This window comes from Eremococcus coleocola DSM 15696, from assembly GCF_000428865.1.
Classification (GTDB): domain Bacteria; phylum Bacillota; class Bacilli; order Lactobacillales; family Aerococcaceae; genus Eremococcus; species Eremococcus coleocola.
Map to the genome: position 1 here is coordinate 1 of NZ_AUAT01000021.1, position 40766 is coordinate 40766.

The following is a 40766-nucleotide window of genomic DNA, read 5'->3' on the forward strand; positions in this document are numbered from 1 at the left end:
CAGTGCGTTCGACTTGCATGTATTAGGCACGCCGCCAGCGTTCGTCCTGAGCCAGGATCAAACTCTCATGAAAGTTAATTTCATAAGCCTAATTGACTCATTTAAATACTAGCTAATTATGATTTTATACTGATCATACACAGTTTGTCTCGAATTTAATATTCGGGTTGTTCGTTTATACGAACCCCTTACACAAATTGGTGTTTGTCTTTGTTCAGTTTTCAATGAGCTTTCGTTGTCTTTTGTTTTTTTCAAGTGACAACTTCTATATGTTACCATCATGTTAAACGTTTGTCAACAAGTTTTTTTATTTATTTTAAACTTGTTTATTTTCGTTCGCCCTTTGTATCGGCAACAGATAGTATAATATCACCTATTCCAATTCATGTCAACGATTTTTTTAATTTTTTCGTATTTTTTATTTTTCTTCGTTTTCCAGCTTTATTCTTACTTCTACGAGGTTTAGGGTATTTAAATTCTGGCGTTTCTTCCAAGGAATTGACTAGATTTAGGGTATTTAATAAAGGAGGTGCTTTATGTGGTTAGTTTTAGTTTTTGTAGCCGGCTGTTTTTTGGGATCCTTAGAATTATGTTTAGTCCATCGATGGAATCACTTATTTAGTTTTTTTCTGGGTCGATCTGTCTGCGATTGCTGTGGCCGCCACTTATCATGGCGAGAATTAATCCCTATTTTTTCTTATCTTTACTATCGCGGTACTTGTCCCGACTGCAAGCAAATAATTAATCCCATTTACCCCCTAAGTGAGCTTACACTTGGACTTATCTTTTCTATTGTCTACATATATTTTAACAACAGCCTTTATTATTACTTATTCTATAGCATATTATTTCTAATGATCTGTTTTGATTTAAGCTATCAGTATATTCCCGACCTATTTCAAATAGGACTTTTCATTCTCCTTTTTTATAATTATTTTACTTTCAGGCTTCTTTTTATTTCTTACCAGCATTTCTTCATTCTATTTATTTTGACGATACTCTATTTCTTTTTTACTAACTATATCGGCGGTGCAGACCTTAAATTGATTGGAATCCTATGTGTCTGTTTACCTTTTGAATTTATTCCTTATTTTTTCTTTCTTGCTGCATCAAGTGGACTTTGTTGTTGTTTAATCACAAAGGTTAGACAGATCCCCTTCGTCCCCTTCCTTGTATTAGCTTTTCTGCCTTTACATATTTTACTTCAAATATAAAAAGACCAAGCAAGAAACTTTCTTGCTTGGTCTAGATTTATTAATAAATTAATCAACCGAAACTTCTTCAGTTAATTCTTGTGCAATATCCGTTAATTCTTCCTCATGAGTTGAAGTTTGAATATCACGGTAACGACGCATACCAGTACCAGCTGGAATTAGCTTACCTATGATAACATTTTCCTTCAAACCAATTAGACGGTCTTTGTCCCCACGAATAGCCGCATCAGTTAAGACACGTGTCGTTTCTTGGAAGGAAGCTGCTGAAATAAAGGATTTAGTTTCTAGAGCAGCCTTAGTGATACCGAGAAGAACTGGACGAGCTGTCGCAGGTGTTTCGCCTGACATAATGGAGGCCATATTAGCTTTAGTAAAGTCAGCAATATCCATTAAGGAGCCAGGCAAGATATCAGTTGATGCTGGATCCATTACACGGACTTTACGTAACATTTGACGTACCATTACTTCAACGTGCTTATCGCCAATTTCTACCCCTTGGCTACGGTATACACCTTGAACCTCATCTAATAGATAAGTTTCAACAGATAAAACATCCGTAATCCGGAGTAATTCTTTTGGATCAATTGAACCTTCAGTTAGTGGTTGACCCCGTTTAACAGTGTCACCTTCCACAACTTTAAGACGGGCTTGGAATGGCACATTGTAAGTACGCGTATCGGTAATACCCTTAATAGTAATATCTTTAGTACGATCTGAAGCTTTTTCTTCAATGGATTCTACCGTACCAGCTACTTCAGTAATGGTTGCTTGACCTTTAGGATGACGGGCTTCAAAAATTTCTTGGATACGAGGCAAACCTTGAGTGATATCGCCACCACCGGCAACACCACCGGTATGGAAGGTACGCATGGTTAACTGAGTACCTGGTTCACCGATTGACTGTGCCGCAATCGTTCCGACCGCTTCACCGACTTCAACTTCAGCACCTGTGGCTAAGTTACGACCATAACAGTGTTTACATACACCGTGGTCTGTGTCACAAGTGAAGACAGAGCGGATCGTTACGGCTTCAATTCCAGCTGCAACAATCTTAGCTGCAGTATCTTCATCAATTAATTGATTTGGTCCGATAATATCTTGGCCAGTTTGAGGATCTTTAACCGTTTTTTGAGTATAACGGCCGATTAGACGTTCTTCCAGTGATTCAGTCACAGAATTACCGTCCATAATCGCACGAACTTCTATACCTTTATCAGTACCACAATCATCTTCACGGACGATAACATCTTGGGCTACGTCAACTAAACGACGAGTTAAATAACCAGAGTCAGCGGTCTTCAAGGCCGTATCGGTCATACCTTTACGGGCACCGTGAGTTGAGATGAACATTTCCAAGACGGACAAACCTTCCCGGAAATTAGAAGTGATTGGTAATTCAATAATCTTACCAGATGGGGCTGCCATGTTTCCACGCATACCGGCTAACTGAGTAAAGTTAGAGATATTACCACGGGCACCTGAATCAGACATCATATTGATTGGGTTAAGCGCTGGAAGAGATTCAACCAAGTCATGTTGGATTTGGTCTTTTGCTTTTTCCCAAGTTGAAATAACGCTTTGGTAACGTTCATCTTCAGTAATTAAACCACGACGGTATTGCTTAGTAATCTTTTCAACCTGGTCATGGGCATTTTCTAAAATTCCTGGTTTAGATTCAAGACGGATAACGTCCGCAACCCCAACTGTAATACCAGACCGTGAAGAATATTTGTAACCTTGATTCTTCAATTTATCTAGCATTTCAGATGTTTGCGTTACTTTGAAGCGTTTGAAGACTTCAGCGATGATGTTTCCTAAGTCTTTCTTCTTAAATGGTCCTACAATTGGCATAGCTTCAATCGCTGCCTTCACGTCAGTTCCTTTTTCTAAGAAATACTTATCTGGAGTTTTTTCAATGAGATTTTCATTAGACGCTTCATTTAAATAAGGGAATTCCACTGGCATAATTTGGTTGAAAATAATTTTACCAATGGTTGTCACCATAAGACGGTCTTTTTGCCAATCAGTAAATGGTTTACCTTTAATTGCACGGGCAGGAATTGCAACACGAGTATGTAAGTGAGCATAGCCATTTTGGTAGGCAATTTCAGCTTCTTCAACAGATCCAATTACCATACCTTCACCTTCACGGCCAGTTTCTTCAAGCGTTAGGTAATAATTACCTAAAACCATATCTTGAGAAGGGGTAACAACAGGTTTACCATCTTTAGGGTTCAAGATATGTTGTGCGGCTAACATGAGTAACCGAGCTTCAGCTTGGGCTTCTTCGGAAAGTGGTACGTGAATCGCCATTTGGTCCCCATCGAAGTCGGCATTGTATGCTTCACAGACTAAGGGGTGAAGACGAATCGCTTTACCTTCAACCAAGGTTGGTTCGAAGGCTTGGATACCTAAACGGTGGAGTGTCGGTGCCCGGTTTAATAGAACTGGGTGTTCCCGAATCACTTCTTCAATGACTGGCCAAATCCGGTTATCTTGAGTTTCAATCATCCGTTTAGCTGTCTTGATATTGCCCGCGATTTCACGGTCAACTAATTCTTTCATGACAAATGGCTTGAATAATTCAATGGCCATTTCTTTTGGTAAACCACATTGGTACATCTTTAGACTTGGTCCAACGACGATAACAGACCGCCCAGAATAGTCTACCCGTTTACCTAGTAAGTTTTGACGGAAACGACCTTGTTTCCCTTTAAGCATATGAGAAAGAGATTTTAATGGACGGTTACCAGGACCAGTTACAGCACGACCACGACGACCATTATCAATCAATGAATCGACTGCTTCTTGAAGCATCCGTTTTTCATTTTGTACGATAATATTTGGTGCACCTAGATCTAATAAGCGTTTTAACCGGTTATTCCGGTTAATTACCCGACGGTAAAGGTCATTTAAATCAGACGTTGCAAAACGACCGCCTTCTAATTGGACCATTGGGCGTAATTCAGGTGGAATAACTGGTAAAGCTTCCATAACCATCCAAGATGGTTTATTACCTGAAGCCACAAAGGAATCCAAAATTTCCAAACGACGCACGGCACGGGTCCGTTTTTGACCAGTCGCAGTCTTTAAGATGTCTCTAAGTTCGGCTACTTCAGCTTCAAGATCTACTTTTTCTAATAAGTCTTTGATTGCTTCAGCACCCATCTTAGCCACAAAACGGTTGCCATATTCCCGACGTTTTTCCCGGTATTCAGTTTCAGTTAATAATGATTTAGGTTCCAAATCAGTATCGCCCGCATCAATCACAATATAAGATGCAAAGTAGATGACTTCTTCTAATAAACGTGGACTTAAGTCTAAAACTAGACCCATCCGACTTGGAATACCTTTAAAGTACCAAACATGAGTTACTGGGGCAGCAAGTTCAATGTGTCCCATTCGTTCACGACGCACTTTAGCGCGGGTTACTTCAACCCCACAACGTTCACAAACCCGACCTTTGTAACGGATCCGTTTATATTTACCACAGGCACATTCCCAATCTTTCGTTGGGCCAAAAATTCGCTCGCAGAATAAACCATCTTTTTCTGGTTTCAAAGTACGGTAGTTAATGGTTTCTGGTTTCTTTACTTCACCATAAGACCATGAACGAATTTTTTCTGGGGATGCCAAACCAATTTGCATAGATTCGAAATTGTTTACATCTATCAAAGGGCCAACCTCCTTATTTTTTTAAATGATCTGGGAGCGGGACAAAAGTCCAGCCCCTCATCATTTCATTAGCCAATATTATTCTTGATCATCATCGGTCAAAGCGGCAGTGACTTCTTCTGGGTCGTCTACCTCTTCTTCCGCGAACTCTTCTTCAAGTTCTTTATGTTCAGCTTGTTTTTGTTCTTCTTTGAACTTCTCTAAGGCATTGAAGTTGACTACGTCATCTTCGTCTTCATCGTCTTGGAGGTCGATTTCTTGATCATCTTGATCTAGTACTTTTAGGTCTAAACCAAGGGCTTGTAATTCTTTTACAAGGACACGGAAGGACTCAGGAACGCCTGGGCGCGGAATTTGTTCCCCCTTAACAATGGCTTCATAGGTCTTAACCCGACCAACCACATCATCTGACTTATAAGTCAAGATTTCTTGGAGGGTATAGGCTGCACCGTAAGCTTCAAGGGCCCAAACTTCCATTTCACCAAACCGTTGGCCACCAAATTGAGCTTTACCACCCAATGGTTGTTGGGTAACGAGTGAGTAAGGTCCAGTTGAACGAGCATGGAGCTTATCATCAACCATGTGGCCTAATTTCATCATGTACATAACCCCAACGGAAACCTTACGGTCAAACGGTTCACCGGTCCGACCATCATACAGAATGGTCTTGGCATCTTCAGCCATACCTGCTTCTTTAACAGTTTCCCAAACATCATTTTCATTGGCCCCATCAAAGACTGGTGTAGCAATATTGATACCTAGAGAACGAGCAGCCATACCTAAGTGAAGTTCAAATACTTGTCCGATGTTCATCCGAGAAGGAACCCCTAATGGGTTCAACATGATATCAACTGGAGTACCATCTGGTAAGAATGGCATATCTTCTTCTGGCACGATAAGGGAAACAACCCCTTTATTACCATGACGTCCAGCCATTTTATCCCCAACTTGAATCTTACGTTTTTGAACGATGAAGACCCGAACGAGCATGTTAACACCTGGTGATAATTCATCGCCATTTTCACGGGTGAAAATCTTAACATCGTGGACGATACCGCCACCACCATGAGGTACACGTAGCGAGGTATCTCTTACTTCACGGGCTTTTTCACCAAAGATAGCATGTAATAAACGTTCTTCAGCTGATAATTCAGTTACACCTTTAGGGGTAACTTTACCAACTAGGATATCACCATCACGTACTTCCGCACCAATGGCAATAATACCGTCTTTATCTAAGTATTTAAGGGCATCTTCACTCACATTAGGAATTTCACGCGTTATTTCTTCAGGTCCTAATTTAGTATCACGAGCTTCAGATTCATATTCTTCAATATGAATTGAAGTATAAACATCATCTTTAACTAAACGTTCTGACATGATAATGGCATCTTCATAGTTATAGCCATCCCAAGTCATAAAGGCGACCAGTGGATTTTGACCTAGAGACATTTCCCCATTTTGCATTGAAGGACCATCCGCAAGAATATCACCTTTTTCAACTTGTTCACCGGTTCTAACTAATGGACGTTGATTGTAGCAAGTACCCGCATTAGACCGGGCAAACTTAGTTAAATGATAAGAATCAACTGAACCGTCTTCGAGTTGAACTTTGACTTCATTGGCATCAACGTAGATAACCTGGCCATCACGTTTACATAGAAGGGCAGCACCAGAGTCATGGGCGGCTTGATATTCAATCCCGGTTCCGACAAATGGAGCATGTGGTTTCAAGAGTGGCACAGCTTGCCGTTGCATGTTAGCTCCCATCAAGGCCCGGTTGGAGTCATCATTTTCTAAGAATGGAATAGACGCTGTCGCAACCGAAACAACTTGTTTCGGTGACACATCCATATAGTCTACCCGCTCAATTGGGATTTCCAAGTTTTCATCCACATAACGTGCCATAACCGTTTCATTAGCAAAGCTACCATCTTCATTTAACTTAGAGTTAGCTTGGGCTACCACATAGTAATCTTCTTCGTCAGCAGTTAAGTAATCAATTTGATCCGTTGGTTTATGGGTGGCTTTGTCCACCTTACGATATGGGGTTTCAATGAAGCCATATTCATTAATCTTAGCGTAACTTGCTAAGTTATTAATCAAACCAATGTTTGGACCTTCTGGGGTTTCAATCGGACACATCCGACCATAGTGAGTATAGTGAACGTCACGCACTTCATAACCAGCCCGGTCCCGGGTTAAACCACCAGGTCCTAAGGCAGAAAGACGACGTTTATGAGTCAACTCACCCAATGGATTGGATTGATCCATGAATTGAGACAATTGAGAAGAACCAAAGAATTCTTTAATTGCCGCTACTACTGGACGGATATTAATTAATTGTTGCGGAGTCATTGAAGAGGTATCTTGTAATGACATCCGTTCACGTACCACCCGCTCCATCCGAGAAAGACCGATACGGAATTGGTTTTGTAGCAATTCACCGACAGACCGAATCCGACGGTTACCCAAGTGGTCAATATCATCAGACACACCAATACCATAATCTAAGAATAGATAATAGTTTGCAGAAGCAATAATATCAGCTGGCGTTAGAGATCGTACATCTGGCGTGATATTACCATTACCAATAATGTTAATCACTTTCTCAGGGTCACGCGGAGAGTAAACCTTGATAATTTGCACATCAACCGGTTCACCCAAGACTCCTTCTTCTGAAGGATATAATGTTACTAAGTTGATATTATTTTCAAGATAAGGAATTAAAGTATCCATCTTATCATGGGTTAATTCAGTACCCTCAGGGAAGATAATTTCACCCGTTTCAGGGTCAGCAAGGTTTTCCGCCAAGGTTAATCCTTGTAGACGGTATTTAAGATTTAATTTTTTATTAATTTTATAACGTCCAACAGGAGCCAAGTCATAGCGACGTGGATCGAAGAAACGAGCAATTAATAAATTACGGGATGATTCAGCTGTCTTAGGTTCGCCTGGTCTTAGACGTTCATAAATGTCTTTCAAAGATTCTTCAATCCGAGAATCAGCAATATTTTTATGAACATCTTTATCAAGGGTTGCTTCGAGTAAGTCAGATTCCGTAAAGATATCGATGATTTCTTCATCAGATTCAAAACCAAGGGCTCGAATTAATTCGGTCATTGGTAATTTACGGGTTCGGTCGATCCGGGTATAGGCCACACCTTTAGCATCCGTTTCGAACTCTAACCAGGCACCCCGGTTAGGAATAACTGTCGTAGTGAAGGTATGACGGTTTTTCTTATCAACCCGGTCATGGAAATAAACACTTGGTGAGCGGACTAATTGAGAAACAATAACCCGTTCCGCCCCATTAATAATGAAGGTTCCCATTTCGGTCATCATTGGGAAATCACCAAAGAAGACTTCTTGTTCCTTAACTTCTCCAGTTTCTTTATTGATTAAGCGCAAAGTAACATAGATTGGTCGAGAATAGTTAGCATCATGACTACGTGCCTCATTGACATCATATTTAGCTTCCTTTAAAGAATAACCAACAAAATGTAATTCTAAATTCTCTGAGTGGTCAACAATTGGAGAGATATCATCAAACATCAATTGTAATCCTTCATCCAAGAACCATTGATAGGAATCGGTTTGGATTTCAATTAAGTTTGGCATCTCAAGAACTTCATGAATACGTGAATATGATCGACGTTCGGCTTTCTTACCATATTTAACAATATGATGATGACTCAAGCTTTTCACCCCTTTATTTATTAAGACCCAGAAGATGTTACGATTTGTTTACAAAATTTACATTTCATTAACAAAAGCGCAATTACCCCGAAAAAAAGACAAAAAAAAGACAAAAGTCTATGCTCTTACTTGGCACACTCTTTTGTTTTATCCGGACGAAGCCTGGCCTGGACAATATTTCAAGCCATTCTTCTACATCTAATTAATCTTTACATCTATTAACAATACTACATTTTTAATAAAAAAGCAAGCCTCCCTTTAGGGGGACCTCTCTAATTTTTAGTTAGATTCACTTGAATATAAATGCGCATCTAATTATCATTTCTAGTCGCATCCCAATAAGCTTGAATATCATCCACCGTAATGGTAAAGGAAGAAAGCTCATTATATGTTTCCCCATCTAAAAGGGCAACCTTGCCTTCTGGCCCCTGATGCCAACTGACTGAAACAATATTCCCCTTATAGGCAAAAGCATTCCAAGTAAAGACCGGGCCCCCTTGGTCGAGATGATAGGTAAAATTCCCCTTGCCATTCTCTTCTACGGATGAGTAATTGCGAATGCCTTGATCATCTTGGAAATCATAGGATTTCCCTACTACTAGACTATCCTTCGGTAAAATACTAGAATTGGTCGTACGTAAGTACTTTTCAAAATCAGCAATCGTAAAAGTTTGGTCCCGATTCAAATAAAGAAAGCTTAAATCTTTTTCTATAGCATCCAAATTCGATACAGCTGGGGTAATTTGATTAACATCGTAGTAATATGCTAAAGCCGGTAAGCCATAATGAATTCGGATATAGCCCTCAATAAGTGGAGGATCGTCTACGGTTTGGTAAAAGTTATCTTCCAGCAACTGAACTAGCTTAAATCGAAATTGATTGGGTTCCTTCAGCAGAAATTGCCATTCATCCGTTGAGACATTGTGCAGAACCACAGCATCATTATAGTCAGCCCCTTCAGCCGGACCCCATTGATAGACTTGGTCATCAATAGTCACTGTTCGGTTCTGCTCATTAGGGTCGGCATTGCCACCTAAAACTTGTTGATAATCTTGAGCTTGTCCCCCATAGTCGACTAAGAACTGAGCGAATTCCTTAAATATATCATGACCATCTTGAGAAACTAAAGGCTTGGGTTGACCATGGTCATCTAGGGTTAGCTGGTCACTATTTGACTCTGAATTTTCTTCCAGACTCCGACCACCGCTTTCTTGCCCAAAATTTTCATCTACCGCTTGACTTAAAGCAGCTAAATCTTGGTTACGAGTCGGATTAAAGACTAAAAAATCACCATCCATCTGTTCCGTAACTAAAGTTTGATAACCGTTAGGTCCCGTCACCATTAAATAAGTAATCACTCGCATAGGCGGATTTTCTTTATCATAAGTTGAATAAATAGCATGGACCACATATTGGTCATCCGGTCCTGCCTCATGGGCTAAGACTGGGACCACATGTTGGTCGCCTACCGCCATATCTTGAAACATATCACGGATACTATAACCAGCGTGATTAAAATCATCCATCTGGTCACCAGGATAATAGCGAACATATGATTGTCCCATATTGACCGCCCAAGCGGTAAAATCTTGGTCAAGCTGACCATACCAGGCCTCAGATTTAATCATCTGGTCTAAGCCGACACTCTCTGCCAAGACAAGCGGCGTTCCTGAAAAGAAAATTAAACCTACAGCTAACACAGCAATAATTTGTCCCCATATTTTTTTCATAACCTCACCTCAAGATAAGTCTATCATGCTAACAAACAAGAATGCAAACACTTTCAAACCGGTAACAAAAAAGACCGGCTTACAAATATGCCGGTCCTACTTTATACTGATTCTTTTGTACTCACAAGAATCCAGTAACCCTTGTCTTGTTTTAACTTGGTCACATTTCCAAAACTTGCTTGAAGATAGTCCATCATAGAAGGTGCTCCTTGTTTCTTTTGAATGACCACCCAAACTTGGCCACATGGATTTAAATACTTATAAGCCTGATCAACAAAAGCCTGAATCACAGCTTTACCTGCCCTAATCGGTGGATTGGTGATAACAAAATCAAACATGACATCGAGATTGATACTCGTCGCATCCGCTTGAAGCCAAGAAATTGATTCCACCCGATTCAAGTCTTGATTAGTCTGAGCCAAATTCAAAGCCCGTTCATTTAGCTCAACTCCCACTAGGTGAGCTTGGGGATATAGCTTGGCTAGGGCGATGGTCATAGCACCATAGCCCGCACCCAAATCTAAGATTGATTCAGCCAGTTGCACTTCTTGAGCAAAAGTCTCAACTAATAAATGAGAGCCAAAGTCCATTCTCTGTTTTGAAAAAACTCCATTATCTGTTGTGAAATGTAAGTCAAGACCTACCAGCTTCACTTCAATGGTTTGTTGATTACTCTGGCTATGGGGTGTCGCCGTATAATAATGGTCTGCCATAAACTCCTACCTTTCTAACAAATAAGGGACATAATCACTTTTTCTCGGCAAATAAACCAATCGAGCTAGGTTTTACGTACAGAGGTAATTAAAATAATCAGACCCACAATAAACACAATGGCTGATACCGCAAGCAGAACTAAATTGGATAAATCACCCGAGTAAGGTAGAAATCCAAATAACTTATCCTCTTTAGATTCAAAAACCAAAGAACTTGTCACTCGGTCTAATGAACTTGAAGATACAGGAATCAGCGATACCTGTATCAAAGAAGTTACCGATTCATCCTCACTCTCTGAATTATTTGAATCATTAGAAACTGAAGATAAGGACTCCGCTGTATAGTCGATGGGGGTTATGGTAACCGTCTTAATTCCTTGGGCCTCATCAATTGTTTCGGTGAAATCATGCGAAGGTCTTGTTTGCGCTTCAATGATGGAGCGAATTTTATCGGGAAATTCCCCATTTTCATCACGTTCAATGGTATAAGTATGAGGTAGACGAGCCCCCTTATAGGTTAAACGGTGCAGACGCTCATTGAAATCAATATCGGGGGTATTTACTTGATAGCGAATACCCAGGATAAGGTCATACACTCCATCCGAAACCATCCAGGGTTCATAGTCAAAAAATAAATCTGGATAGGTATTCATAATTTCATTTCCTAACTGGTAAGCTTCATCAATACTAGAAAGTTCTGCTCTAGCATAAAATAAAATATATCGTTTACCTTCACTGGCATCATCTGCATAATTCAAGGTAACCATATAGCCATCGCTAGACCCAACTGGCTTTTTTTCAATTTTAAATTGATTTTGAGCATCCGGATCCTCTTTAATGAGTTGAATAAAAGTATCAGCCTCCCCTTGACTAGCAAATATATTCTTAACAAAGGGGAGATAAGGAATATTTAATAAGTCAGGCGTTTCAACAATCGGCGCTTCATGTGAAGTGCCTCTATGCTCCGAATTACCAGTTTCCTCTGATTCATCAGCACTTGATGAGTCCTCGCTTGTTTCTCTTTCAGGGATGGATTCTGAGATACTTGTTTCAATCTCACCTGAAGATTCAGGCATACTCGTCGATTCTGGATTTGACTCAGGTAAGGATCCACTCGTATTATCCTGGGCAAAGACTAATTTATTTCCTTGCATATACATGATTGAAGTTTGTAGACCAAAACTAGCCATTATAAGCATAGTAAACAAAGAAATGACACGCTTATATTTCTTAAACATTGTCCCAACCTTCCATTTATCTGTTATAATCACTCACCATTTTAGTATAAATACTCTTATTAAGCAATTATATCTTATCCCAACAAAAGTCAGTAGATAAAAGTCAAATTCTAGCAGTAAAGATATAATTTAAAGTTAATCTATACAATTAATTTACAAAAATCTGTTATACTTTATCCATACAGTAAGATATTGGAGGTCTCTCATGATAAAAGTATTTGCATCCGATATGGATGGGACGCTATTAAATGAATACCATGTCCTAAGTGAACGAACTGTCAAAGCCATTAAGGCTTTACAGGCAGCGGGCATTGAGTTTATTATCGCAACCGGTAGAGCTTATCATTCTGCCTTACCCTTATTAGAAGCTAACGGGATAAAGTGTTCCTTCATTACCCTAAATGGAGCCGTCCTATGGGATCAAGAGGGTAAAATTCATAATCCAACCCCCATCGAATATCAAGAAGTCCTAAATATGGTGGACTATTTAAAAACAAACCAGATTAATTACTCTTTCATGTCGATGGATAATATCTATATCAAAGACAAAGCAGCCCACCAAACCCGTATGCGTAAATTCTTCGAAGAAGAAGCTAAGCGTAAAAAAGTCGATCTATCCGAAATTTCACAAGCACAGCTAGTTGCCAACGAAAAATACCTTAAATCTTTAGATGAATATGATTTAAATCCTGACCATAGTCCAATGAAAATCATGATTTTCTCAGACGAAGCCCAAGTACTTCAAGACTTTCAAGCACAATTTGGGCAAATTCCAAGCTTGGATATTACTTCTTCCGCTCCAGATAACTTAGAAATCACCCATAAAAAAGCCCAAAAAGGGATTGCTATTCAGGCCTACCTGAAAGAAAAAGGAATTAATATGGACCAAGTGGCTGCCATTGGTGATTCGCTCAATGACCGGTCAATGCTCCGCATGGCCCGTTACTCATTTGCTATGGAAAACGGGGTTGAACCAGTGAAAAAAATCGCTAAATACTTAGCCGCACCCAATACCCAGGATGGGGTCGCTCAAGTTATTGAAGCGATTCTTGCTGGGGAATATCAATAGGTGAATTAAATGAAAAAAGCTTATAAAATAACTTGTCTCTGCTTTATTACTAGCAGCCTAGTTGCTTGTGCTAGCTCAGAAAATACGACTTCTAACAAAAATGAACCAGAAAAATCTTCTATCAGTATGATTGCCTTTGAATCAGGTCAGGAGTTATTAGAAGAAAGTCCATCCGAAAAGAAAGCAACTTATGAAAGCCTTGACCAAATCAGACATACAGATGGATCTTTAGCTGACCAAATGTCCTTTAGTCAGATTCAAGCAATTACTAGTGAAGAAGAGTTAGCTCAACTAATGAAAGCATCAGATCAAGAACCATTTATCCTATACTTAGGCTTTGACGAATGTCCTTATTGCAAAGTATTTAGTCCCAAAATCAATCAACTCGCCAGTGAGTTAGATGTGACCCTCCATTACTATAATACCCATACCTTTGATGCCACTGCTTTGGCAGACAATCTAGGGATCGAAACCGTCCCCCATGCTTTTATTATTAAAGACGGTAAGCCCGTCGAATTCGTTAACCAGAACTCTGACATGCAAGAACTTGAAGACTTCTTACGTGACTTTAAAGCTTTATAAAAAAACAAACCCAGCTTAGGATTGGGCGCTTCAAGCGAAACCATTTAACCTAAGCTGGGCTTTTTTATTTTTATGGCAAATAAAAAGAGACCGGATAACCGATCTCTCTTTAAACTTAATTATTTAAATTAGTTTTCTTTTTTGAATTTAGGAGCAACTAGTCCTAATCCAGCTAAGATTGATAATGCAGCAGCACCGAAGATTACTGAGTCAGAAGCTTCACCAGTTTCTGGTAATTTTTCGCCACCTTTAGCAGCTGGTTCTGCAGCTTCTTTACTTCCATCTTTCATGTCATCAGATGGTTTTGCAGGATCTTTAGGATCTGCAGGAGCTGGAGTTTCTTTTTCAGCTTCTTTACGCATTTCATCGCGTTCTTTAACTAATTTGTCTAATTCAGCTTTAGTTTTATCATAAGCATCTTGTAAATCTTTTGAATCTTTGCCAGTGATATCTTTAACGATTTCTTGTTGTTCTTTGTTTAAGTTAAGACGGCTTGGATCAGTAGAGTTAGCTTTAGAACCAACTACTAATTCATGTAAGTTAGCTTCTAAGTATGCTTTAGTATTGTATAGGTCAGCTAAATTAGCTTTTTCTTCAGCAACTTTAATTTTTGCTGCAGTTAAGTTCTTAGTAGCTTCATCAAGTGCTTTAGTCGCTTCGTCTAATTCTGCTCTAGTAGAGAGTACATCTTCACTAGTTTTCGTAACAGCTTTTTCAGCTGCTGCTAAGCGATCGTTAGCTTCTTTAATTTTAGCATCTACACCGTATACATCAGAAACATTGTATTCACGGTTTAAGTCAGCCATCTTAGTTGTATGAGCTGCATTTGCTGCTGAGATAGCACCATCAGCTTTTGAGTGAGCTGCTGCGATTGCGTTATCACGTTCAATTACTTTTGAAGCATGTACATTTGTAGCTTCTGTTAAAGCAGTACCTGCTGCAGCAGCTGTTTGTGCTAATGCATCTAAGTCAGCTTGTGAGAAAGTACCTGCTGCAACAGCATCGTTATAAGCTTTATCAGCATTAGCCTTTGCTGTTGCTGCTGCTTCCATTGCGATTCTAGCTGGTTCAGCGATGGCTTGTGCTTCTGCAAGTTCAGTTGCACGAGTTTGTTCAGCTAAATCAATTGCACGTTGTGTTTCTTCAGCTAAAGCTTGAACTTTCTTAGTATATTCGCCGTAGATTGCAGTTAAATCTTTTAATGCTTGTTCAGCGTTAGCTAATTCTTTTTTAGCTGCTTCTGCTTTTTTAACAGCTGCTTCTTGAGCTGGTAATTTACCTTTAACATCAATGATTTTGTTAGAAATTTCAGGTAATAATTTAGCATATTGTTCTTGAGAAACATTAACTAATGTTTGGTATTCTACTCCATTTGCATCTTTGTAATAAGCATTTACTGCTGGAGTAGCAACTGCTGCTAATGACATTGCTGTAGCTGATAAAGCTACTAATTTAACTAATGTTTTTTTCATAAGTCTTTACCTCTTTCTTTTCCTAAATAATAATTTGTCTACTTCAAAACCTAAGAAACTTAACTTCATAAGAATATTAACAAATTCTTAAAAGATTAGCAAGGCTTTTTCTTAATTTTTTTAAAATTAATTTAAGTGTCTTAATAAATTCTTAATATCTATAAAATTATTTAATAAAGCAAAGTATTTCTTAAGGCTTTCTTAATAACAAACAGGTAACAGAATGTATATATTCTGTTACCTGTTTGTAATATCTTATATTGTCTGGGGGATAACAATCCGAAAGACCATCTGGTCTTGATCAATCAAGGCATAGGTCTGGCCACCATGGGCATGGACAAAGTTACGGACGATTGATAAGCCTAAGCCTGATCCTGGAATATCATTGGTTCTAGATTGGTCTGCCCGGTAGGCCCGTTCAAAGATCATTTCTAATTCGTCTTCGGCAATGAGGGTCCCATTATTACGAACTTCAAAAACCAGCCATTTAGACCCCGAGTATTTCGCCTTTAGTAAGGGAATATTATTAGGACGGCCTGCTAAAGTCTTATAATTACTATTGGAAATTTCACGAGCTATCAGGTGAATGACTGTGGCTCCATGCCCATATTTGAAGGCATTGGTAATTAAATTAGCAAAGATACGAGCAAACTTATCCGGATCGAAATACGCTTGGATATCATGTGGCTCAACTTCTACCGTTAAATCGATTCCTTTTGCTTCCGCTTCCCAGCGAAAATCAGCCACTACTTGCTCCATAAAAGCTTCTAGCGGAATATCCACCTGATTAAGACTAATTAAGGTTTGTTGCGACCGGCTATATTCAAAGAAGTCATTGACTAATTCTTGCATCCGACCTGTTTTACGTAGGACGATGTCCAAATATTTATCATATTCTTGAGGACTCAGGCTATCTTTATTCTTTAAGAGATCTAGATATCCCACAATTGAAGTTAAGGGCGTTCTTAGATCGTGACCCACATTGGTAATTAGTTCATCTTTTGATTTTTCTAATTCTTTTTTTTCTCGGAAGGAATCTTCAATACTATCCAACAGGTTATTAATATTCTGTGCAACGACATGATACTTATCTTTCTCAGATACTGGAATTCGTTCTGAATAATGACCCTGGGCAAAATAGTCAATCTTAGCCAAAATCGAATCTAAGTGTCGTTTATTTAGAAAACGTTTGGTACTCCAGTAAGTATATAAGACCAGAACGACAATGTAACTGACATTAAATCCCCAAATGGTCGATTTATACAGATTCGGAGTATCAATAATCCAACGCCGAATCCGGGTCTGTAACTCAATATTCGTCGGGGTGGATAGAAAGCTTTTATAAGCGGTTATTAATAGTAAGAAAATAATTGATACGCCACCCGCAACAAAAATAATATGGGAAATGATTTCAAAATTACTATTCCGTTTTTTAATGATTCGCTTAAACATACTAGCCTACAATCTTATAGCCTAGGCCCCAGACCGTTTTAACGATTTTTTCACCATTGGTGGCTGCTTCTAGCTTATCCCGTAAGTGGGAGACATGGACCATGACGGTTTGAGAAGATGCTTTATTACCTTCGGGCCAAATTTCTTGCAAAATATCATCCGCTGAGAAAACTTGATTTAAATGGGTAGCCAGTAAATAAAGAATATCAAATTCAGACCCTGTCAATTGTACATCTTGACCGGATAAGGTGGTTACAGTATGGGAATCTTTGTCAATAGTTATGGAGCCTACTTCCACCTTGCTAGTGTCTTTAGCTTGAGGGGCTTGATTTAGAAGCTGTTGCCGGCGGAATAAAGATTTAATGCGGGCAATCACTTCTAAGGGGTTAAAGGGCTTGGCCACATAATCATCGGCTCCAGCAAAAAGACCGGTAATTTTATCCGTATCGGTTGCCTTTGCTGTTAGGAAGATGACTGGGAAGTTCAAGCCTTGTTTCCGGATTTCTTCAAGAACCTCTAAACCATTTTTCTTCGGCATCATGATATCTAAGAGAACTAGGTCAATATCATCATTCTCAGCAATTAAATCAAGAGCTTCCACCCCATCAAAGGCTTGAAGCACATCATAACTTTCATTTTTTAGATATATGGTAAGTAATTCAACAATTTCTTTTTCATCGTCAACTACTAGGACACGCATAACAATCATCCTTTCATTTCAATTTCTACTCCATTATACCTTATTTTTAATCAATTAGTCTTAAACTAATCCTTATTTAATATAACTGTAAGTTATTTTCAAGCAAATAAAAAACCAACCCCACTAGGAGGTTGGTTCATTATTTTAATTTTCGGGTGAAAATTATTTAGCTTTAGCTTCGCCGCCAGCTTCAGTAATAGCTGCAACTAATGCGTCAGCGTCTTCTTTAGAAAGACCTTCTTTAACAACAGCAGGAGCGCCATCTACTAAGTCTTTAGCTTCTTTTAAGCCTAAGCCAGTAGCTTCACGAACAGCTTTGATAACTTTGATCTTAGCAGAACCAGCAGAAACTAATTCTACGTCAAATTCAGTTTTTTCTTCTTCAGCAGCGCCACCAGCAGCTGGACCAGCAGCTACAGCAACAGGAGCAGCAGCAGAAACGCCGAATTCTTCTTCGATTGCTTTTACTAAGTCGTTTAATTCTACAACAGTTGCTGCTTTGATATCTTCGATAATTTGTTCAATGTTTAATGCCATTTTAAAATTCCTCCATTTTATATGTTTTTAATTATTTACTTTCAATGACAGCGTTAAGGGCATAAGCCATCTTAAGCGCAGGAGACATTTGTTGTAATACAGATGCAGTATTGCGGATTGGAGCTTGTAATACTTGCGCCAACATCGCAAGGAGTTCTTCGCGTCCAGGCATAGATGCTACTTGGTTGATTACTTCAACGTTCGCTACTTTACCTTCTACGAGACCACCCTTGATACTTAAGTTTTCAGCCTTTTTAGCAAATTCAGAAAGGATCTTAGCAGGTGCTACGATGTCTTCTGATGAAAATGCTACGGCAGTAGGTCCTGCGAAATATTCGTCAAGGCCTTCAATGTTTGCATCCTTAGCTGCACGACGTAAGATAGTGTTCTTTAACACTTGCATTTCAACGCCTGCTTCACGTAATTGTTTACGTAATTCAGTCACTTCAGCAACGTTAAGACCAAGATAGTCAACAACAATCACAGATGCAGAATTTTGTAATTTTTCAGAAATTGCAGCTACTTGAGCTGCTTTTTCTTCAACGGTTACTAATCCTCTTGCCAAATCTTTTTCACCTCCATAAAGTTGATAGAGATTTTTATAAATAAAAATCTCTATGCCACCTTAGACATAGAGATAGATTCCTGATTATTATAGGAACTTCCTCGGTAAGAAATTAAGGCCGGGGCCACTTACTGTCTACGGTCGTTTAACACAGATAGTATTCTAATGGAAATACTTCTATGAGTCAATACTTATTTGTATTTTATAATGCTGCGGCAGCAACATCTAATTTGATACCAGGTCCAAAGGTAGTTGTTAAAGTTAAGCTTTGGATATAAACACCTTTAGCAGATGCTGGTTTCAAACGTAAGATTTCATTATGTAAAGCTTTGAAGTTTTCAACAAGTTTGGCATCATCAAATGATACTTTACCAATTGGAACACTTACAATACCAGCTTTATCGGCACGGTAAGTTACTTGACCAGCCTTGATATCAGTCACGGCTTTAGTTACATCCATGGTAACTGTACCGGTTTTAGGGTTTGGCATTAAGCCTTTTGGTCCTAAGACCCGACCTAAACGACCAACTTGACCCATCATGTTAGGTGTTGCCACCATCACATCGAAGTCTAACCAACCGTCAGAAATTTTGTCGATTAAGTCAGCTTCACCAACGAAGTCTGCGCCAGCGGCTTTAGCTTCTTCAGCTTTTTCACCAGAAGCGATTACGACTACGGTTTGAGTCTTACCAGTTCCGTTTGGCAACACCATTGCGCCACGGATTTGTTGATCTGCTTTACGAACGTCAATATTTAAGTTATATGCGACTTCAACGGTTGCGTCAAAGCCAGCAAAGTCGATTTCTTTTGCTAATGCAACTGCTTCACTTGGTGCGTAGAATTTTTCGCGATCTACTTTTTCAAGGGCAGCTTGATATTTTTTGCCTTTTTTAGCCATTATAATTCCTCCTATACTTGTGGTTTTAGCGGTACTACCTCCCACACCCGATAGACACGGGGCGAGAAGCTGCGATTATGCCTAGTCTTCGACGGTGATACCCATTGAACGGGCAGAACCTTCGATCATACGCATGGCAGCTTCTACGTCTGCTGCGTTTAAATCTTGCATTTTTAATTCGGCAATTTCTTTGACTTGTTGACGAGTCACTGAAGCTACTTTTTTCTTGTTAGGTTCGCCAGATGCTTTAGTGATTCCAGCAGCTTTTTTCAATAGAACTGGAGCTGGTGGAGTCTTAGTAATGAATGTAAATGAACGGTCTTCATATACATCGATTACAACTGGGATAATCATCCCATTTTGATCTTGCGTACGAGCGTTGAATTCTTTACAGAATCCCATAATATTTACTTGTGCTTGACCTAGGGCTGGACCAACTGGTGGAGCTGGGCTAGCTTGTCCCGCAGGGATTTGTAATTTCACTTGGTTTACTACTTTTTTAGCCACGAAAGTTTCCTCCTTATAAATTATATTCGTGATGTGGTTTGCGGAATCGACGATTCCTCCCACTCATTGTGCGTACATGCGCACCGAAATATTATAACATATCTAAAGACAATAGCAAGTAAAATATATTAATTTATAGAAAAAGCTCCAAATTTCCATGGTTTTTCACACCTAGGGGAGCTTGGAGCTTAATTATTTTGATAGGGATTAATTAACCATTGGCCAAACGTTTTCTCAAATAGGAAGAGAAGAACTCAACAAACAAGATTAAGACCACTAAGCCAACCAGAATCGCACCAACTTGAGTCCACCGGTTAGAAGACATAGCGAACTTCAATGGCGCCCCAATCCCACCGGCACCTACCAAACCAAGGATGGTTGCATCCCGTAGGTTCATATCATAACGGAAGATTACGGTTGAAATAAGGGAAGACCAGAGCTGAGGAATAATACCACAACGAATTTTCTCAAAGGTATTACAACCAGCCGCGTCTAAGGCTTCTAGAATAGACTTATCAATGTCATCAATGGTTTCACTGAAAAGCTTGGTTAACATTCCAATGGAAGTGACCGACAGGGTCATGACCCCTGCGAAAGGTCCTGGGCCAGTTACCCGAATAAACATCAAGCCGTAGACAAAACCAGGGATGGTCCGAATGGCCATAACGAGGACCCGGGTAATAATCACAACTGGCATAGGTACCACCTTACTGGAAGCTAAGAAGGCTAATGGGAAGGAGAAGAAAGCTCCAACCAGCGTTCCTAATAGGGCAATTGCCATCGTTTCAATTAATAGATAAGGTACTGATTGCTTAGTCATATTAAATAGGAGTTCAGGATCTGGGTGCAGAATCCCTTGCATAATACTAACCGCAAAGGTAATCCCCTTATTAGCAATTCCCACTTCATCAATGGTAGACCCTGACCAAACAATTAAAGCTACAACCAAGAGGGTCCAGAAAATTGTTTGCAGACGATTAGTATCTTTCTTTTCATACATTTCATTTATACGTTCAATCATCATGCCACCCCCTAAGTTAATTTACTTCTTAAATAACGACTGGTTGTTTCGATAACCCCCACCGTTATGAAGAGACAAAGTAGAATCATACCGACATTTTCATATTCACGCCAACCTAGGTTTTCATCTAAGATGAGCCCAATCCCACCAGCACCAACATATCCTAAGATCGCCGCATGACGGACATTTCCTTCAAAGGTATAAAGAGCCACTGATAGATAAGCTGGCAAGACTTGAGGTTTAATTGCTCCCAAAAAGCTGTAGAGTTTATTTGCCCCTAAAGCTTCCATGGCTTCATAAGGTAACATATCCGCAGTTTCGATAGCTTCATAGAGTTGTTTAGCCACGAAAGAGAAGGTAAAGATTGAAATAGCTAAAGTACCAGCGAAGGTACCCAAACCAAAGATATAGGTCAAGATAAGGGCAATGACCAAGGTTGGTAGGGTCCTTACTAAGGATAAGAAGAACTTTAAGAAACCAGTGATAAACCGATTTTTGGTTAGGTTCGAAGCTGCCCACATAGCGAAAGGAATTGCTAAGAGCGAACCAATAATAGTTCCTAACACCGACATTTTAATCGTATCAAATAAGGGCGGTAAGACATCTTTAACAAAGTCAAAAGCAGGTGGATACATCCGTTTTAAAATAACAAAGAACTGATGGCCACGTTTTAATAAGACACTTAAGTCAAAACCGGTTAATTTGGCAGAAAGGTAAACTAAGACCAAAACCACTAAAACTACTAGCCAGGTTAAAGAACGTTTTTTATAAACAACTTTCCCATTGGGTAAGGTAATGGCTTGCGGTTTTAACCAAGACTTTGAAGCTTGCGACTGATTATTCGCCATGGTGGGCCTCCTCCGTAGCAGGTGCCTGACCCTTATAAATATGGTTTAAAACTTCAGGGGTTACTTGGTCTGATGGGCCATCATAAACCACAGCCCCTTCTCTAATCCCAATAATCCGATCACAATACTCCAAGGCTAATTCCACATGGTGGATATTAATTAAAATAGTAATATTGTCATCTTTATTAATATTCTTAAAGTCTTGCATAACGACAGCGGCAGTAACTGGGTCGAGTGAGGCGACTGGTTCATCGGCTAAGATAATGCGAGGGTCTTGCGCCAAGGTACGGGCTAAAGCTACCCGTTGTTGTTGTCCCCCAGAAAGTTGGTCAACCCGAGTATAGGCCTTATCCAAAATACCTACTCGGTCTAAAGCTTCTAGGGCTTTAATTTCTTCTTCCTTCTTATAGTAACCAAGCAAGACGCGCCAGAAGGGTAGGTCTGGCACAAAGGCAGATAGGACATTGGTAATAACCTTTGCCCGGGTTACCAAATTAAATGATTGGAAAATCATCCCAACCTTACGACGGAAACGCCGTAATTCTTTCCCTTTTAAGGCGGGAACAGAGACATCATCAACTTCTAAAACACCTTCAGAAATAGGGTGCATTTTATTAATCGTACGAATCAAGGTAGATTTACCAGCACCCGATAATCCGATAATACCGATAAACTCCCCTTGTTGGATTTCTAAATTCACATCTTTTAAGGCTAACACATCATTGCCATAACGTTTATAGACATGTTCAAACTTAATCATATTGTTCTCCTTTTAATACCTTTCAATAACTTAGCGAAAAAGGGAGCGGGCAAGAAGCGGAAATCATGCGATTCCGCTTCGTATGCCCGCCCCCGCAAAGCTGATTAGGATGAAATAAGTTGCAAAGCAAGGTGGTTTCATCCAATCAACTACTGCGCTTAAAATCAGTCTATTCATAAAATGATGGACATAACTATCTCTTTGCCCAGTCAGTTTCCCCTAAGTTAATTATTAAATTATTCAGCGTCTTTATCTTGTTCACGCAAGATCTTTTGAGCTTCACGTTCTGTATCATAGTCTTCAGAGGTTGCTGGTTGGTAACCTTCATGACTATAAATAGCAATAACTTCTTTACCTTCGTCAGTCTTAGCAATGTTGATGAATGCATTAGCAACGGCTTCTTTTAATTCATCTGTCATTACTTCAGAGTTTTTGCTGACAGAAACAGTATCGTTATAAACGTTTGGAGTTACACCAATTACATTAGTTTCTTCCCAAATGCTCTTTTCACGACCCATATCTTTAGTCCAAGCTTCAGCATTGTCACGACGTAAGTCAGCAAAACCAACAATGATATCCACTTGTTCAGAAGCTAAACGAGCCACTGAAGATGGGTAAGAGTCAGATTGAACAACATTTGATAAATCAGAGATTTGTTTACCATCAAAGTTTTGACCTAACCAGATTGAAGGGTAGATATAACCAGAAGATGAAGAAGATGACATAACAGCCCATTTAGCTGAATCTAAATCTTCCCAAGTTAATTCTTCACCGTCATTAATTTTTTTAGCTAATTCTTGACCTTTTTCAGAAGGACCAGCGATAATTAAGCCTTTGTAGTAAGTAACTTGTTCATCACTTTGTTCAGTTTCTTTACCATCGTTCCAGTCAGCTGGATTTTCAGAGTCTTTTGAAAGACCTTTACGAGTAGAAGTTAAAAGAACATCTACATCATCTTCAAATAAGACATAAGTACCACCAGGAATTAAACCAACATCGATCGTACCGGCAGCCATACCTTCACCAACAGCTTCATAAGAAGTACCTACTGAGATTTCAACATTCTTCACATCGAAACCTTCTTTAGCCAATTCGTCAATTAACAATTGTTTAAGTGGTTCAGTTGCAGTAATAATTTCTTCTGGATCACGAGAAGGTACAAAAGCAACACGAAGTGTATCAATTTCTGTTTTGTCTTGAGCAGAAGCATCAACAGCAAATAAGTTAAAGAAGACAGCAGCGACTAAGGATAAGACCATTAATACGTTAAAGGTTTTTTTCACGGATTTTCCCTCCAAATATTTGATAATTTAATTGTAGCTTACACAATATGGTTAAACAATATGTTAGGGCTTTTCTTTACACAAAATTTACATTTAATTGAATTCTAATCTAAAATTCGAATGTTTTAATCTGAGCTAGTCTTTAGCCAAATCATGATTCGAAATAATTTGCGGCATAATTCCTAAACCAACCGCACCAGGCCCCCCATGAACGCCTAAAACTGGTGTCAAGTATCCAATCCTAAAAGGAAAATTGATTCCTTGTTGGATAAGATAGTATTTCACTGCCAAAGCTTCTTTTAAGGCATCTCCGTGAGCAAGCGCAATTACGAATTTATCGCCAAATTTAGCTTGAGCCGATTGAACAATTTGTAGCCAATGCTTATAGAGACTCTTATGGGTCCGGACCTTGTCAAAAACCTGGACCGACCCATCTGGTGAAAAGTAAATCAAGGGCTTGATACCCAAGACATTGCCTATAAAGGCTTGTGCTGTCGACATACGACCACCCTTGGCAATAAATTGTAAATCTTCCACGACCACGTAAATTTCAGATTGATCGGCTAACCAAGTTAACTTACTTGCAATTTCATCGCTTGTATAACCTGCATCAGCCATCAAGAGGGCCTGGTGGGCCATATTTTCCATTACAAACGAAGTTCCTTTGGAATCGATGACATAAGTAGCTAGTCGGTCTTGGTAATCTGATGCCACCATTTGCACACTTTGGTAAGTCCCTGAGATCTGAGCGGCCAAAGTAATCACAAAGACCGTATTGTAGCCATCCGCTACTAGTTGGTCAAATAAGTCATAAACCTGATCTAATCGAGGTTGTGAGGTCTTGGGTGGTTCTGGACTATGGCGTAACCGTTGATAGAAGTCATGCATCACTTGGTCATCACTGACATCTTCATAAATATCACCCTCAGCAAATAAAAGAGACAGACGCAGGATATAAAAGTCTGGATCTGCCATTAATTGTTTGCTGGGAGTTGCGGTAGAATCAACAATAACTGCTGTTTTCATTTATGAGTCTCAATCCTTTTTACTAGTTTTATTTATCCTAATCATAATTAAGAGGAGCAGTAAGACTAAAGCCATCGCCCCCATTAGAATATATTGGCGGGCACTAGCAAATAATTGAGTTAATATTGCTAAGCTAGAAAATAATAAGGTGATAAAAATCATAATAGCCACAACCTGCCATTCTTTCAAACCTAATCTCAGTAGGCGATGATGAACATGATCGTGGTCAGCCACTACAATCGATTTACCCGTCATGAAACGGCGAAGCACCGCAAAAAAAGCATCAAATAAAGGGACCAGATAGATTAAGACGGGGACTGCTAAAGAATAGAAAGAGGCATTCTTTAAATTTGTCACACTCAAACTTGCATACATAAAGCCAATAAACAAGGCTCCAGTATCCCCTAAATAAATCTTGGCTGGTTGCCAATTAAAAGGAATGAAACCCAGGATAGCTCCGCTTAAGATCAGTAACATGACCAAGATAGAAAGACTTATTGAAATTGAAAAAAAATATGTCGTGACAATTAGGGTAATCAGTGAAATTAAGGTGACTGAACTCGCTAATCCGTCCAAACCATCGATTAAATTAATGGCATTCGTCATCAGAAAAATCCACACCATGGTTAGTAAATAGGTTATTATTTGAAATAAACTATCTGACACAGTGGGTAAAAGGGTCGTCGAAAAAGAGACGTTTGCCCAAAAGTAGATAATATTAGCCGCTAATAAAACACCTGCACTTTTCAACCACGGTTTCAGATTATATAAATCATCTAAAATACCCGTAATTAAGACTAAGGTAGAGGCAAGAAAGAGGGCTAAGAGCGACTGAACTAAAAAAAAGCTAGGATTAAAGAAATAAAAGGCGGTCCAAAAGGCAAAATAAATCCCTAGCCCGCCTAAGGTTACGACTTGCCGATGATTTTTTAAATCATGAACATCTTGATCATAAACCTGAATCTTCTTTCCTAACCAAAGTAAAAGAAGTGAAAAAATAGTCGCTAAAAACCAAGCTAAGGCCGCATATGAAAATAATGGTCCCACACTTTTCCCTTCTCTCTAACACTTGTTTCTACAGGTCACTATAAACATTATAAGGCAAATCACGTTTATGTTGTGATTTACGGTACAGGTCTTCAATCCGTTCTGCATCTTTATCCGCGATGGCTTTACCTATGAGATAATCATCAATGGCTTGATAAGATACACCTAAGGCTTGTTCATCAGGCAACTGGGGTTTATCTTCTTCTAAGTCAGCTGTTGGCACTTTTTCATAGAGAGCCTTGGGTGCTTCTAAATAAGCCAAAAGTTGCCGTCCTTGACTTTTATTCAACCGCCACAAAGGCATAATATCCGCTGCACCATCACCAAATTTAGTATAAAAACCGGTAATGGCCTCAGCCGCGTGGTCAGTTCCTACAACTAAACCTTGATTGTCGCCCGCTACCGCATACTGAGCAATCATCCGTTGCCGAGCCTTAATATTTCCTTTATTAAAGTCAGATATTTTCATACCTTCATTAGCCTCTACTGCAGCAACAACTGCATCCGTCGCAGCTTTAATATTAATGGTTAGCTCTTGGTCTGCTTGAATAAAGTCTAAAGCCATTTGGGCATCATCTTCATCTGCTTGTAAGCCATAAGGGAGACGGATGGCGATAAAACGGTAATCTGCTTGACCAGTTTCTTGCCGCAATTCTTCAACGGTTAATTGGCATAAACGACCGGCTAGGGTAGAATCTTGTCCGCCAGAAATACCTAGGACTAAACTCTTTAAAAATGGACGATCCATTAAGTATTGTTTCATCCAATCAATGGACCGTCTCACTTCTTGCTCAGGGTCGATACTAGCTTTTACTTTTAAGCTTTCAATAATTTGTGCTTGTAAGGGTCTCATCTTGTCCTCCTTTAAGACACGTTATTTTTTTCTAAGCGGTCGACTTTGACTTGAATTTTCTCACGTAAGGCTTTAATACTCGCCATTTTTTCATCGTATAATTTTTGTGAAAGATCGACAGGATATTGTTCAGGATTTAGGATTCGTTTATATTCATCCCATAAAGCATTATAATTCTTAGATGCATAATCACGGATTTGATTAATTTCAGGTAATTCGTAAGTAACTTGACCCTCTTTCATGACATCAATTAATAAAGGACGCGCATCAAAATCTCCTACGGTTTTATTAATATAAGTATGCACTGGATGGAACATGAATAATTCATCCATTTTATCAGGCGCCTCGTCATCTAGGGCAATATAGTCACCTTCAGACTTACCATCCTTATTTCGGGTAATCCGCCATACTTGTTTAACCCCTGGTGTGGTCATTTTTTCAGCATTAGAAGAAATTTTCATAGTCGGCATCATCACGCCATTTTCATCTTCAATTGAAACTAATTTATAAACCGCACCTAGAGCTGGTTGGTCAAAAGCAGTAATAATTTTGGTACCAATACCCCAGTCATTGATCTTAGCTCCCTGCATCCGTAAGTTCAGAATGGTCTTTTCATCTAAGTCATTTGAGGCAACAATCCGCGCATCTGTGAAGCCAGCTTCATCGAGTTGTTCCCGGATTCGTTTTGATTGATAAGCCATATCACCTGAATCAATCCGAACACCAATGAAGTTAATCTTATCGCCCATTTCTTTGGCAACTTGGATAGCCGTAGGTACCCCAGACCGCAAGGTATCATACGTATCCACTAAGAAAACTACATCTTTATGGGTTTCAGCATAGGCCTTAAAAGCCTTATATTCATCACGGTAAGCTTGAACTAAAGAGTGGGCATGGGTCCCAGAAATTGGAATACCAAAAAGTTTACCAGCGCGGACATTTGACGTGGAATGGAAACCACCAATATAAGCCGCACGTGTCCCCCAAATAGCAGCATCAAGCTCTTGAGCCCGACGGGTTCCGAATTCTGAAACTTTGTCGCCGTGACCCACCACTGACCGAATCCGAGAAGCTTTGGTCGCAATTAAAGTTTGATAGTTAATAATATTTAAAACTGCTGTTTCCACTAATTGACAGTGTCCTAAGGGACCTTCAATCTGCATTAAGGGCTCAGAAGCAAAACATAGTTCACCCTCTACCATAGACCGCACAGTTAGTTTTAGTTTAAGTTCTTTCAAATAAGCCAAGAAATCATCTTGATAGATACCCGTTTCCTTTAAATAAGCTAAGTCTTGGTCTGTAAATTTAAGATTATTAAAATAATCTAGTACACGTTCTAAACCAGCAAAGATAGCATAGCCATTTTCAAAAGGGTTCTTCCGGAAGAATATCTCAAACACAGCATTGCGTTGATCCATCCCAGTCTCCCAGTATGTCTGGAGCATATTAATCTGGTACAAGTCAGTGTGGAGCATTAAACTATCATCTTTATATTCTTTCATGGTTTTTTCCTTCCATTCTGCATACTCAATTAACCGTAAAACTTTTTACTATTATACCATATTTTGTCGCAGTGGTTGATTGGATGGAAACAACTTAGCGTCCCGGTCTTCTCTTAACACGCCACAAGGATTGTCAAAAAGCATGAAATTAATAGAAAAAATCGCAACGACTTACTAATTTTTTTGCAGATATCTTCTTAAATGCAAGCATAAGTCTTCCTACTATATTTTTCTTTGCCACTTAAATTAGATTATCAAAGTGTAAGCGTTTGTGTTTTTGGATGTATTCTTTACAAAAACATTCCAATTGATAGCAAAAGAGTCTGAAACACTCAAGTTTCAGACTCTTTTATATTTATAAATTTATTGTGCTTTTTGAAGACGGTAGAAATGCCAAGTAATACCTAAGCTTCCTAATAGAATTATAATCCCTAACCAAAAAAGTAAGAGACTGGCTGACCCAAAATCAGAGCCAGGTCGATGTTTAGCTAATACACCTAGCAAGGCCCAAAGAATTGGCACCATGACTAGACCATTGCCATATTTAGCAAAGGCATATAACCCTAAACCGACAATCACCAATATTAGGACTAGACTAGCAAAAACAGCCAAGCCCCCCGTTCCGGGAAATCCCTTGGAGACAAGATAGGTATTAAAGTTAGCAAACGTAGCTACAATTAACCAACCATAATGTAACCCCCAAGGATATTTTAAGGACCAAAGATGGTCACGTAATAGGGGAGTTGCAGAAATCCGCTTCAGACCATCCAATAAACGTTGATAGTAAATCAAAATGATAATTAAAGCAATTAATAGCAAGTCAGAAGACCAAGCCACCAACCACATCATATTTAAGACTAAAATTTGGAGCAAGATGGGTGCCAGAATAGATCGATAAGCTTCCTTAAATGGCGCTGATATCCTTTTTGAAAAAGGAATAAAAAGGGTAACGGCCATACCAAGGTAAATAAGACCCCAAATTGCGAAGGTAAACCCAGCTGGTGCCAACAAATTAAGATACTTATCTGAAATCTCAGCTTGCGAAGCCTTAAAGAAAATTGCCTGGGATGACAGATAATTAAGCAGTAAGTCTAAGATAAACAGAACAGGTAAGCCATAGTCATACCATTTTGGATTTGTTTTCAATGGCACACCTACTATACATTAGTAGGGCGAACTTGAGCAAAGTCTAATTCAGTGACAGTTTCACGGCCCATCATTTCCAAGACGACTTTAAGCCGTTGGGTTTCTTGACTAATTTCTTCGATTTGACCAGAGAAGTTAGCAAATGGACCATCCACGATATCCACATAGTCACCTACAGCCACATCTAATTCAACTGGCGCTGGTTTCATTGGACGATCACCTAAGATAGCTTCAACTTCTTCTTCTAATAGGGGAGCAGGCTTAGATCCAGCACCATGGGACCCAACAAAGCCAGTTACCCCTGGGGTATTCCGCACTACAAACCAAGCATCGTCTGACATAATCATTTCCACTAAGACATAACCTGGGAAGGTCTTTTCAACCTTTGAAGTACGTTCACCATCTTTAACTTCAGTCACTTCTTCTTCAGGTACTTCTACTCGGAAAATATTATCCTCCATATCCATACTTTCTTTACGAAGATCAATATTTTCTTTGACCTTATTTTCATAACCGGAATAGGTATGAAGTACATACCACTCTTTACGTCCTTCCATTTACTTTCCTCCTATTTTCTTGTAAATAAAAAACCTACGCGTCGTAGGTCTAGAAACTTTGCATATTTATTATAACATGTCTGTCATGAAATAACAGTCTTTTATAACTTAACAATCCAATCTAATAAATTAGAAAAAGCAAAGTCTGTTAGTACAAAATATGTACCAAAGAAAACAATGAGTAAGATGGCAATCCAGGTAAAGTTATTTACTTCTTTTAGGGTTGGCCAGGTTACTTGCTTCATTTCACGAAAAACATTCTTAATATACCCCATGATTAGCTCCTTTATTTGGTTTCTTTATGTAAAGTATGTTTATTACAATATTTACAGAATTTTTTAACTTCAATCCGTTTAGTGTGACCTGCTTGGGTAGGCGTCATTGAGTAATTGCGTTGGCCACAGACGGTACAGGCAAGTGCAGCTTTCTTTTGCGGCACAGCAATCCCTCCTTTTTCTCAATTCATACTCTACAATAATATAAAACAAAAGGAGTAAATGTCAAGCAAACTTGACACCCACTCCCTATTTTCACCTAAATTATTCCTCACTTTGGTCAGATTCAGTATCTGAGGACATGGATTGACTCTCATTATTAGCTTCCGGTAGGGGTTCACCTAAGATGACATGGCGAATAATCGTCGTCGTATAGGCTAACATCCGTGGGTTAGGTTGGTTAAAGGCTTCTTCATAAATTTCAGGCACAGAATCTAACATCTGACCATCCCAGAAACACATAAAATCAATGGTCATCTCATCTAAACTATCACCGGTTGGAACCATCATCATATTAATCGGCTTAGTCTGATATTCCATATAAGATAAGCCCATGACCCGCGGCGCCTCTTGGGCAATGTCTTCAAATGAAGGTAGGGCATCTTGGCTTAACCAACTTTCTAATTGATCATTACTGATTAATTGGTCAGGACTAAAGGCTTCTTGATCCACCAACATAGCTATTCCTGCATAAACTAGTTGATCATTAGAGAAATAAACGATTAATTCAGCCGTATCAGTACCTTCCTCAGTCCCATCTTGGTAGACATATTGAATCACCGCTTCTGTCTCTGACAAGTCTTCTTGCTGGCCTTCAACTTGCGGCTCAAATTGGGCTTGAAAATCCGCTAAACTAGTTCCCACTTGGTCGTTTTCTTCATAGGCATCGGTAAAATCGAATTTTTCGACAATCTGCTTATAATCTGCATATGCTTGTAAGAAAGCCTGGTTCTGTGTCTTATCTTCATTAACCGCAACATCATAAACAGAGGCTTGGTCTGAACTCGCTTCATCTGATACTTGACTTTGGTCGCCTGAGTTATCGGCTTCCTGGGACTCTGTGGTCGTCGTCTCACTTGTAGCTTGACTACTTGACTCTTGGGACTCAGTTACCCATTCTTCCACAGACTCGACACCAACATTCTCTTGGGCAAAACTAATCACCTGATTGAAGCTTAAGCACAGGGCTAGGGCACATAAACTAGCCGGCACTCTTTTCTTAAACATACGAATCTCTCCTTTTGGGCTTTACCCTTATTATAACTAAACACTATTAGGGTTTAAAGTCTGCTTTCTTTTAGCTACCATCAAATTCTAATGTAACCATTTAATAATTTAATCCGACAACGATCATAAATATTCTGCGCTGATTTAAGATTGATTCCTAATTTTTGACTAATTTCCTGATTTGAGAATCCTTGACGATAAAAGATAAAATATTTTCGTTCAAGGGGAGACAAAGACTCAATAAAGTCTGCCACTATCTCTTTTAAGGCTAAGACTCGGTCCGGTGCGTAGGCATAGCTACAAGATAAGGTTTCTGCCACACTCAAGCCCTCTGCATCTTGGTTGCTCGCTTGCTGGTCAAAAGGTATTTCTACTTTTCCTTGGCCCCGCTTTTTTGTTACTCGACGGCGGTTCAGATTAAACATGCGGTTTTTCAGGGCTGTTTCAAAATAAGCCACAAAATAGGCTTGCTTCTTGGGACAAAAATTATTGACACAAGCATAAAGGGTAATCATCGCTTCCTGGCGATAATCTTCATATTCAATTTGATAGCGTTGGCAAAAGTAAGCATATTTATAAACGAGCCCGGAAAGCCGGACCATCAGACGATTAAATAAATCTTCACAAAAATTTTGTTTTAACTGCAGCACTAACTCATCAATACTAAAAGCTCGGGTTGCTTTCACCATCAAGATGTCCTCCTAAGTTATTTAGAGAAACCCTTTGATTGTTAAGTTAAGCTTGAGGATCATTTTCAATTTGCTTGCGTAATTGTTCAAGATGGACAAGTTGATTAATTTGCCAAGGGGTCCGTCTAATTAATTTACTCGAATAATGTTGGTTTACATCTTGTTTTATCTCTTGCTTAGTATACTCAATATCCATCTGCAATTCTTTGGCAGACTGGCGTAAAGCCCCTTGTTGAAAGATCATCCATTGTTCGGCCGCATCACTGGTCGCAACCACTACCCTGGTTAAGGCATTTAAATAATTCTGGACCTCACGCTCAATATAAGAATCAGCTGTTTCTCCTTCTTGCGTAAAGACAACCGTCAAATCGTATTCCTGATAACTCTTAGTAATCCCAGGTACGAATTGGGCATCAAAAACCACAATAATATCTAAGTCACGATATTTACTAAAACCTGAAAGTTCAAAGAGTAAAAGGTCGCGTGCTGCTTGTATTTCATCATGTCTTTGCAAATGTGATAATTCTGGCCAAGCCCCAATCATATTATACCCATCGACAAATAAGATTTCTTTTCGTTGCATAAGTTGCCTCCTAAGGCATCGGGATGCGTTTAGATGCAACTTCATACATAATAATACTTGCCGCTACACTGGCATTGAGACTTTGCACATGGCCCACCATAGGAATGGTAATCGTTTGGTCCGCATGGTCCAGGAGTTTTTTAGAGACCCCCTGACCTTCGTTGCCAATAATGACCGCAATCGGTCCTTGCGAATTCCAGCTTCGGATATCTTGGCCGGCCATATCCGTTGCAAAAATCCAAACCCCTTTGGTTTTTAATTGGTCAACGACTTGGCCAAGGTTAGTGACCCGGACCACAGGTATATGTTCTAAAGCACCCGTTGAGGTCTTAGCCACAATCCCAGTCAAACTCGCCGCCCGTCGTTTAGGAATAATAATCCCATGAACCCCTAGGGCATCAGCTGACCGAATAATTGAACCTAGATTATGGGGGTCTTCAATCCCGTCCAAAATCAAAAAGAAAGGTTCTTGTCCCTTAGCCTCAGCTAGGGCAAAACAATCTTCTAAGCTTTGGTAGGCAACTGGTGGCACTGTCACAACCACTCCTTGGTGGTTCTGACCTTGGCTTAAATCATCTAATTTTGCTTTAGGAACTTCTTGAAAAACAAGCTGACGTTGCTTTACAAGCTCTAATATAGTTTGAATTTTATCCCCAGACAATCCTTTTTGAATAAAGACTTTATTGATCGGCTTCTTTTCTTCTAGAATTGTCAAAACAACCTGACGGCCATATAAAATTTCATCATTTTGTTCCTGGTCTATGACTTTATTTACTTGCTTGCCTCTTATCTTTTTCGAGCCGTGTACCATTACTTAGCCCTCCTTTATGCTTGATCTAGTCGTTGAATTGCATCGCTCATTAATGCTTGCAAGCGTTCTTCCTGGTGACTCAAAAACAGCCAGCCCATTAGTGACTCAAAGCCAGTTGCTTGCCGGTAGTCTTGAATGCTAGCATTTTTGGCCTTGGTATTCGCCTTGTGGTTACGCCCCCGTTTATAGAAAGAAATTTCTTCCTCGCTCAGGAACCCATCCTCAGCCAGCCAAGCTAGCATGACTTGGGCCTGACCCTTAGCTCCGACGTATTTAATGGCAGCCCGGTGTAAGTCATTCACACTAGTTAAGCCGCTGGCTAAGACATGCTGACGGACAGCTACTTCATAAATCGCATCACCTATATATGCCAAAGCTGAACCATTTAATAATTTAGCCTCACTGTCTTTCATAAGATTAGCCTCTTTTCCAAGTGGTTCCTTGCGGGGTGTCATCTAAATAAATACCTTGTTCTTTTAATTGATCACGAATTTCATCTGCCCGTCCAAAATCCTTGGCTTTACGAGCCACATTCCGTTCATCAATTAAAGCTTGAATCTCTTGATCTAATAGGTCTTCCTTAGTTTCAAAAACAAGGCCAAAAATAGCTAATAGATCTTTAAATATCTCTTGCATTTTGCTTAAGACTTTTTCTGAAACTACCTCACTTTGTAAATAGCGATTGATTTCTTTAACCAATTCGAAAATCACCGTCATACCATTGGCCGCATTAAAATCATCGTCCATTGCTTGGATAAAATCAGCCTCTAATTGAGCCAAGACTGCTAGATTTGCTTCATCAGTATCGAGATTGGCTTGAGTCGTTGCATTAGCTAAACGCAAATCTAAACGACGGCTGACTTCTTCTAAGCGTTTAATATTCGTCTGAGCTTCCTGTAAGGCTTGATCATCATAACGTAAAGGCCGGCGGTAATGGACTGTCCCTAATAAATAACGGACCACCATGGGATCAGCTTCTTTTAATAAGTCACGTAAAAGGACAAAATTCCCTAAAGACTTGGACATTTTTTCCCCATCTTCTCCAAAGGTCACAAAACCATTGTGCATCCAGTAATTGGCAAAGTTTTCACCATGGTTATGAGCTTCTGCTTGGGCAATCTCATTTTCATGATGGGGGAATTCGAGGTCTTGACCGCCGCCATGAATATCTAAGGTATCCCCTAGGTACTTGGTAGACATAACGGAACATTCAATATGCCAACCCGGACGACCTGGTCCCCAAGGAGATGGCCAAGAAACTTCACCTTCCTTCGCTGACTTCCATAGGGCAAAATCGAGCGGATCTTCCTTACGATCGGTTTCAGCTGTATCAGTTCGTTGGGAAGCTCCAATTTCTAATTCAGAAATACTTTGATGGGATAACTTACCATAACCGTCAAAACTTTGGGTTCTAAAATAAACATCACCTTGAGAAGCATAGGCATGGTCAGACTCAATCAAAACTTTAATATAATCAATAATCTCTGTAATATGGTCCTTCACTCGCGGATGAATATTGGCCGGTAAAATATTGATGGCGGCTGTATCTTCTTTAAAGGCCGCAATATATTTATCAGATAAGGCTTCGGTACTTAAATCCTCTGCCTTGGCGGCTTTGATAATCTTATCATCAACATCGGTAAAATTGCTGACATAGTTCACTTGATACCCACGATATTGTAAGTAACGACGGACCGTGTCAAAAGCCACGGCAGACCGGGCATTCCCAATATGAATATAATTATAGACTGTCGGCCCACAGACATACATGGATACTTGATTCGGCACTTGGGGCACAAAATCTTCTTTTTGTCGGGTCAGCGTATTATAAATTTGAATCGTCATGTAATTTCTCCTTCTCAAAAGCTTTCCCCTATATTATACATGAAAGCCAGGCTAGGACCTATGTATAAGTCATAAGACTTTAACAAAAAACCATTATGTCGTTAGGCTAGCTAACTATCATAATGGTTTTAATTGCTTAATAAATTATACTTAAGACCTAGCTTAATTGAGCTTTAACTTGTTGGATATGATCTAAAGCTTTCGTTTTTCCTAAAACATCGATCACATTAGCTAATTCTGGACCATGCATTTGACCAGACACCGCAATCCGGATTGGCATAAAGAGCTTACGGCCCTTAATACCGGTTTCTTTTTGGATTTCTTTAATCATTGGTTTAATGTGGTCCGCATCAAAATCAGCATCGGCTAAAGCTTCCAATTTAGCTGCCATAGCATCCACCACCGTCATCGCGGTTTCAGCGGCCATTTCTTCCTTAGCTGTTTGGTCGACCGTCAACTTATCATTAAAGAAGAGGCTAGAAAGCTCAACAATTTGAGCCCCATAAGACATTTCATCATGATAAAGACCGACTAATTTCTTAACCCATACCATTTCTTCTTCACTTGGATTTTCAGAAACTTTACCCGCTTCTTGTAAATGAGGAAGGGCTAGGTCGACGACTGTATCTAAGTCTGCCGCCTTCATATAAGTATTGTTAATCCATTCCAGCTTCTTTTGGTCAAAAGAAGCTGGCGAAGTAGATAGACGGTCAACATCAAAGATATCGATAAATTCTAGGCGGGAGAAGATTTCATCTTCTCCCTTAGGTGACCAACCTAATAAAGCAATAAAGTTAAACATGGCTTCAGGTAGGTAACCTAAATTACGGTATTGTTCAATAAATTGGAGAATAGATCCATCACGTTTAGATAATTTCTTATTGGTTTCGGCATTAATAATTAAGGTCATATGTCCAAATTCAGGGATTTTCCAACCAAAGGCATCATAAATCATCATTTGTTTTGGCGTATTAGCAATATGGTCATCGCCCCGTAAGACATGAGAAATTTCCATCAAATGATCATCCACAACCACAGCAAAGTTATAAGTTGGCATACCGTCACGTTTTTGAATGACCCAGTCGCCAGAAATATTTTGAGATTCAAAATGAACTTTACCCTTAACCATATCATTCCATTCATAAGTTACCCCATGAGGTACACGGAAACGAATCACGGGTACCCGGCCTTGGGCTTGGAATTCGGCCTCTTGTTCAGGGGTTAGGTGGGCATGTTGACCACCGTAATGAGGCATCTCACCACGGGCTTTTTGTTCTTCCCGTTCAGCTTCTAATTCTTCTTCCGTCATATAGCAGCGATAAGCCTTATCTTCAGCAATTAATTGATCAATTAAGGGTTGGTAGATATGGGCACGTTCAGATTGACGGTAAGGACCATATTCTCCAGGTTCAGCTGGAGATTCATCCCAATCCATCCCTAACCACTTAAGATTTCTTAATTGGCTTTCTTCACCGTGGGCAATGTTCCGTTTTAAATCAGTGTCTTCAATCCGAATAACAAAGTCGCCCCCATAGTGACGAGCATATAGATAATTAAATAAAGCCGTTCTAGCATTACCAATATGTAATTCACCGGTTGGACTTGGGGCATATCTGACACGAATTTTATCACTCATTTTATAATCAATCTCCTTTAATTTATCTCACACATTTATTAATGACTGGCTTCAATGCGGTCCTTGGAATGGACCGGTTGGGCAAAAATCATCCGACCCGCTGCCGTTTGTAAGGCAGAGGTTACAATTACAGGTAATTGTTCATTCATATAATATTGACCATCTTCAACCACAATCATCGTACCGTCTTCTAAGTAAGCAACCCCTTGCTTGCGCTCAGTACCTGCCTTAATGATCATTACGGTCATTTGTTCCCCTGGAATTAAGACTGGTTTCACAGCATTTGCGAGGGCATTAATATTGAAGACCGTAATATTTTGAAATTCACAGACCTTATTTAAATTATAGTCATTGGTTACAACAGCCGCTTCCATTAGTTTAGCTAAGCGAACTAATTTACTATCAACTTCATCAATATCTTCAAAATCACCTTCATAAAAATCAATTTTCACTGAATCATCTTTTTGAAGTTGATTCAAGATATCCAATCCTCGCCGTCCCTTGGCACGTTTAAGAGAGTCAGAAGAGTCAGCAATCAATTGCAGTTCATGCAAAACAAAGTTAGGAATCACCAAAGTACCTTCCATAAAGCCAGTTTTGACAATATCCGCAATCCTGCCGTCTATTATAACACTTGTATCCAATAATTTATATGGATGATAAGCATCCCCTGCTTTTCGTTGTAACAACTCTTGTTCTTGCAAGCCACTTTCATGTTTGCGGCCTTGTAAAGAACGGGAAAATAATTGGACTAGATCCTCCCGTCGGGTCATGGCTATTTGATAACCCACAAAACCAAAAATTAAGGGTAGGATTAAAGGCAAGGTCGAAGAAATAAAGGGAATCCGCAAGCCAACAAAAGGAAGGGCGATTAAATAACCAATGACCAAACCAATAATCGTGCCTAGGACATCAATCAAAATCACGGATATTGTTTGTTGGTTAGCCCATTTAATCATCCGACTTACAAATTTATCAATAATAGGCACTAATAGAAAACCAATCAAAAGAAAAATGATTGAAAAAATAAGGGCATTAATAATGGGATTGGCCATTAAATCTATTGTGAACCCAAGCTGACGCCATATATCAGGTCCAAAAGTTAAACCAAAGGAAATCCCAATAATTAACGCCACTAATAAAATAAAACGTTTATACATCATGTCACCTCCTTTCAAATAGAATTACAGTTAAAAACTAACGCGGAAATACTAAATTAACCGCTTGCCGAATCGTTTTAACCGGAACCAACTCAATCTCAACATCTTTATCTAAGTCATTATAATTATTCTGAGGGATAAAAATTCGTTTAAAGCCAAGTTTATTGGCCTCTTTAATCCGTTCATTAATTTGGGATACTCGGCGGATCTCACCCGTCAAGCCAATTTCACCCACAAAACAATCATCGACCTTGGTTGCCTTATCCCAATAGGACGAAGCAATCGAGATTGCGATGGCCAAGTCAATGGCTGGCTCATCTAATTTTACGCCTCCGGTCGTCTTAAAGAAAGCATCTTGATTTTGCACTAGTAAACCACAATGTTTTTCCATGACTGCTAATAATAAAGACACTCTTTGATAGTCCACACCTGAAGCCGTCCGTTTGGCATTACCGAAAACAGTTGGCGTCATCAAAGATTGGACTTCAGCTAAGATGGTCCGAGTTCCTTCTAAAGATGCCACCACCGTCGAACCTACGGCACCCGCAATCCGCTCTTCCAAGAAAAGTTGAGAAGGGTTCGCCACTTCTTGTAAGCCAGTATCCAACATTTGAAATACACCCAATTCGTGGGTGGAACCAAAACGATTTTTGACGGCTCTTAGAATCCGAAAGCGATTATATTTTTCACCTTCAAAATATAAAACCGTGTCCACCATGTGTTCTAACATCCTTGGTCCAGCTATCGCACCTTCTTTCGTCACATGACCGACAATAAAAATTGCAATCCGGTTATCCTTTGCCAACCGCATCAAACTAGCGGTTGCCTGTCTAACTTGACCTACCGAACCAGCCACCCCATTATGGTCCGCCACTTGCATGGTTTGGATGGAGTCAATCATGACCGTATCAGGCTGAATCCGAGCCGCTTCCGCAATAATTTGATCCAGATCAGTTTCGGCCATCAGGTAAAGATCTTCTTGTTTAACATTGAGCCTTTGGGCCCGCATTTTAATTTGGGACAGACTTTCTTCTCCCGACACATAGAGGACCCGTTGGCCGGCCTTAACTAATTGGGTGGAGACCTGTAAAAGGAGGGTAGACTTACCAATGCCGGGGTCACCCCCAATTAAAACCAGTGACCCAGCCACCAAACCGCCACCCAAAACCCGGTCAAACTCTTGAAATTGCGTTTGGACTCGATCTTCAGCTTGGGCTTGGATTTCATCCAATTTGTAGGCCCGGCCTAATTGATTTGCCGCATCTGACCTTAAAGACCGGGTCCGTTGTTGACTAGGGCTGGAAAACACTAATTGTTCTTCCATTTGATTCCAAGCGCCACAGTTAGGGCACTTACCCAACCATTTAGGCGATTCGTAACCACAGGCCATGCATTCGAACATTACCTTTTTCTTTGCCATTCTGTTAGAACCTCTCTATTTACTTACCTGAAGACCCAAAGCCACCAGACCGTTGTTCTAAACCACCTTGATCGCCATCCACTGTATAGTATTTAGCAAAAATTCCTTGCGCAATCCGGTCACCTTTTTCAATCGTCACATCAAAGAGTCCGAAGTTCTGTAATTGGACATAAATATGACCCTCATTGGCTGGATTATTATAATAATCTTGGTCAATAATTCCGACACTGTTGGGTAAAGCGATAAAGCGTTTCAAAGGATTAGATGACCGATTAATAATCTGGAGATATTCATCGGCTTGCATGTAAGCTTTTAAGCCAGTGGGCACCAAAGTCGGTTTCATTAAGTCTTTATCCGCTTGATTGACTGAACCCTTGACCAGCTTGGTCACCACTTGCTTCCAATAGCTAGGTAGGGTGATTGTTTCGGCTGCCTCGATATCATACCCCGCAGCATTATAGGTCGACCGTTGGGGCAGTTGAATCGCTTGATCTTGATAGGCCGAAACAATTTCAAAGCCACGAATTCTCTGATTCATATAAGACACTCCTTAACTATTTTTCTAATCTATTCTATCAAAGTTTAGTATTTTAAGCACCTAATAGCTTAATGAATTCCCATATTTTATCCTAAGGCTTCGGCTTTTATCACTTTGGCTAGACTTTGTTTATTTTTAGGACTTATTGTTGAAAAAAAGATCCCCTCAGGGATCGATTTAACTATAGTGACCCCAAAAAGTTGGACCAGAGAGATGAGTACATATTTTATGTACTTGTCTCTCTTATTTTTTGTTTTCTAAGCAGCTTGAAGTGAATGGCGATAAGCAATTGGGCTCATCCAGTTTAATTTTTCTTTGATTCGTTCTGCATTATAGTACTGTATATATTTAATAATCGCAGTTTCTAATTCTCTGTAACTATGATAAATCTTATCGTAATACATTTCTTGCTTCATCACACTGAAGAAGTTTTCCATGGGTGCATTATCGTAACAGTTTCCTTTCCGTGACATACTTTGAAAGATTTG

38 protein-coding genes, 1 rRNA gene and 1 other annotated feature are annotated in these 40766 nt (G+C 39.6%); of the genes, 3 read left to right on the forward strand and 36 right to left on the reverse strand.

What is annotated here, in order from left to right; genetic code table 11:
* Positions 1 to 73 (reverse strand): 16S ribosomal RNA (locus G396_RS0105875); the annotation flags it as partial.
* Positions 74 to 536: 463 nt separating this feature from the next.
* Here G396_RS0105875 and G396_RS12105 point away from each other — a divergent pair.
* Positions 537 to 1214, forward strand: a complete 678-nt coding sequence (locus tag G396_RS12105) for a prepilin peptidase (protein WP_081683554.1) — start codon at positions 537 to 539, stop codon at positions 1212 to 1214.
* A 48-nt stretch (positions 1215 to 1262) separates the two neighbouring features.
* On the opposite strand, the gene rpoC is transcribed toward G396_RS12105, so the two are convergent.
* From rpoC to G396_RS0105900, 5 genes are all read right to left on the reverse strand, one after another.
* Entirely contained in the window at positions 1263 to 4889 is a 3627-nt protein-coding gene (rpoC, locus tag G396_RS0105880; protein WP_028125367.1) for a DNA-directed RNA polymerase subunit beta', read from the reverse strand.
* A 78-nt stretch (positions 4890 to 4967) separates the two neighbouring features.
* Positions 4968 to 8588 carry a DNA-directed RNA polymerase subunit beta gene (gene rpoB, locus G396_RS0105885; protein WP_006418074.1) on the reverse strand — a complete coding sequence of 1207 codons (3621 nt, stop codon included), beginning with the start codon at positions 8586 to 8588 and terminating at the stop codon, positions 4968 to 4970.
* Between the two features lie 311 nt (positions 8589 to 8899).
* A complete protein-coding gene (locus tag G396_RS0105890) occupies positions 8900 to 10318 on the reverse strand; it encodes a DUF4767 domain-containing protein (RefSeq protein WP_028125368.1) in 1419 nt (472 codons plus the stop codon).
* A 101-nt stretch (positions 10319 to 10419) separates the two neighbouring features.
* Complete coding sequence (locus tag G396_RS0105895) at positions 10420 to 11031, reverse strand: class I SAM-dependent methyltransferase (protein ID WP_028125369.1); 612 nt, start codon at positions 11029 to 11031, stop codon at positions 10420 to 10422.
* Between the two features lie 65 nt (positions 11032 to 11096).
* Positions 11097 to 12269: a hypothetical protein gene (locus tag G396_RS0105900; RefSeq protein WP_028125370.1), complete on the reverse strand. Its 1173-nt coding sequence runs from the start codon at positions 12267 to 12269 to the stop codon at positions 11097 to 11099.
* Positions 12270 to 12474: 205 nt separating this feature from the next.
* Between G396_RS0105900 and G396_RS0105905 the strand changes: the two genes are divergently transcribed.
* Both G396_RS0105905 and G396_RS10955 read left to right on the forward strand, forming a co-directional pair.
* Positions 12475 to 13338, forward strand: a complete 864-nt coding sequence (locus G396_RS0105905) for a Cof-type HAD-IIB family hydrolase (RefSeq protein WP_028125371.1) — start codon at positions 12475 to 12477, stop codon at positions 13336 to 13338.
* 9 nt (positions 13339 to 13347) lie between these two features.
* Complete coding sequence (locus G396_RS10955; RefSeq protein WP_051221164.1) at positions 13348 to 13920, forward strand: thioredoxin family protein; 573 nt, start codon at positions 13348 to 13350, stop codon at positions 13918 to 13920.
* A gap of 128 nt (positions 13921 to 14048) precedes the next feature.
* Here G396_RS10955 and G396_RS0105915 read toward each other — a convergent pair whose 3' ends face one another.
* The 30 genes from G396_RS0105915 to G396_RS0106060 all read right to left on the reverse strand — a co-directional run.
* Positions 14049 to 15392, reverse strand: a complete 1344-nt coding sequence (locus G396_RS0105915) for an LPXTG cell wall anchor domain-containing protein (RefSeq protein ID WP_028125372.1) — start codon at positions 15390 to 15392, stop codon at positions 14049 to 14051.
* Between the two features lie 255 nt (positions 15393 to 15647).
* Positions 15648 to 16844 carry a sensor histidine kinase gene (locus G396_RS0105920; protein WP_028125373.1) on the reverse strand — a complete coding sequence of 399 codons (1197 nt, stop codon included), beginning with the start codon at positions 16842 to 16844 and terminating at the stop codon, positions 15648 to 15650.
* Position 16845: 1 nt separating this feature from the next.
* Entirely contained in the window at positions 16846 to 17544 is a 699-nt protein-coding gene (locus G396_RS0105925) for a response regulator transcription factor (RefSeq protein WP_028125374.1), read from the reverse strand.
* A gap of 162 nt (positions 17545 to 17706) precedes the next feature.
* The gene (rplL, locus tag G396_RS0105930) at positions 17707 to 18081 is read right to left on the reverse strand and encodes a 50S ribosomal protein L7/L12 (RefSeq protein WP_006418080.1); all 375 of its coding nucleotides are present in this window, start codon (positions 18079 to 18081) and stop codon (positions 17707 to 17709) included.
* Positions 18082 to 18112: 31 nt separating this feature from the next.
* Complete coding sequence (rplJ, locus tag G396_RS0105935; RefSeq protein ID WP_006418073.1) at positions 18113 to 18646, reverse strand: 50S ribosomal protein L10; 534 nt, start codon at positions 18644 to 18646, stop codon at positions 18113 to 18115.
* Positions 18647 to 18678: 32 nt separating this feature from the next.
* Positions 18679 to 18805, reverse strand: a sequence feature (ribosomal protein L10 leader region).
* Between the two features lie 43 nt (positions 18806 to 18848).
* Complete coding sequence (rplA, locus tag G396_RS0105940) at positions 18849 to 19544, reverse strand: 50S ribosomal protein L1 (protein ID WP_006418076.1); 696 nt, start codon at positions 19542 to 19544, stop codon at positions 18849 to 18851.
* 81 nt (positions 19545 to 19625) lie between these two features.
* The gene (gene rplK, locus G396_RS0105945; protein WP_028125375.1) at positions 19626 to 20051 is read right to left on the reverse strand and encodes a 50S ribosomal protein L11; all 426 of its coding nucleotides are present in this window, start codon (positions 20049 to 20051) and stop codon (positions 19626 to 19628) included.
* A 211-nt stretch (positions 20052 to 20262) separates the two neighbouring features.
* Complete coding sequence (gene phnE / locus G396_RS0105950) at positions 20263 to 21072, reverse strand: phosphonate ABC transporter, permease protein PhnE (RefSeq protein ID WP_028125376.1); 810 nt, start codon at positions 21070 to 21072, stop codon at positions 20263 to 20265.
* 11 nt (positions 21073 to 21083) lie between these two features.
* Complete coding sequence (gene phnE, locus G396_RS0105955; protein ID WP_028125377.1) at positions 21084 to 21920, reverse strand: phosphonate ABC transporter, permease protein PhnE; 837 nt, start codon at positions 21918 to 21920, stop codon at positions 21084 to 21086.
* Positions 21910 to 22680, reverse strand: a complete 771-nt coding sequence (gene phnC / locus G396_RS0105960; protein WP_028125378.1) for a phosphonate ABC transporter ATP-binding protein — start codon at positions 22678 to 22680, stop codon at positions 21910 to 21912. Before phnC ends, phnE (G396_RS0105955) begins: the two co-directional genes overlap by 11 nt.
* 236 nt (positions 22681 to 22916) lie before the next feature.
* Positions 22917 to 23963, reverse strand: coding sequence for a phosphate/phosphite/phosphonate ABC transporter substrate-binding protein (locus tag G396_RS0105965; protein ID WP_028125379.1), 1047 nt, complete (start codon positions 23961 to 23963; stop codon positions 22917 to 22919).
* A 135-nt stretch (positions 23964 to 24098) separates the two neighbouring features.
* On the reverse strand, positions 24099 to 24989 hold the full coding sequence (locus tag G396_RS0105970) for a DegV family protein (RefSeq protein WP_028125380.1): 891 nt from the start codon (positions 24987 to 24989) through the stop codon (positions 24099 to 24101).
* A gap of 9 nt (positions 24990 to 24998) precedes the next feature.
* Positions 24999 to 26036 (reverse strand): MraY family glycosyltransferase, encoded by a 1038-nt coding sequence (locus G396_RS10315; RefSeq protein ID WP_051221165.1) that lies wholly within the window; start codon positions 26034 to 26036, stop codon positions 24999 to 25001.
* 28 nt (positions 26037 to 26064) lie between these two features.
* The gene (nadE, locus tag G396_RS0105980; protein ID WP_028125381.1) at positions 26065 to 26889 is read right to left on the reverse strand and encodes an ammonia-dependent NAD(+) synthetase; all 825 of its coding nucleotides are present in this window, start codon (positions 26887 to 26889) and stop codon (positions 26065 to 26067) included.
* 11 nt (positions 26890 to 26900) lie between these two features.
* Positions 26901 to 28391, reverse strand: coding sequence for a nicotinate phosphoribosyltransferase (locus tag G396_RS0105985; protein ID WP_028125382.1), 1491 nt, complete (start codon positions 28389 to 28391; stop codon positions 26901 to 26903).
* A gap of 363 nt (positions 28392 to 28754) precedes the next feature.
* The gene (locus G396_RS0105990) at positions 28755 to 29537 is read right to left on the reverse strand and encodes a hypothetical protein (RefSeq protein WP_028125383.1); all 783 of its coding nucleotides are present in this window, start codon (positions 29535 to 29537) and stop codon (positions 28755 to 28757) included.
* A gap of 11 nt (positions 29538 to 29548) precedes the next feature.
* Positions 29549 to 30094 carry a transcription termination/antitermination protein NusG gene (gene nusG / locus G396_RS0105995; protein WP_006418105.1) on the reverse strand — a complete coding sequence of 182 codons (546 nt, stop codon included), beginning with the start codon at positions 30092 to 30094 and terminating at the stop codon, positions 29549 to 29551.
* Positions 30095 to 30195: 101 nt separating this feature from the next.
* Positions 30196 to 30369, reverse strand: a complete 174-nt coding sequence (secE, locus tag G396_RS0106000; RefSeq protein WP_006418101.1) for a preprotein translocase subunit SecE — start codon at positions 30367 to 30369, stop codon at positions 30196 to 30198.
* Positions 30370 to 30380: 11 nt separating this feature from the next.
* Complete coding sequence (rpmG, locus tag G396_RS0106005) at positions 30381 to 30533, reverse strand: 50S ribosomal protein L33 (protein ID WP_006418079.1); 153 nt, start codon at positions 30531 to 30533, stop codon at positions 30381 to 30383.
* Positions 30534 to 30633: 100 nt separating this feature from the next.
* On the reverse strand, positions 30634 to 31596 hold the full coding sequence (locus tag G396_RS0106010) for a hypothetical protein (protein ID WP_028125384.1): 963 nt from the start codon (positions 31594 to 31596) through the stop codon (positions 30634 to 30636).
* Positions 31597 to 31676: 80 nt separating this feature from the next.
* Positions 31677 to 32285 carry an RNA polymerase sigma factor gene (locus G396_RS0106015; RefSeq protein WP_006418097.1) on the reverse strand — a complete coding sequence of 203 codons (609 nt, stop codon included), beginning with the start codon at positions 32283 to 32285 and terminating at the stop codon, positions 31677 to 31679.
* 46 nt (positions 32286 to 32331) lie between these two features.
* Positions 32332 to 32868, reverse strand: a complete 537-nt coding sequence (locus tag G396_RS0106020) for an NYN domain-containing protein (RefSeq protein WP_006418085.1) — start codon at positions 32866 to 32868, stop codon at positions 32332 to 32334.
* A gap of 10 nt (positions 32869 to 32878) precedes the next feature.
* Positions 32879 to 33679, reverse strand: coding sequence for a 23S rRNA (guanosine(2251)-2'-O)-methyltransferase RlmB (rlmB, locus tag G396_RS0106025; protein ID WP_006418078.1), 801 nt, complete (start codon positions 33677 to 33679; stop codon positions 32879 to 32881).
* 14 nt (positions 33680 to 33693) lie between these two features.
* On the reverse strand, positions 33694 to 34092 hold the full coding sequence (locus tag G396_RS0106030; protein WP_006418084.1) for a Mini-ribonuclease 3: 399 nt from the start codon (positions 34090 to 34092) through the stop codon (positions 33694 to 33696).
* A 4-nt stretch (positions 34093 to 34096) separates the two neighbouring features.
* The gene (gene cysS / locus G396_RS0106035) at positions 34097 to 35524 is read right to left on the reverse strand and encodes a cysteine--tRNA ligase (protein WP_028125386.1); all 1428 of its coding nucleotides are present in this window, start codon (positions 35522 to 35524) and stop codon (positions 34097 to 34099) included.
* A 157-nt stretch (positions 35525 to 35681) separates the two neighbouring features.
* Entirely contained in the window at positions 35682 to 37160 is a 1479-nt protein-coding gene (gene gltX / locus G396_RS0106040; RefSeq protein ID WP_028125387.1) for a glutamate--tRNA ligase, read from the reverse strand.
* Positions 37161 to 37198: 38 nt separating this feature from the next.
* Positions 37199 to 38320: a PIN/TRAM domain-containing protein gene (locus G396_RS0106045; RefSeq protein ID WP_028125388.1), complete on the reverse strand. Its 1122-nt coding sequence runs from the start codon at positions 38318 to 38320 to the stop codon at positions 37199 to 37201.
* Between the two features lie 37 nt (positions 38321 to 38357).
* The gene (radA, locus tag G396_RS0106050) at positions 38358 to 39740 is read right to left on the reverse strand and encodes a DNA repair protein RadA (protein WP_006417954.1); all 1383 of its coding nucleotides are present in this window, start codon (positions 39738 to 39740) and stop codon (positions 38358 to 38360) included.
* A gap of 19 nt (positions 39741 to 39759) precedes the next feature.
* On the reverse strand, positions 39760 to 40278 hold the full coding sequence (locus G396_RS0106055) for a dCTP deaminase/dUTPase family protein (RefSeq protein WP_006417956.1): 519 nt from the start codon (positions 40276 to 40278) through the stop codon (positions 39760 to 39762).
* 257 nt (positions 40279 to 40535) lie between these two features.
* Positions 40536 to 40766 (reverse strand): IS3 family transposase (locus G396_RS0106060; protein ID WP_028125389.1); only part of this gene is annotated, 231 nt, incomplete at its 5' end.

Coding starts and splice junctions, on each gene's coding strand:
- G396_RS12105 (WP_081683554.1), top strand. CDS start 537: ATGTGGTTAGTTTTAGTTTTTGTAGCCGGCTGTTTTTTGGGATCCTTA.
- G396_RS0105890 (WP_028125368.1), bottom strand. CDS start 10,318: ATGAAAAAAATATGGGGACAAATTATTGCTGTGTTAGCTGTAGGTTTA.
- G396_RS0105895 (WP_028125369.1), bottom strand. CDS start 11,031: ATGGCAGACCATTATTATACGGCGACACCCCATAGCCAGAGTAATCAA.
- G396_RS0105900 (WP_028125370.1), bottom strand. CDS start 12,269: ATGTTTAAGAAATATAAGCGTGTCATTTCTTTGTTTACTATGCTTATA.
- G396_RS0105905 (WP_028125371.1), top strand. CDS start 12,475: ATGATAAAAGTATTTGCATCCGATATGGATGGGACGCTATTAAATGAA.
- G396_RS10955 (WP_051221164.1), top strand. CDS start 13,348: ATGAAAAAAGCTTATAAAATAACTTGTCTCTGCTTTATTACTAGCAGC.
- G396_RS0105915 (WP_028125372.1), bottom strand. CDS start 15,392: ATGAAAAAAACATTAGTTAAATTAGTAGCTTTATCAGCTACAGCAATG.
- G396_RS0105920 (WP_028125373.1), bottom strand. CDS start 16,844: ATGTTTAAGCGAATCATTAAAAAACGGAATAGTAATTTTGAAATCATT.
- G396_RS0105925 (WP_028125374.1), bottom strand. CDS start 17,544: ATGCGTGTCCTAGTAGTTGACGATGAAAAAGAAATTGTTGAATTACTT.
- rplL (WP_006418080.1), bottom strand. CDS start 18,081: ATGGCATTAAACATTGAACAAATTATCGAAGATATCAAAGCAGCAACT.
- rplA (WP_006418076.1), bottom strand. CDS start 19,544: ATGGCTAAAAAAGGCAAAAAATATCAAGCTGCCCTTGAAAAAGTAGAT.
- phnE (WP_028125376.1), bottom strand. CDS start 21,072: ATGATTGAACGTATAAATGAAATGTATGAAAAGAAAGATACTAATCGT.
- phnE (WP_028125377.1), bottom strand. CDS start 21,920: ATGGCGAATAATCAGTCGCAAGCTTCAAAGTCTTGGTTAAAACCGCAA.
- phnC (WP_028125378.1), bottom strand. CDS start 22,680: ATGATTAAGTTTGAACATGTCTATAAACGTTATGGCAATGATGTGTTA.
- G396_RS0105970 (WP_028125380.1), bottom strand. CDS start 24,989: ATGAAAACAGCAGTTATTGTTGATTCTACCGCAACTCCCAGCAAACAA.
- nadE (WP_028125381.1), bottom strand. CDS start 26,889: ATGAGACCCTTACAAGCACAAATTATTGAAAGCTTAAAAGTAAAAGCT.
- G396_RS0105985 (WP_028125382.1), bottom strand. CDS start 28,391: ATGAAAGAATATAAAGATGATAGTTTAATGCTCCACACTGACTTGTAC.
- nusG (WP_006418105.1), bottom strand. CDS start 30,094: ATGGAAGGACGTAAAGAGTGGTATGTACTTCATACCTATTCCGGTTAT.
- secE (WP_006418101.1), bottom strand. CDS start 30,369: ATGGGGTATATTAAGAATGTTTTTCGTGAAATGAAGCAAGTAACCTGG.
- G396_RS0106010 (WP_028125384.1), bottom strand. CDS start 31,596: ATGTTTAAGAAAAGAGTGCCGGCTAGTTTATGTGCCCTAGCCCTGTGC.
- G396_RS0106015 (WP_006418097.1), bottom strand. CDS start 32,285: ATGGTGAAAGCAACCCGAGCTTTTAGTATTGATGAGTTAGTGCTGCAG.
- G396_RS0106020 (WP_006418085.1), bottom strand. CDS start 32,868: ATGCAACGAAAAGAAATCTTATTTGTCGATGGGTATAATATGATTGGG.
- rlmB (WP_006418078.1), bottom strand. CDS start 33,679: ATGGTACACGGCTCGAAAAAGATAAGAGGCAAGCAAGTAAATAAAGTC.
- G396_RS0106030 (WP_006418084.1), bottom strand. CDS start 34,092: ATGAAAGACAGTGAGGCTAAATTATTAAATGGTTCAGCTTTGGCATAT.
- cysS (WP_028125386.1), bottom strand. CDS start 35,524: ATGACGATTCAAATTTATAATACGCTGACCCGACAAAAAGAAGATTTT.
- gltX (WP_028125387.1), bottom strand. CDS start 37,160: ATGAGTGATAAAATTCGTGTCAGATATGCCCCAAGTCCAACCGGTGAA.
- G396_RS0106045 (WP_028125388.1), bottom strand. CDS start 38,320: ATGTATAAACGTTTTATTTTATTAGTGGCGTTAATTATTGGGATTTCC.
- radA (WP_006417954.1), bottom strand. CDS start 39,740: ATGGCAAAGAAAAAGGTAATGTTCGAATGCATGGCCTGTGGTTACGAA.
- G396_RS0106055 (WP_006417956.1), bottom strand. CDS start 40,278: ATGAATCAGAGAATTCGTGGCTTTGAAATTGTTTCGGCCTATCAAGAT.